Source organism: Xylella taiwanensis (assembly GCF_013177435.1).
Taxonomy (GTDB): domain Bacteria; phylum Pseudomonadota; class Gammaproteobacteria; order Xanthomonadales; family Xanthomonadaceae; genus Xylella; species Xylella taiwanensis.
In genome coordinates this window covers 1,867,083-1,924,753 of the sequence record NZ_CP053627.1, presented here as the reverse complement: position 1 = coordinate 1,924,753, position 57,671 = coordinate 1,867,083, and the positions used below count along the sequence as shown (strand labels likewise).

Below are 57,671 nucleotides of genomic sequence, written 5' to 3'. Positions count from 1 at the left end.
GCCCCGGCAATGCTGCGCCACCCCAATGACGACCGTACAGCGTCTTTGCACCGCGCAAGCACAGCGCACCGCCGATCAGCTTGCCGTTAAGTTTGGCCATGAACAGCACCAGCTGCCGCGGTATCGTCTTTGCTAGATGCGTAAGGAATTGCAGGGTCAAGGCTGGTGCATTGCCGTATTGATGGAAGGTATTCAAATAGAAGCGATGCATCGCTTGCAGCTCGATAGGGGTTGCTTCGTCGCCATGTATGCAGTGGACGTGCACTCCGGTGCGTGCGATTTTTGCTCGTTCCTGTCGGATGTTCTTGCGGTGCTTGTGGTCCATCGTGGCTAGGAATGTGTCGAAATCGGCCCAGTCTGCACTGTTGCACCAATGGTACTGCACGTTGCTTCGGGCCAGCCAACTGTCATTGGTGGCTCCAAATGCGGCCTCCTCCTCAGCGGTATGAAAATTGATATGAGCTGAGGAAAGATTGTCTTGTGTGACCCGAGCCTGTATTGCTGTGAGTAGAGCCTGACGCTTCGCCGTATCGCGTGTTAATAAGCGGGGGCCGGTGACTGGACAATAAGGTATACCGCACAACCACTTCGGGTAGTAGGCTTGTTTTTGAAGCGCATAGGCATTTGCCCAGGCATGATCGAACATAAACTCACCGTGTGAGTTGTGCTTCAGATAGCCTGGTGCGGCGGCGACTAGGGTGCTGTTGTCCCAGAGGGTGAGGTGGAGTGGTTGCCAACCCCAGGATGGACGTAGGCAGCCATACTGCTCCAGACCGCATAGGAAGGCATGTGTTAGAAAGGGGTTGGTGTGGTCGTGCAGTGAGTCCCAAGTATTGGCTGCAACCTGGTCCAGCGCATTGAGCCAGCGTACCTCCAAGTTCGTCATCATGTTCCGGCGGTGAACAACATCGTTTGGATGCCGTTATTGTAGAAGTTGATACCCAGCGTGATTAGGTCGATGACCGAGAACAAAAACATGCTAATGAACGGAGAGCTCCCCTGCACAGTCCTGGATCGATCGCCAAGTCGCATGTGATGTGGTGTCGTGGGTAGATGAGCTATAGTCCATTATGATCAAGGCCAGTGATTAAGGGGCAGCCCGTGCCTGCGTTGAAGTGTTGCGGATATCGCGAGGGTGGCCGACTGAGCCGCTGCAGCCTTGGTTGGTGATTTTATTTGAGGTCGGTGGTGTGTTGCTGCTACCTAAATGGGGGAAGGACAGTGCTACGTGGAGTTATCGGTGACCTATTCCGCATGGCGTTTCCAGTATGAAATGGTCATGGGCCTCAGTTGTTTTTACCTGCATTGCTCAGGTTGTACTCGAGCGGGTCAGGTGCTTTTATCAAGGAACCGCTCCGCGTCCAGAGCGGCCATGCAGCCAAATCCAGCAGAGGTGATTGCTTGGCGGTAGTGTTGGTCAGCAACGTCACCTGCAGCGAATACTCCCGCTACCGAAGTTTGGGTGACGTTGCCTTCTATACCTGAATGAATCTGTAGGTAGCCGTTGTTCATCCTAAGTTGACCTTTGAACAGATCAGTGTTGGGATGGTGCCCGATGGCCACGAAGAGGCCACGTGCGTCGATGTCTCGGGTGCTGCTGTCCTGTGTGGATCGGATCCGTATCCCAGTGACACCAGTATCGTTGCCGAGTACCTCCTCGACCGTGTAGTTCCAGACCAATTCTATCTTGCCGGTTGCAGCCTTCACGAACAATTTGTTCTGCATGATCTTTTCGGCCCGTAGGCTGTCACGGCGATGGATTAAGTAAACCTTACGGGCGATATTAGACAGATATAACGTCTCCTCGACGGCGGTGTTACCACCACCTATCACCGCCACGTCCTGGTCGCGGTAGAAAAAGCCGTCACACGTGGCACAGGCCGACACCCCTCGACCTTTGAATGCTTCCTCGGACGGTATGCCTAGGTATTTGGCGGTGGCGCCTGTGGCGATGATCAGCCCATCGCAGGTATAGACGCCGCTGTCGCCGAAAAGGGTGAACGGACGTTTGGAGAGGTCGGCTTTATGAATGTGGTCGAAAATGACTTCGGTGTCGAAGCGTTCGGCATGGGCCTGCATCCGTGCCATCAGGTCTGGTCCCATCAGACCGTGCGTGTCACCGGGCCAGTTATCGACTTCGGTGGTGGTCATCAGTTGACCACCCTGTTGTAGGCCGGTGATTAATACCGGCTGCAGGTTTGCACGGGCCGCGTAGACAGCGGCGGTCCAGCCAGCTGGGCCAGAGCCCAGGATGCATAGGCGTGAGTGTTTGGCAGAGGCAGAAGAATCGCTCATGTATACTTGCTTAATTAAGGATCATTGGCAGAGAAGATCGCCGTGGATTGCCAGCTTTGGTTCTCGCCATAGAGTGGTGCCCTTTTGTCGGCGAATCAAGCCGAGTTGCTAGAAGTGCTAGAAGTGCAAGACTCTGTGTGCATGGTCAGCTTCAGCTGATCACGAACCCCGTGACTATACCCGGTTGCGCATCTATATGCATGCAGCTGAAACCAAATTCAATGTCATTTATTATCAATTACTAATGCGGCACTCCTAAGGTTTGGCAACAGGTGGCAAAACAAGTTCCCGAGCGCAGCAAGCCCACTGTGAGTAAACCTTCCGTACGCAAGGCATGGAGTGTGGATGGTCATAGACTGAAGCGACAGAAACTCTGGCGGGATCTGGCGTTGATCATGATCGCACCGATACTGTTGTACCTCATGGCGAGTTTGTTTACCTACTCCAAGGATGATCCGGCTTGGTCGCAGAGCGGTAGCGTGATCGTACACAACGTAGGTGGAAGAGCAGGCGCCTGGATTGCGGACGTCCTGTTCCAATTATGTGGTTTCGTTGCTTTTTTGCTACCACTGGCATTGGGCGTTGTTACTTGGATCGCACTGTTTGGCAGTGACCGAGAGGATCAAGTAGAGGGGGACTTGGAGCCTGCGCTGCGTTTGATTGGCATCGTTGGTTTTTTGATTGCAGCCACTGGTTTACTGCATCTGCACTTGTTTCAGAGTGATGTGGCGCGTGCTGGAGGCATTCTTGGCAGGCAGGTGTGCAATTCACTGCAAGCAGGCTTTGGCGCGTTCGGGACTAACCTGTTCATCTTGATGTTGCTGTTAGTTTCGGTGACGTTGGCTACCGGATTGTCTTGGTTTGCAGTGATGGAGCGAATTGGTCGCGCTGCACTTGCAGTTCCACCGCTACTGCAGAAGAGCAAGCGCCATGCCGACGAATGGCAACAGGCGCGTGCGTTGCGCGAGGAGCGTGAAGAAGGGCGCAAAGTTGATGCGATACAGCGTGCCAAGCGTGATCCGATGAAGATCGAATTACCTTCGGAACCTATAGTGGAGAAGAGCGAGCGCGCCAAGCGCGATACTCAGATACCGATGTTCCTCGGGGTCAATAAGAATGGTTCTAACTTGCCGTCACTGGCATTGCTGGATAATCCCAAGCCGCAGATCAAGGGTTATTCCGAGGAGACGCTGGAGACGCTATCCCGTCAGATCGAATTGAAGTTCAAGGATTTTCGCATTGATGTGCAGGTGGTGGGCGCCTATCCGGGGCCAGTGATTACCCGCTTCGAGATTGAGCCGGCACGAGGTGTTAAGGTGAGCCAGATCAGCTCGCTGGATAAGGACATTGCACGCGGGTTATCTGTCAAGTCGGTACGTGTGGTTGACGTGATCCCCGGAAAATCAGTGATTGGACTGGAGATCCCCAACGTCAGCCGCGAAATGATCTTCCTATCTGAGCTGCTACGTTCCAAGGAATACGACAAGTCGCCGAGTCCGTTGACGCTGGCGTTGGGTAAGAACATTGCTGGTCGACCGACGGTCGCCGACTTAGCGCGGATGCCGCACCTATTAGTTGCTGGTACCACGGGCTCAGGTAAATCGGTGGCTGTCAATGCGATGGTGTTGAGCCTGTTGTTCAAAGCTTCGCACAACGATCTGCGGATGTTGATGATCGATCCCAAAATGCTTGAGCTGAGTGTCTATCAAGGCATCCCGCATCTACTGGCACCAGTAGTGACCGACATGAAGGAGGCTGCTAACGGCTTGCGCTGGTGTGTGGCTGAAATGGAGCGCCGTTATAAGTTGATGAGCGTGGTTGGCGTACGTAATCTGGCCGGCTTCAACAAGAAGGTTAAGGATGCCGAAGAGGCTGGTCAGCCATTGATGGACCCACTCTTTAAGCCCAACTCGGACCTGAGTGAGGTACCGCGGCCACTGGAGAGGTTGCCGTTTATCGTCATTTTCATTGATGAATTTGCCGACATGATGATGATTGTCGGTAAGAAGGTCGAGGAGTTGATCGCGCGCTTAGCGCAGAAGGCGCGTGCGGCTGGTATCCATCTGATTCTTGCCACTCAGCGCCCCTCGGTAGATGTGATTACCGGTTTGATTAAGGCTAACATCCCAACACGTATTGCGTTTCAGGTCAGCTCGAAGATCGACTCGCGCACGATCCTGGATCAGTCTGGTGCCGAGACTTTGCTTGGCCATGGTGACATGCTGTATCTGCCGCCTGGTACAGCAATGCCGGATCGCGTGCATGGTGCTTTCGTCAGCGATGACGAGGTACACCGTGTGGTTGAGTACTTAAAGGCTAGTGCTCCAGTCCAATATGTAGACGGCGTGCTTGACGAGATCCAGACCATGGATGATGGCGCGGTGATTGGTCCTGCTGGTCTGCCGGAGGGAGGCAGCGGAGGAGGTGATGAGACCGATCCGTTGTACGATGAAGCCTTGCGTATCGTTACCGAGACGCGTCGTGCTTCCATCTCCAGCGTGCAGCGGCGACTGAGGATCGGTTACAACCGAGCTGCACGCCTGATTGAAGCGATGGAAGCCGCAGGCGTAGTCAGCCCGCCTGAGCATAATGGTGATCGCACCGTGTTGTCTCCACCACCGCGCTAAGGGGTCTCATAACAAGTTATTTAATTCTCACCTGGGTTTCCATTAAATCAGGTGTTTATGGCACCCTTGTGGGATTTGTTCATGAGGATCTTTCAGTGGGTGCTGATCTCATCTGAGTGGCAGCACCGTCCCTACTGCTTGAATCGGATTGCCAATCATGATGCGTCTGTTGTTTGTTTTTCTGCTGAGTCTCATGTGCACTGTGACGGTTGCTTATGCGAGGAACGTACCCCCTGCTGCTCAAACTGACGGTAACTTTAGCTACCTGCGTTACCGTGCCGATTACGAAGTGCGGGCCGATGCGGGCAGCGTGGAGACCAACGACTACGATATCCGGCTCAACACCCAAGCTGCGGTCGAGCAATTTAGCCAAGTGCGCCTCGGCTACAGTGAGAAGATGCAGAAGTTAGAGATCTTGGAAGCATATACGATCACTGCGGCGGGCATCCGCCAGGATGTGGCTGCGGCAAAGATCTACACCCAGGAGAGCTATTCCAGTGCCTCTGCGGCAATGTACGCCGACTATAAAGTCAAAGTCGTGGTATTCCCCAATTTGGCGCCGGGTGCGCACGTGGTGTATCGCGTCCGGCGGACCCAACTGACGCCGTACTTTCCAGATTATTTCGGATTTTGGGAAACCTTCAGTGTGTTTACGCGGTATGACGATGCAGTGGTGACGTTACGTGCGCCGCGCAAGTTGCCGATGCACGTCTGGGTGCGGGGTGTGCATGGGTCCACCCGCCCGCGTCTTCAGGGTGACCAAGCTCGGTGGGAGTGGCGTTACCGGCGTAATGTTCCGTTGCAGAGTCAGACTTGGAGTGCCGCCCTGTGGGAATTCAGCCCGACGGTCATGGTGAGCACCTTCAAGGATTGGTCGCAGTTGGGCCATGCTTACGATGTCAAAGCAGGTAAAGCGGCTGCGGTCACGCCGCGGGTGCGTGCTTTGGCTGATCAGATTACTGCCGGCATTCCCGAGCGCCGCGCACAGGCAGCTGCACTGTACAACTGGGTAGCGCGTAACATCCGTTACGTTGCGGTTTACCTTGGTAACGGCGGTTTAGAGCCAAATAGGGCTAATGTCATCCTCGAGCAGCATTACGGTGATTGCAAGGATCATGCAGTCATTCTTGAGGCACTGCTCGCAGCTAAAGGTATCCAAAGTACACCTGTGCTGATCGGTGCCGATGGCGGACCGACACTGCCACCGATTGCGGTACTCGGTCGTTTCAACCATGCCATCACCTATGTACCGGAATTTAAGCTCTACCTCGACTCGACAAATCCTTACGCGCGCTTCGGTCAGTTGCCGGCGAGTGACCTTGGGGTACCGGTAGTGCATACCGCCGACGGCCATGTGACTCGCACACCTCCCCATGATGTGTGGGCTAATACCTACGTGGTGCGCACTGAATACCGTTTTGCGCAGGATGGCAGTTTGAATGGAGAGACGATGCTGGATCTGGGTCCGGATGGAGAAATTGCTACCCGCGCGATGTTTGTCGAGCTCAATGCACAGAATCGGCGACGCATTGAGGAGAACATCCTGGCTCAGTCTGGTTTTGATGGCGATGGCATGCTGGAGTTACTGGGTATGTCACAGGATCTGCAGTCCCCATTCAGTTACCGCTATCGCTTTTGGGCGCGGGATTATATTGATTTTTCGATGGCCGGAGGTTTGGCGCTGCCGTACATGCCGGGTGCTGACTCGATGCGTAATATCTATACCAACACGCCAGCTGAGACCAATCTGACGCCGTTTTATTGCAATGAAAGTTTGCATGAGGAGACTTATGTACTGCGTTTTCCGGCGGACGTACCGATCATTGCGATCCCTGGGAGCCACCGTTTTCGCAATCGTGCCGGGGAGTACAACGTGGAATGGCATCGTGACGGGCAGACTATCACGGCGATGCACCGGTTGCGCCATGTGGCGTTGCATGGTCCTGAGAAGCTCTGTTTACCGGGGGACTATCAGGCGTTTCGCCAGCTTTACCAGCAGGTACGCCGTGGTTTCCGTGAGCAGGTCCTATATGGTGATTTGCGGCGGGTACAGACCGCAGCGCATTGAAGCTTGATTTCAGGGTTTGGATTGGCTACGCATCTGCATCTTGGTGATGTGAGGAGGGGCGATATCAATGTTTATTTCAGTATCTGTGGAGCGTTTAAACAACGCCCAATCGGTTATCCAGTTTCGCCTTCGTCATCGTCATCGTTCTTGCGTTTGCAATCCTGGCTTAAGAAGCGTGCGTCGCTGATGTGATGCACTGTATAGCCGAGCGTATACGACGGTTACTCCATGATTCCTCCCTTCTTACTGACGTTGTTGCGAGTGGTGCGGCGTTGTATGCCACCTTGTACAGCATTACAAATGAATGCGAACGGTGTTGTGGTTCTCTGGTGAGGCAATCAATGCCAGGTCAACATGTTGTTGGTATGGATCGACACGCAGCGCTTCCAAGGCGAGGTGGTACGGCTGATCCTGGCCACACCAAGTTGGTTGATGCAGTGGTGACTTAAGCCGCACTGCATGTACAGATGGATGTCACCGGGCGGATTGTCGCTTTATAGCAACCATTGTTGGATACGTGGTGTCAGTACCAAATGTTGTGGGATGTTCTACTGACCGAAGTGGCGGTGCAGCTTACCCAGTGTGAGAAAAACCATCAGGAGCTGCTGGCACGGCGCTGTTAATTGATTCGAGAACAAAGTCTGATTGTTGTGGTATTGATTGGACATGCGCCGCTGCTACTGGCTGAGTGACGGGTTATTGGGGAGGTGCTGCGTTTGTCGCGGGCACTGTTGTTGAGTTTTTCGGTGCTGCTGCTCGCACAGTGGCCGGATGTGCGTATCGCTGATGTTGAACTACTGTGGCCGGTGTTGCAGTCGCTGTTGTAGAAGTGGCACGCTTGCCGAACATCGCCATGAGTACCTTGTTTGATAGTGCTGTGGACTGTGGTGGCACGGGAGTGGTTTCTGGAGTCTGGTCTCCAGCCGCACTGCAGCACTTTTCCGTTGAAACCTCGGCAGCACGCTGCAGAGGCCCCGTACCGTCAGGTTACGACACGGTACTGCGGAGTTTTGGTTATGTTACGGAGCGTTGCCGATACGTTTACAGGCATCGAATCTGCTCGTAAGCCCTCGCCGTTGCTGGCGCTGGGCGATGTGGATCAGGGGACGCTCACAGCCAGCGAACTGATTTGGCAGCAGGTATGCGTGGCACAGGTCGTGTGCTTGCCCGATGCTACTACGTTGTTTCAGGCTCAGGGCGGCGGTTGGTGGAACCGAGCGTTGCAAAGGGTACATGGAGTGGAGCGAGCCGCAACATGAGTATTCGCCTAATTTATCCAGGAGCCGTCACAATCCAAGCTTTCCATTCCTGGATGATGCCGATGTTTTCTCATTTCCGTTATGTTGTTTTTGCTGTCGCGTTGGTTTCAGGTCCTGTGTGTGCGGGGGCCCGTGGTGATTTGAGCGCCTTTACTCGTGGATTGAAGACCTTGCAGGGCCACTTCTCTCAGGAAGTCATTGATACTCAGGGCAAAGTCAAGGAGCACTCCATCGGTACCGTTGCTTTGTCGTTACCCAATTTGCTCCGTTGGGAATGTAATACGCCCTACAAACAACTGGTCGTGGCTGATGGTAAGCGTGTTTGGCTATTCGATCCCGATCTGAACCAGGCCAGTGTGCGTTTTCAGGGGGATGAGGAGCGCAATAGCCCGCTGATCGCATTAATCGATCCGACTCAACTAGATCGCAAGTACGATGTGAGCGAGGAGGTTACCTTGCGCGATGGCTTGCGATGGTTGTCGTTGACCCCACGAGCGGGTACCGAGGCCAGCTTCCAGAGTGCTTCGTTTGGTTTTACTCAGGCCGAGTTGGTGAGAATGGAAGTTGTCGACACCCTTGGGCAGCGTACCGTCATTGCGTTCAGTGGCTGGCAGCGTAATCCTGTGCTGGCTGTTGACACGTTTCGTTTCACACCAGGTAAGAATGTTGATGTGATCGGTGATCGGTGATCGGTGATCGGTGATCGGTGATCGGTGATCGGTGATCGGTGATCGGATGCCTATTTGCTGGATTCTCAAGAGGGAAAGGTTGACTGAGAGCAAGGTCCGTTGGCAGCCGTTTTGATATTCGCCTGTACGTGCCGACCTTCGTCTTGCTCACGATACAATGAGGAGTGACACGACATCGCTCCACGACTCTTCAGGCTGATCTGCTCAGTGTGGCTCATCTCTTGCAGCCACTGGCCGAGCGTATGCGTCCTCGTACTCTGAATGAGATGGTAGGACAGAAGCGTTTGCTTGCTCCGGATCGTGCGTTGTATCGAGCACTGGCTTCTGGACATGTGTATTCCATGATTCTGTGGGGACCGCCGGGGTGCGGCAAGACGACGTTGTCACTGCTGTTAGCGCAGTACATTGATGCAGAATTTCATGCAGTCTCGGCCGTTCTTTCGGGATTGCTGGAGGTGCGTCAGATGTTGGCTGAGGCTACCCAGCGTTTTTCCGAAGGACGTCGCACCGTCTTGTTCGTGGACGAGGTGCATCGTTTTAACAAGATGCAGCAGGATGCGTTCCTGCCGTATATCGAGCGTGGCACCATTATTTTCGTTGGCGCCACTACAGAGAATCCATCGTTCGAATTGAACTCGGCGTTACTGTCACGTTGCCGCGTACACGTGTTGGAAGCAGTGTCGTCACAGGATATCGTCGAGGCATTGCAGCGGGCGCTGCAGGATACGGAGCGAGGTTTGGGTGGGCAGCGGATCGAAGTTTCAGAAGCTTCTCTGTTGGAGATTGCCAAGGCTGCCGATGGCGACGTGCGTCGTGCTCTCACCTTGTTGGAGATTGCTGTTGAGCTTGTCCAGGACGAGGATGGGCAGATGACCGCTGACGTGCTTTCGCAGGTGCTTGCCGACCGTACCCGGCGCTTCGACAAACGGGGGGACCAGTTTTATGACCAGATTTCCGCGTTGCACAAGAGCGTGCGCAATTCCAACCCGGATGCGGCGTTGTATTGGTTGATGCGTATGCTGGATGGTGGTTGTGATCCTATCTACTTGGCGCGGCGATTGACTCGCATGGCGATCGAGGATATCGGTTTGGCTGATCCGCGTGCACAGTCGATGGCTTTGGAAGCTTGGGAGATCTATGAGCGGTTGGGTAGCCCGGAGGGCGAGCTGGCGTTCGCGCAATTGGTGCTTTACTTGGCAAGCACTGCAAAATCTAATGCTGGCTATGTTGCGTTCAATGTGGCCAAAGCAGAGGTTCGTCAGACGGGGACCCAGGATGTTCCACTACATCTGCGCAACGCACCAACCGGACTAATGAAAAGTCTCGGGTACGGTATCGAGTATCAGTATGATCATGATGCTGAGAGCGGTGTTGCGTTGGACCAGACCTGTTTCCCCGATGCTCTGGGAGAGCGGGTTTACTACCAACCGGTACCCCGCGGTCTGGAGATCAAGCTTAAGGAGAAGTTAGACAGGCTGCGTGCAGCGCGTGCCCAGGCTCAAGCGGATAAGCTACAGCCGCCGCGTGCCTAGAAGATGGCATCCCTCCTCAAACCGTTTGTGGCTAGGTTGCGTGCTGATTGTGTTTGTTTCTTCCTGTCCTTTCCCCGGGATTATGTCCAATTGGAGAATGTGATGCTGGAAATTGCCATCATCTTCCTCCGCATTGTTGCGGCAGGCGTGCGAGGTGCGGCATGAATACTGTTGTGTGGTGGCAGTCGCTGTTGCTTGCGATGGTGGGTGGTGCGTTCGGTGCCGGGCTGCGTTTTGTTATTGGTAGCTCTTTACTACAGCGCTTTGGTGCTGGATTCCCTTGGGGAACTCTAGCAGTGAACCTGATTGGTTCGTTCGTCGCAGGCTTCCTGCTGATATGGTTGGATGCACGGGGATCGGCGAGTTGGCCCTGGCGGATGTTGCTGATCGTTGGCCTGATTGGTGGGCTAACAACGTTCTCGTCTCTGATGATGGAGTGTTTAGTGTTTGTCCGTTCCGACCGCTCGCTGATGGTCGGTCTTTATTTGTGCATCACTCTACTGTTTGGTTTGTTGCTGGTGTTTTTAGGTGCACGGCTGGGTGCATCTGTTGTAGCTTCGTCTACCACGGTGTGATCTTTGAGCGTTGGCGTGGCATGGAGCCTTGGTGCATGCTGATATGTGCGATCATTTCGTTCAGTCTTCTGCGTCTGGTTCACATTTTTACGCATGGTCCAAATGCACAGGTAGATGAGGTAACACAAGATGGATGACTGCTGGCGAGTTTTGCATCATGTGTGGGGACTCAACGGAAATGTTTGATACGGTTGAATAAGGGCTCGATCGTGATTGCATTTGTATGCCTGTTGTGTCAACCCTGTCCTGCGGTAACGGTCAAGCGTATCGGCATTCATAAAGTGTCTACTACCAGAGGCAGCCTGGGACTTAAACTGTCTGAGCCCTGACGTGGACGGTTATTTTTGAGGCCTCGGTATGCTGGTGTGTACGTATGATCGTTGGGTCGATTGGGATGTCTTGGACTTGCTTCTGGCTTGTTATCCCGAGCGCGACATCCTCCTAAACATCATGTTGCTGTTATCGGGAAACGTGTATGCACACGGCGTGCCAGTGACTTGATTCTTGTGGCACATCTCACCACGGATGCTTGTGGGAAACCCGCGACCGCTGACTGTTGTTGGACCACAGATTGCCTGCTTTGCGAAGCATACCGCCTTTATTCAGCAGGGTAACGACGATCTTGATTTGAGTTGTTCGTGCAACACGCAGTACGTCAATGCTTGCGAATGTCAACAGAATCTGGGTGATCATGTTGTTGATGTATGGCCGAGCTGCGCTTATTGGGTGTATTGCAATGTGTTTGGCCAGCGATTGTGTGTCGTCTATATTTTTTAGAGGAAGAAGCGTTTCTGGTGTGGTTTGCAGTCGGTCGGTCGAGAACTGTGTCAACCGTTTCGACTGTGCTATTGCTGTGCCAAAGGGGCCCGCCTAATGGACCATTGGGAATGGTATGTGGTCACCACGGTCTACCGAGCGAGCCGCGCAACAGCATGAGGGCCTCGTTTAGTAGAGTGTGTCAATGTTGTGTGATGGGTTGCTTGCAGCTGTGATTGCATTGCAGGCAACATCTCTTAGTTGCGATGAATCTAGGCGCTACTGAGTTGCTGTTGGAGTTGTGTATATAGCCGTGTGCCTGCTAAATATTGTTGAATTCTGGTCACTTGAGTAATGAGGGGATACTTGATGAGGCCAATACGACTACTGGGCCAACGTGTAGAGTCAGGGGGGCTATGTGATGTTTGACGGTACGATTGAGAGGAAAGGCTGTGTGTGTTAGATGTGTCATAAGTGCTGAATGACGGTGGTGTGTTCTCTATTCCTTAGTTGGTTTTGCGCTTGAAGTGATGGCCTAGTCGTTGGTTGAGAGGCGCTGCTGTCCTGTCACCATGAAATATGTGCTCTCTGTCTTTATGCAGTAAATTCATGTAATGCGACGAGGCCAGTGATTAAGTAGATTGATCGATAGATGGACAAACAGATCGCATATCTGTGACCGGTTGTCATCCAGTGAGCATCAGAGTGTAGGTTGATCCAACCTGGGGGATATTTCGGTGTTGTTTTATTTTATCGATTTAAATTCTTTGCATTAGAAGATTCGCTACAGTCTTGTAGTGTTTGTAACAGTCCTGGAAGTGTGTAACGCAGTGAAGTCACGCCAAGTATTGGTGTGTGCTGAGGATGGCATTTGGCATTTTTATGAACAGATGTATCTGCTGGGTATGCCGTTAGTTATTGGTGATCAAGGTGTGTTGGGGATAGAGCGTGCTGCATACTGACCCCTGTTTATGCGTGTACCGTGTGGGATGGTCATGGGAGTGCTGATAGCTGTATGAAAAGTCATGTGCAATGACGATTATTAGGTTTCATGGACTCCTGTGTTCATGTACTGCTCGTGTGGAGGACACTCGGTTGAATTGGATCTTTGCGCCATTTTCACGTTGACTCAACGTATGATGCACTCAATTCAGTGATGTCACAGTTTTGTATAGATAGATACGCTTTATTGTGCGATGGATGCCAGAAGGCGGCGAACTTTTTAGGCACGTGGAAACGCGAAATCCAATCCGAATGATGATTGAAGACGATGTATTAAAACGGTTTATACCTGTTTCTGCTTGTGATCGTTATGTTTGCAGTCGATGGGATATTGCCGCTGCAGCTGCAAACGGTGTCTAACTCCGGAAAGGTCGTGAAGTGGGATGAGTGATCTTCTCCTATGCATGCTAAGAGCAACTTGGCGTGCTGTTGGACCTTGAGCGCTTACTGGTATGCGGATTGGTTCCTAAATGCTGTCGAGATATTTGGCATATATCCTGTGTTTGTTGGCCATGCGTCCGGACACTACTTGGGAATAATCCATGTCGCAACAGGTTGAAAAACTCGGTTCGTTGAAGATTCTGCTCATCGAGGATTCGCCGGAGGATGCCAAGCGACTGTTCAACAACTTGCTTGAGGCAGGTTTGGATGGGAGTTTTGAGCGTGTGGACAGCGAGTCAGCGTTGCGTGAGGCGCTGCATCTTTTCAGACCTGACATTGTGCTTTCCGACTTGAGCATGCCTGGTTTACCTGGGTATCAAGCCTTGCGCGTGGTGCGTGAGGTGGGCAGTACGCCGTTTATCTTCGTCTCCAGCAAGATGGGTGAGGATATTGCAGTCGAGGCGTTGCAGGAAGGTGCCAACGATTACATCATCAAACAAAATTTGGTGCGTTTGCCAAGTGCGGTCACACGCGCGGTGCGTGAGTCGCGTGCTGAGCTGGAGCGCCAGCACGTAGAATCGGAACTGATGCGTGCGCAGCGGCTGGAGAGCTTGGCGATGTTGGCAGCTGGTTTCAGTCACGACCTGCGTAATATTTTGCAACCGTTGCTCATTGTGCCGGATCTGCTGGCTGGGCGGACCGATGATCCACAGTTGCGCCAGTTGGTGAGCATCGTTGCCGAGTGCGGACGGCGCGGTCACGAGATGGCCGAATCGATGCTTTCTTTTGTCAGAGGTTCCAACAAACCGCGTGAGCGGGTTTTGTTGGCGGATCTATTCCAGACAGTGCAGTTGCTATTGCGTAGTAGCGTGCCTGATTGCATTGCTCTGCGCATGGGAGAGTGTGAGGAAGATCTCAGCGTGGAGGCCAATCACACCGAGTTACAGCAGTGCTTACTTAATTTGGCATTGAATGCCATCCACGCCATGCCAGCCGGTGGTAGCTTGACCTTGGTTGCACAGCGCCATGATGGTGACCGTATTTGCATGAGCGTGGCTGACACCGGTATTGGCATGAGTGAAGAGACCCGGGCACGTCTGTTCAGTCCATTCTTCACTACCAAGTCTGATGGTACCGGTTTGGGATTGATTTCTTGCAAGCGTATTGCTGAGAGTTACGGTGGCTGGATTCAGGTGAACAGTGAGTTGGGAGTAGGTACACGTTTCGATCTGATCTTGCCGGCACGTGCACCTGCTTCGAATGTGTCAGAGGAAAATGCGCCTGCAGTGCTTGGTCAGGGTCAGCGTATCCTGATAGTCGATGGGGAGGCGACTCGTCTTTCGTTGCTCGGAAATGCGTTGGCCAGTCAGGGCTATCAGCCGCAGTTAGCTCCCGATGGCGGTGCTGCACTAAAGCTATTGCGTCACCATGCAGAGCCGGATTTGGTCATTATCGACAGTGACATCCTGTTACTCTCGGCGGTTTGTTTGCTGCCGACGATGCAGGAGTTGGGCTACATGGGTCCGGCTATCGTACTGGAGGATGCCGGGCAGTCTTTGCGGCGTGAGCATTTTCCGAAGGACTTGGCGGTCCATATGTTGCGAAAACCGTTAGAGATGGGGCGTGTGTTCCGAGCTGTGGCGTATGCGTTGACATAAATATGAGGTAGGTGAGAGGCGTGGCTTTTTAGAGAATACTTAGCCTCGAGCAGGAGGTCAGCGACGACAGTGCCTGCAAGCGTGGTCATGACGGAGATTGACGTTGTCGCTGCTTACAGGCGCGAATACTGCATGACCATCGTGCTTCTGAGTTTAGGTAGTAATGTGCGTCCCAGGTATTATTTGCGCAAGGCGGAAGCTGAGCTGCGTGCCTGTTTTGGCGAAGTGTTGTTCTCCCCTACTTACTGCACACCGGCAGTGCGTTGGAGGAACGCTATGGCCGCGATCGTGCCGTGCCGCGCTTTGGTAACCTTACGCTGGCTGTGGTGTTATATGGTGATTTGATCGTGAGAGGACCAACTGGAACCATTAGTGGATATTGCGCCGGATTTCGTTGATCCTGCGAGTGGGTCCACGTTGGCGCAGCTGTGGGCTATACATCCGCACGCTGATGAATGCTTCACGGTGGTGGATCTGGAAGCCCCCGGTGACGATATAGAATAGATATGTTCAGGTCAGCGTGCGGCCGCTATCCAGACGGAGGGTATGCCCAGTGACAAAATTGGCGTGTTCGAGCAGCCACAGCACCGCTGCGGCGATCTCTTCCGAGGTGCAGTGCGCGCTAATGGGGCGCGTGCCAGCAATCCTTGCTTAGCTGCTTCTGAGGTGCCATAGGATCGCGCCGGGTGCGATGGCGTTGACCCGAATCTGTGGCGCTAGTTCCAGTGCTAGTGATCGGGTCAACATCTACAGAGCCCCTTTGGCGGCGGTATAGACTGGATGCTGGGGCAGTGGCTGAGTGCCATGCAGGTCTGTCAGATTGACGATTGCGCCGCTGTGTTTGCGCAGTAGTGGTGTGGCTGCTTGAGCGACGAAAAAAGGCGCCTTGGCGTTGATTGCGAACAAGTTGTCCCATTGTGCTGGGGTGACTTCGCCCAGTGGGGTTGGGTAGAAATTGGAGGCGTTGTTGATCAGTGCGTCTAACCGTCCGAAGTACGCACCGCAGCGTGCGACGAGTGCCTCGGGTACTGTGTTTTCGTGCAGGTTCCCGACCAAGGCGAGTGTGCTGGATGGACGTGTGCATTCTAGTTCGGTTAGAAATGCATGCACTTCGTCGCCAGAACGGTGTGCGTGGACGGAGACGCGATAACAATGTGCATGCAAGTGGTGCACGATAGCTTTGTCGATCCGGCGTGCGTCGCCACTGATCAGGGCAACTTTAGATGAATCTGACATATGGACTTTACCTGGAGAGATTGATCTTGTTCCTTAGACTATTGTTGTTAATTGCTTCCTGAGCTCGATGAATGCATGTGTGCTGATCTCCTGGTGCCCCTTCCTGAAGCGCTCGCGCACAGTGAACAACTGGCCGCCTATATACGCCACCAGATGATTCAAGATGGTGGGGCGATCCCATTCTCTCGTTTCATGGAGCTTGCGTTGTATGCACCTGGATTGGGTTATTACAGTGCCGGTGCGAGTAAATTTGGTGAGGCTGGCGATTTTATCACTGCCCCGGAATTGGGACCGCTATTTGCGACAACGGTAGCGGATGCACTGGTGCCGGTGTTGCAGCAACTCGGTGCATTGGCGTGTGTGCTCGAACTTGGAGGGGGGAGCGGCAAATTCGCTGAAATTCTGCTCAAACGTCTGATGGAACTGAAGATGTTGCCGCGGCGCTATGCGATCCTCGAACCCAGTGCTGAGCTGCGGCAGCGGCAGCAGGCACACTTGGAACGCGCATTGAGTCCATCCCTTTTTGCCTTAGTTGAGTGGGTGGATGGTCCCTTTTCGGATGAGTGGCATGGAGTGGTGTTTGCCAACGAGGTGATCGATGCCTTACCTGTGTCGCGTTTCACCGTGCGGGATGGCGAAGTTTACGAGGAGACGGTGGTGTTGGATGCACAGCGAAGTTTCGCATGCGGCCAGCAGCCGGCTGATCCGTTGTTGACGGAGGCAGTGCGCCACATCGAACGTAATTTGTCGGCGTGCTTTGCCGACGGTTATTGTTCAGAGGTGTTACCGCAGCTGCCGTATTGGGTGCAGGCGGTGGCCGGTGGACTCAAGCGTGGAGTGCTGCTTTTTGTGGATTACGGTTATCCACGTACTGAGTATTACCGCCCGCAGCGTGAAGATGGCACGTTGCGGGCGTTTTACCGCCATCACGTCCATGACGACTGGTACCGCTGGCCAGGACTACAGGATTTAACTGCTTCGGTGGATTTCACCGCGTTGGCTGAAGCCGGCACTTGTGCCGGCTTCGATTTGGTTGGTTATTGTACCCAGGCCAGCTTTTTGCTCAGTAATGGGTTGGATCAGTTGCTTGCTACTGCTGAGGCACGTGTCGATGAAATTGGTAAGCTGCAGTTGCGTAACCAAGTAAAGCGTTTGACTTTACCAACCGAGATGGGAGAGCGCTTTCAGGTGATGGGCTTCGTCCGTGACGTAGAGTTCGATCGTGCGTTCTTGATAGGAGACCTGAGATGGCGGCTATGAGCGTTTTATGGAGACCGCGTTCGCGACCGATGCTGTGGCTTTGCTTGTGGATCACCGCAATCCTGGCCGTGATCATTGCCAGCTTGTTGCCGCAGCAGGATCTGCCACAGGTACCTGCTGGAGTCGACAAGGTTGAACACCTACTCAGCTATTTTCTCCTGGCTTGGTGGGCGGCAGCGTTGTTTGCGCGGCCCCTCATCGTATTGGCTGTGGGAGCGGGGCTGGTGCTGTTGGGCATTGGGATAGAGTTCGCTCAGGCGGCGTTTACTATTGATCGCATCGCTGATGCTGCTGATGCGTTAGCCAACATGGTGGGTGTGGTGTTGGGTTTGTTGATGCGTCTGACGCCGTTGGGTGCCGTATTGGTCCGGCTTGACGCCTCTCTGTTTAGTTCACCTTGATGAGCGTTGGGAACACTATTTTCTTAGGTTGCCTTTTTACTCAGGTACCAGCGTGCAGCACCGATGATACCGAGTTGACCATGCTCGATCAGTCGCACCGGAACTCGCTGTAGTGCCTCGCGCATCGGGCCTTTATTGAGGAAGCGCTCGACAAAGTGACTGCGCAGCAGCGGCTCACATAGCTGCGGCAGGATCCCGCCGGCCAGATAGACACCACCCTGTGCACCGTACAGCATGACCAGGTCACCGACCACGCTGCCGAGCAGGTTGCAGAACACCTCTAGAGTCTGTGATGACAGCATGTCGGTGCTTGCTGACGCGGCACGGCTAATCGCATCTGGGCTAGTGTAGGTACGGGGGACGTCCTGTATCGCGCCCAGTGCGTGGTACAGATTGAGTATCCCGGGTCCAGACAGAGCATGTTCGATTGGCACGTGCGCGCGGTTGCCGAGCATGTGTCGTACCAGTTGCATCTCAAGTTCGGTCGTGCTTGGCAATGCCGCTTGACCGGCTTCAGTGGGTAGGACGATGGGACGGCCGTCATTCGGGATCCAGAGTGCCGCGCCCAGGCCGGTGCCCGGACCGAGCAACAGACGTGGTCCATCCGGCGTCTCGGTTGGACCGGTCAGATGCAGCAGTTGGGCAGCCTCCATATCCTCTGTGGCGTAGGCCAGTGCTTCAAAGTCGTTGACCAGATATACCTCGGTCAGATTTAGATCTGCGCGTAGCTGGTGTAGTGATAGTGGCCACGGCAGGTTGGTCGTGATGACCGTACCGTCACTCAGTTGAAAACCGGCACTGGCGATGACGCAGTCACGCATTGGTGATCTTTCGCCAAGGAAGTCGGTCAGGATTGCGCCTAGGCTTGGATATTCGGCGCAGCGGTATGTGCGTACGTTCAGCAGGTGCGGTGGAATGGAATACTTGAGGTTGGATTCGATCAGACCGACGCGCACGTGAGTACCACCGACATCGGCGGCAAGAAAGGACGAAATACTTGATGCATGCCGAGCAGTGTTTGGAATGATGGAGGTCACTAGCAATCCCAGGGCAGAGCGCAGCGCGCGGACACGAGATATTGATTTTCGTGAATATATGACAACGATAGCAATGAGACCCCGCACTGGGCCTATTTGATCGTGAGTCAGGGTGTTTCTTGAGTGTGACTCATAATGGCCTGCATACCCGTGTTGGGGGTGAGTGTTACTGTTTGCATGATTTGCCCCGTGTCATCGCACTTGGTTGAGTATGAGCGCGTCACTGTACAGCGTTGCCGATGGTTGTTCGCCTTACCGTTGCGGATGATCACGGATTGAGAGGTGGTAGACGTGTAAGTCTTCCTAAATTGGTAATATATTGGATATAACAACTTTGTACCTGCTGGAGCAGTCGGCATGTCCAAAGCACATCCGAGTGGAGAGCAGACCCGCGTATGAACGAACTGCTGCTGGATAGTCCTGCATCTACTCCGCTTTATCTGCAGCTGGTCAGCAAGCTCAGTAAGGGTATTCGCGCCGGGCGCTGGTGTGCTGGCGAGGCGTTGCCGGCTGAACGTCATCTGTGCCAGTGCTTGCACATTTCGCGGGTGACTTTGTGGCCGAGCTGCGGCGTTGATGACTGTTGGCTTTCCCCGTTCCCCCCTCAGAACCTGTTTTCCCATGATGCCAGCCCGGTTTTCTAGTTCTACTGTTTCGATCGCTATCGTCGGCGTGCTGTTCTTCATTATCGGCTTTCTGACCTGGATCAATGGACCGCTGATTACTTTCGTGCATCTTGTTTTCGATCTGCATGAGGTCGATGCCTTCCTGGTGCTGATGGTGTTCTATCTGTCTTACTTCTTTCTCGCCTTACCTTCTTCGTGGATTCTCAAGTTCACGGGGTTGAAAAAGGGGGTGGCGTTGAGCCTGCTATTGATGGCAGCAGGTGCGGCGGGGTTTGGTGAATGTTCCACGCAACGTGACTACGCAGGTGCACTGGCCGGCTTGTTTGTGATTGGTAGCGGGCTAGCGTTGCAGCAGACGGCGGTCAATCCTTACATCAGCATTCTAGGCCCGATAGAGAGTGCCGCACGACGTATCGCGGTGATGGGCATTTGTAACAAGGCTGCCGGTATCTTGGCACCGTTGGCGATTGGTTCCCTCGTGCTGCATGGTGTCGGTGATTTGTCCATGCAGGTTGCCACTGCCGACCCGGCGACGAAGCAACAGCTGCTCGCTGCCTTCGCTGCCAAGATTCATACACCGTATCTGATCATGGCGGGTTTGTTGGCTGTGCTTGCAGTTGGTGTGTTGTTTTCTCCCTTGCCAGAGTTGCAGGCGGCTGAGGTCAATCGTGTTCCATCCGGTGGTGCCACGCAGAAGACCAGCATCTTTCAGTTTGCGCACCTGTGGCTTGGGGTGTTATGCATGTTCGTCTATGTTGGTGTGGAGGTGATGGCGGGTGATGCCATCGGCACCTACGGTCACGCACTCGGCTTGCCTTTGGACCATACCAAACTGTTCACCTCAGCAACGTTAGGGGCGATGTTGCTTGGTTATATGACTGGCTTGGCGGTGATTCCGAATGTGATCTCACAGGAACGCTATCTGAGTCTATCGGCGGTGTTGGGTGTCCTGTTGTCGATCGGTGCGGCGCTGACCCATGGGTATGTATCGGTGGCTTTCGTTGCTGCGCTGGGCTTCGCCAACGCGATGATGTGGCCGGCGATTTTCCCATTAGCGATCAAGGGATTGGGGCGCTTTACCGAGACAGGTTCGGCATTGCTGATTATGGGCATTGCTGGTGGTGCGATCATTCCACAGCTTTTCGCGTATCTGAAACAGCACGTTGACTTCCAACTGGTGTTCGCTGTGTTGATGGTCCCTTGTTACTTGTACATTTTGTTCTATTCCTGGATCGCTCGGGTGCTCAATGGCCGCATGGTGCGACGTCTAGAGCCTCAGGCATGACATATGCGCCAACCGACCATCAAAGATGTTGCGGAAAAAGGGCTGATGTCTCGTTGCCAACAGTCTCACGGGTGATCAATAACGAACCCTCAGTGATGCAGGCAACGCGCGCGTACTGCGTATGATTGCCGACCTGAACTACGCGCCGGACCCAGCTGCACGCAACCTGTGTAGTGGTACTTTGTTCGTCATCGGATTGGTGTACGACACCCCGAATCCTCACCACATCCTCAATATTCATAATGGTGTGCTCGCAGCGTGCCGTGAGACAGAGTTCGGCTTGCAGATCCACCCCTGCGACTTGACTGCGCCCATGCTGGTGGACGCACTGGCTGAGTGGGTGCAGCGTTTGCGTCAGGCTGGTTTGGTACTGACTGCGCCGATGTTTGAGTGCCCAGAGCTGATCGCCTGTGGCATCAAGTGCGTGCGTATCATGGGTGTCACCGCGGATCCGGGCGACGCGGCGTGTGTCTATATTGTCGACTGCAACGCGGCTTACGAGATCACCGAACATCTGATTCAGCTGGGTCACCAGTGGATCGGTTTCCTGTGGGGTGGGTTTCGGCATCGTTGCAGTGGTGAATGTGACACGGGTGACGAGGTGGCACTGAAAGACGACGGTAGCGATCTCGACAAGCCCTTAGTCGTGCTAGGTGACGACACCTGCGACGATGATTTTCGTGGCGCGTGTCAGCTGTTGGTGTTGCGTGATCAGCTGACTGCGATCTTTGGCAGTAACGATGAAATCGCTGCCGGTATGCTGGCTGCGGCCAAGGCGGTTGGTATTCACGTGCCGCAGCATCTTTCCATCGCTGGTTTCGAGGATCGTCCGTTCTCATCTCAATCCTGGCCGGTGCTGATCACGGCCAGGCAGGCGGCGGACGAGATCGCGTGCCACACCGCACACTTGCTGATTGGCCAGTTGCACATCGATACCTGCGATGCGCAGAGCATGCCGTTGCAAAATCGCGGCTTTGTGCCGCAGTGGGTGGTGCACGGTTCCACCGCAGCAGTGCGACAGACTTCCTTTATCAAGACCCCTTCTCTGGATGTGCCATGATCCTGCCGATGCCTTTGCTTGAACGAAAACAAACACAGATGTTTTGCGAGGCGGCACAGGCTGCCGAAGTGATTGCCACACAGTTTGGACGCAACATGGCAACAATTGCCGCACTGGTACGGGAGTTGCGTACCGACCCACCTCCATTCGTGGTGACATGTGCTCGTGGCAGCTCTGATCATGCGGCCACTTACGCCAAGTATTTGCTGGAAACGCAGTTGGGGTTGGTGACGGCTTCGGCCTCGTTGTCAGTGGGCTCAGTCTATGCAGCGTCGCTACAGCTGCGTGGTGCGTTATATCTGGTGATTTCGCAGTCGGGTAAGAGTCCGGATCTGTTGCGCAATGCTGAGGCGGCCAAGGCGGCGGGTGCACGTGTGGTGGCTTTGGTCAATGTTGAAGACTCGCCCTTGGCATCCCTGGCCGACACGGTGTTGCCACTCTGCGCTGGTCCGGAGCAGAGTGTTGCTGCGACTAAAAGCTACCTGGCCTCGTTAGCGGCGATTTTGCAGTTAGTGGCGCTGTGGAGGGCCGAACCAGAGTTGTTGGCGGCGCTGGATGGTTTGTCTGACGCGCTGCATGGTGCCTGGGAGTGTGATTGGTCACCGTTAATCGACGGCCTCGTCGATGCTCGCAATCTGTTCGTGCTGGGTCGCGGCTTTGGCTTTGCGGCTGCTCAGGAAGCGGCACTCAAGTTCAAGGAGACCTGCGGCCTGCATGCTGAAGCGTACAGCGCGGCGGAGGTCAAGCATGGACCAATGGCGCTGGTTGGTTCAGGGTTCCCGGTGCTGGTGTTTGCCCAGTCGGACGGGACCGAGGCCGGAGTGCGTGCATTGGCCGATGAATTTCGCAGTCGCGGTTCACTGGTGTGGCTGGCTGCACCAGATGGCGATCTCCCAGTGTGGTTGGCTGCACACCCGGCGTGCGCACCGTTATTGTTGATCCAGAGTTTTTATCGCGCGATTAATGTGCTGGCGTTATGTCGAGGGTACGATCCTGATTTGCCGCCACATTTGAACAAGGTGACGGAAACGGTTTGATGAGCGTCTCTTCTGAGATAACTGCGTTGCTCAATGGTGGCATCCTGACCGACACCGGATTCCGTGACGATCTGGCGGTGCTGTTGGCTGAGGGGCGCATTCAAGCACTGGTGCCGTATGACGATCCGCGTGTAACGAGGGTTGCGCAGCGGGTGGACTTGCGGGGAGGCATGTTGCTGCCTGGGTTTATCGACCTCCAGGTCAATGGCGGTGGCGGTGTGCTATTTAATAGCGCGCGCGATGTACAGGCCTTAGCGGCGATCGCGCGTGCGCACCGTCGCTACGGTACCACGGGGCTGTTGCCCACATTGATTAGTGATACTGCCGAGGTGATGGCCGAGGCCATTGCTGCCACGCGTACCGCGATTGCCCAGGGTGTGCCAGGCATCCTCGGTATCCACCTGGAAGGGCCTTATCTCAATCCGATGCGAAAAGGGGCCCATGACGAGACTCAGTTCCGGGTACCGGATTTGCACGAGATCGCGATGGGTACTTCTTTGGATAACGGCGTGACTCTGGTCACCCTGGCACCTGAGCGGGTGCCGGTCGAGATGATCCGTGTTTTTGTCGAGCGCGGTGCGATCGTCTTTGCTGGGCACACCGCAGCGACTTATGACCAAGTGCGGGCCGGTATCGCAGCGGGTGTGACGGGTTTTACTCACCTGTACAACGCAATGTCGCCGTTGATCGGACGCGAGCCGAACGTGGTGGGTGCTGCACTGGAAGATCCGGACACCTGGTGCGGGATCATCGTTGATGGTGTGCACGTGCATCCGGCGAACCTGCGTGTGGCGTTAGCCGCCAAACCACGCGGTAAGTTGCTGCTTGTGACCGATGCGATGCCGCCGGTAGGTAGCGACAGTGTCCACTACGATCTCTATGGTGAAACCATCACCGTGATTGACGGTGTGGTCCGTAATGCGGCTGGTGCGCTGGCCGGCGCGGCGTTGGATATGGCCACGGCGGTGCGCAACACAGTGCATGTGTTGGGCGTTGATTTGGCTGAGGCGGCGCGTATGGCGTCGACCTATCCGGCACAGTGCATCGGGTTAGGGGACCGTCTGGGGCGGATTGCGCCTGGTTACCAAGCCGATTTGGTGTGGATTGATGACGATGTGCATGTACAGGGTACGTGGATTGCTGGTGTGCGCGATTGAGTATGCGTGTGGTGATGCTTACATTGAGCGAGCGCCATGCTCATTCGGTACTCCAGCGGGACGATGTTTGATGTGTGTTCTATTCACTACTGTCACTGCGTACTCTGCGCATGAGAGCCACAGCCACAGCCACAGCCACAGCCACAGCCACAGCCACAGCCACAGCCACAGCCACAGCCACAGCCACAGCCACAGCCACAGCCACAGCCACAGCCACGGGCAGGCGGGCAGATCTATCGTGCTGTGATCCTTTTCGAGGATGCACTTTGGATTGTCGGACGAGAGGCTCTCATGCATTTAATTAAACGATGGAAGATGTCAGGTGAATTGCATTCGATGATGTTGCGGGTGATCTTTTTCTGTTTGTCCTGTGGTAGTCGCGCGTATTGCTTTGAGCGGTGCGCAGCATGGCTTGATTACATTCTTGGTTTGAGCACCGGGTGCCGTTGTAATCGCACACTAACAGCATGGTCACTTGTTGTATTGCATCCAAGCGATGAGTGAAGATGATTCTCGCGGGTTTTAAGCGAATTGCGATTTGACGCTTGGTGCTAAGACTATTGCGGTTTTGCCTGATGCCTCGTAATGCTTTTTTCGGTAGTGTGTGGATCCGCCTTGGCGACGTCGAGAGATACTGACGCAGTAGTCATACGGCATTGTTTTGATGGACACCCGCTGCTCGCATGTGCTTGCTATGACAAGATCGCTGCTATCGCAAAGTAGGATTTCCATGTGTTCCCACTGAAGTCTCATCAGGCGTACGGTGTCATGGATGGATGATCGATCGGCACCTTAGAGTCAGTCTTGCTTGATTCTTTCAGTGGATGGCCCGGGTTAAGCAACGTAGTGATCGGCTGAATGAGCTCATGCCAGAACATTGGGTAAAGCAGGGTGCCCGATACAGATTCGGCTGAGTGACTATTCTCGAAATCATCCACGTGGGGCATGGATGGCCGAAAAAAAGCAATGCATGGCGCATTTCTGTGGTTTCTCCACGATGGTGTTTTGGCGTAGCGTGATGCGCCATCAAGTGCATGAGGTACACCGTGATGCCCTCGATAGGGATGATGCTTGCTCGTTTCTCAACGGCAACATCAGGGTTGCATGCCGCGCAATGCTGGAATCGATTTTAAATTTCATGAGCACTGCAATGTGCAATGAAACAACAGAGTCGGTTTTGTATTGATTGATGTCATGGCTGCCATCTTTGGATGGTTTGCTGATGAATCCATTGCTTGCCGATATGAGTTCGGATATCTGGAAGCTATACCCCAGCGTGTGCGGGTTGATTTTCAAGTATCTGATGGGCTATTTCTGGTACTGAAATGGTTTCACCATTTCTTGAGCATTTATTTTCAAGAAAAACGCTATTCAACAACGATGACGTATATGTTTTTTCTGTCCCGTTGTCCTATTTTTATCCCGGTCATTTTCAATATTTTTTGCGGCCAGATTCACCGTGTCGTATGTAGCGTGGGGAGGGATTGATCCGGTGCTCGCGTATCATCATGGTGGGTTCAGTCATAGGCCTTGACGCGCATGTGAGTATCGTGTTCGAACGTGTGGAGGAGCTTACAGCTTTAAGTGAAACTCACTCGATGCTGTTTGATAGATCAACAAACGTCTGAGGCGTGCTGCACCGTGCTGGGGGGTGAGCTAGACTGTGACCCTTCTGCGGCCTGGTGGCCGCCATGAATGGATTGTCCTGCACGTATGAGTTGGCTCAGCAAATTGATGCCTTCTGGCATTCGTACCGAAAATACTGCGAACAAAAAGCGCGGCGTTCCCGAAGGGCTTTGGGAAAAATGCAGCGGCTGTGGCATTGCGTTGTATCGTCCAGAGTTGGAAGGATATCTTCAGGTATGCCCGAAGTGTGGCCATCACATGCCGATCCGTGCCCGTGTGCGCCTATCCGCCTTGTTTGACCCATGTTCGACAACCGAGATTGGCGCGCGCCTGGGCCCGACTGATGTGCTTAAGTTTAAAGATCAGAAAAAGTATGCAGAGCGCATCAAGGCGACTCAGAAGAGCAGTGGCGAATATGATGCCTTGATCGCGATGCGTGGTCTGCTCAAGGGGAACCCGTTAGTGGCTGCCGCATTCGATTTTGCTTTCATGGGAGGATCGATGGGATCGGTAGTGGGCGAGCGTTTTGCCCGTGCTGTGGAGGTGGCGATCGAGCACGTGTGTCCGTTTGTATGCTTTTCCGCCAGTGGCGGTGCGCGCATGCAAGAGGGCCTTTTTTCGCTGATGCAGATGGCTAAAACGTCCGCCGTGTTAGGTCGCTTGCGCGAAGCCAGGTTGCCTTACATTTCGGTGCTGACGCATCCGACGACTGGAGGAGTGTCGGCTTCATTCGCCATGCTGGGCGACATTAACATTGCCGAGCCGCATGCATTGATTGGCTTTGCCGGTCCTCGTGTGATCGAACAGACGGTACGTGAAAAGTTGCCTGAAGGCTTCCAGCGCTCAGAATTTCTGCTTGCGCATGGAACTATCGACCAGATTTGTGATCGTCGTGAATTACGCGACCGCTTGGTTGATCTCACGGCGTTATTGATGTCCCGCCCCAGGCCGGATCGCACCTCGAAGGACGTGAGGGTGCTGTGAGAGTGCTTAGGTATTTTGGCACCGATGGCATCCGCGGTCGGGTGGGGCACGGGCTGATTTCAGCCGATTTTGTATTGCGTCTGGGGAATGCGCTTGGCCGAGTGCTTGCTCAGGGCCGTGATACTCGTCCAATGGTGTTGATTGGCAAGGACACGCGTATCTCTGGTTATATGTTTGAATCCGCGCTTGAGGCGGGTTTGGTCGCCGCTGGTGCCGATGTGCAGCTGATCGGCCCGATGCCGACACCTGCGATTGCCTTCCTGACTAATACGCTGCGTGCTGACGCTGGTGTGGTCATCAGTGCGTCCCACAATCCGCATTACGACAATGGCATCAAGTTCTTTTCTGCCAGTGGTGAAAAGCTTGATGATGCGACCGAGGCTGCGATCGAGGCCGCGATCGACGCCCCATTCCTGACAGTTGATTCTGAATGCTTAGGAAAGGTCAAGCGTACCCGTGATGCCATCGGCCGCTACATCGAATTCAGCAAGGCAAGTGTGCCGCGTGGTTTCACGCTGCGTGGGTTGAAGTTGGTGCTGGATTGTGCGCACGGTGCGACTTACCACATCGCACCGATGCTGTTTCGCGAACTGGGTGCGGATGTGGTGGCGATCGGTGCCAATCCGGATGGTTTGAACATCAATGCCGGTGTTGGCTCTACCCATCTCGATACTCTCGCTGCCACAGTGCGTGACACAGGGGCTGATCTGGGCATTGCTTTCGATGGTGACGGTGACCGCGTGCTGATGACGGATACCCAGGGGACGCCTGTGGACGGTGACGACCTGTTGTACGTGCTGGCGCGCGCTTGGCGGGCGAGTGGTCGTTTGAAGGGCACCGTGGTCGGTACGTTGATGAGCAACTATGGTTTGGAGCAGGCGTTGGGGACACTGGGCATCCCTTTTATGCGCGCTAAGGTGGGTGACCGTTATGTGCATCAGACATTGGTTGAGAGCGGGGGCGTGCTAGGGGGTGAAGCATCCGGTCACTTGTTATGCCTGGATCGCGCGACCACGGGTGATGGCATCGTCAGTGCACTGCAGGTGTTGGAAGTCCTGCGTCATGAGGGGCTGACTCTGAATCAGGCACTGCTAGGGTTGCATAAGGTGCCGCAGAAGACGGTCAACGTGTGTTGGGCTGGTCCAGCCAGGGCCGCGGTCGAGATGCCGGAAGTACGTCAAGCATTGATTGAAGCACAAGCTGCGGTGCAGGGCCGGGGACGTGTGTTGATGCGTCCCTCCGGTACCGAGCCGGTGGTGCGCATCACTGTCGAAGCCGATGATGCAGTACTGATGCAGCAGACGCTTGACAGGCTTGCTGGGGTGGTGCGCGACGCGGCGTGATTGCTGTGTTTGTTGTAGCAGGCGAGGCCGCCGCGTTTTATTTCTTGTTGAATGTGTTGTCGCCTGAAGCACGTGCTGTCTTCAGCCGTACTTTGTCGATCATGGCTGGAGTACTGTTTCTCATGGGCCCGGTTGCATGCCTTTTTGATGGCTTTTGAAGCGATTGAACAACGGTGCAATGAGCGGGTGGTAGCTTAGCGTGATGCGTTTGCGTAGCCACTGTGCCGGGCGGTTGCGGATCGCGAAGCGGTAGATGTGTTCTGGATTACCACCTACGACGTTGCGTCCGAATGGGTGTGTGGTGTGCAGATAGCGAAAGCCATGTGCACGTGCGATTTCGATGTGGTCTGCATCGAAATCGCCATATGGCCAGCACAGTGTGTCCGAGACCCTGCCCAAGCGCTGTTGCAGTACCGCGCGTGCGGTGCTGAGGTCCTGGTCGAGACCTTCGCGGCGTTGTTCGCGCGTGAGGGTGAGTGTCAGCCAGCGCGTATGCGTGTGAGTATGGCAATGCACCTCGAAGGTGCCTGCGGCGAGCATCGCTTGCACCTCGCTCCAGCGCAGCATCACTGCGTCGGCGCGGCCCTCGTGCAGGATGGCCGTCTCGCAAGCATGGTGGTCTGGCGTCGTTGGTAGTATCGCGCCGGATTGCCCAGCATGAGGACGCGGCGGGCCATCGCTTATCCAGCTACTGACAATGAAAACCACGGCGTGCATGTTGTATTTCTGTAAGATCGGATGCGCGTAGACCCAGTTGTCCAAATAGCCGTCGTCGAAGGTCATCACGATCGATTTACGTGGGACTGGTTGACCGGCGAGAAAGCCTGCGTATTGCTCCAGTGTGAGTGAAGTCCAGCCGTCACGAGCCAGCCATGCAATCTGACTCTCAAAATGTTCCGGCGAGACGGTGATCATGCCTGTTGCTGGTGAAACGTGATGGTGCATCAGGACAGGGACAGATGTCGCACACCTCATCTGCCAAGCTCCCGCAACCACTGCAGATAGTAGTATTCGGTGGTTTTTGCGTGTCCTTGGGTGCTGAACACAGGATTGTTGCGGATCCATTCCCAGCCGGCGCGGCCCATACATTGGCGCTGTTGATTGTCGGTGAGCAGGGTGTGCAGCGCCTTTGTCAGTGCTGTTTGGTTGCCGGGTGTCACCAGGATGGCATTGCTGCCTTCCTGGAGCATCTCTGGTACTCCGCCAACGCGCGTGGCGATGATGGGGACCCCGGCTTGGGCAGCTTCCAGAAACACGGTGCCTGCGGCTTCTTTTTGAGTGGCCAGTGCGAACACGTCAAAACCGCTCATCAGCCGCGTTGCGTCGTACCGATAACCCAGTAAATGGATTTGCGCTTCGAGTGCCAGCGCCTTGCGGCGTGTCAGCACATGTTGCATCACTGGCTCACCGTCTCCGGCGATCACCAGATGCAGGCGTGGGTTGGCGTGGCATAACGGTGCGATGGCTTCCAGCAATTCACGGTGTCCTTTGGCTTCGCGCAATACTGCTACGCAGCCTACAACGATGTCGTCGTCATTGAATCCAAGTGCTGCACGCACCTCACGCCGGATCTGTTGCAGGCGTTGCCAAGATTGTTCCGGATCATGATCGATCCACGGCGCAGGCGCGGCGATCGGTGGGACGACACCGATGCGTGTGTCTTGGATACCTTGTTTGACCAACAGATCGCGCACATGCTGGCTGACGGTGATGACCCGGTGCGGCAGCCGTGTGTAGGTGAGTTGTGATTTGATCGGGCTCATCAGGTGCCGGGAGCGGACAATCAGACGCGTGCGCGCCAGGCGCGCACCGGCAGCGGCGATCAATGTATCGCCGTGGCTGGTGGTATTCACCACATCGAATCTCTCGCGTTGTAGCAGTTGCTGTACGCTGCGTATGCCGGCGAGCAGGCGCCAAAGGCCATCCATGTTGATGTGGTAGACCGGCAGCCCAGCGGCACGCGCCATGTCTGATAGAGGGGCGCCGGGTTGGCAGAGCAGGGCCATGTGGTGGCCGTATGCCTGCATAGACAACATATGACGATAAATGTAAATCTCCTGGCCTCCGAAGCCGGTTGCGGCTTCGGTATGCAGGATTTTCAAAGGATGTGGTGTCATCGAAGAGACGGCACGGAATGTGGAGTGGGGGACGCAGCCAGCATTTTTCTAGCAGGGCAGGGATCAGGATCAGGTGGTCGCTGAAGCAGATAGAGAAGAACGTCCATGTGTGTGGGGCTAATGGTAATTGGGAGTGTGCCGGGTTCGTTGAAGAAGAGCCGTTACTGCAGTTTATCCTGAGTGGGTCTCTTTCTTTATCCATCCTTGTCAGTGTGATGGCAGGTTCGTTGTGTTTTGGGGTGTGTGTTTGCTCGTTGATTGATGCTGACCAACATACTTGAAGCTGGAGAACGTCCAGAAATGCAGTGATGACATGCCCAGGCGGGATACATCGCTGTTGTATGTTGCTGTCGCTGCATATTGATCTGTTGCACGTTGACCCGCCGACAAGCTCTGCTTTAGCACCTTGATCCTGTCTTTAATCCACGATCTTCCTGTCATCCTAGGACGGTCTCTGCGACACCACGGGGCAGCCGTTGCGTTCGGGTGCGGGGTGCAATTGTCGCTGCATGCCGAGTCTGATATGCCGTTGTACATGAGTGTTGAGGAACGCTGCACCGGGATGGGCAGGCTTGCTGAGTCACTGGGTGGGTGTATATGTTTTGGCCCGGCGGTGCGCTTGACCGGTGTGTCTGTGCGGTGGCTGGATGTGGTTGTCCACAATATGGCCAGCGCCGTTTCAGCACGGATGGTGTTGGTCTTAATGGGCAGGAGTGCTTTGTTTTCGGACTGTGGAGACGTTGGGAGGCCTGTTTGGGTGCGATTTGCTGCGCATGATGCTTTTTCAGTAGCGGGTGACTGAGCTTGAGTGTGCTGTGCGTAATCTCTATCAGACCGTGTGATCGAAGGAGAGCGGTGTATCCCGGATCAGCGGTTGTCGCGGGTCCAGATAGTGGCCTGTTCGTGTTTGACTGGGAACTGAAGTACTGGGGTGTAGGCTGGAGCGCACAGTGGGTGGCCGTTCCGCACGTCGAAGCACGCGCTGTGCAGTGGGCACTCAATGCTGCCGGTGGTTGGGTCAAAGTAGCCAGACGACAGGGGGTAATCTTCGTGGCTGCAGCGGTCTCCCAGTGCGTAGAGTTCGCCATCAAGGTTGAACACGACGATAGGGGTGCCGGTGATGTCGTCACAGACGGTTTTCATCTCGCCGGGCAGCAGTTCGGCGCTAGGGCATACGAAAGTCCAAGTTTCGCTCATGTGTGGTTTCCAATAGATTTTTCCACGGCATTCATATAAGGGTTGCAGTGCCGTGTCATGTTGAAGTGCTTGTGAAGCGTAAGGGTTGGATGTGCGGCTGCCAATATGGAAGTGATTGCGGTGCTGATAGACCGTGATCGATGTATCTGCTGGGGCTGATCATGGGGATACGCATCAGTGTTGTGTTCAATGGGGGGGTGGTTCTTGGCAGAGCTGCAGTGTGATTGCGGTGGTGCCATGAGGCGGTGCCCACGTGTCTTTTCCCCGTGTTGGCATGACGCAGCAGGTGTACGTGTTTTTCACTGGAGTGCGGGTTCAGCCCAGTCGCTTACGCACCTTGAGCAGGGCGGCGATGAAGCGTTCGATTTCTTCGTGGGTGTTGTAGAACGCCAGTGAGGCGCGGCAGGTTGCGGTCACACCGTAGTACTTTAATAGCGGGTGTGCGCAGTGTTGCCCTGAGCGTACGGCCACGCCTTCGAGGTCAAGCAGGGTGGCCAGATCGTGTGCATGTGTGCCTTCGATCATGAAAGACACCACGGCGGCTTTGTTTGGGGCGGTGCCGAAGAGGCGCAGACCGTCGATGTTCTGTAGTTCCTCGTTGAGATGTGCCAGCAGTTCTGTTTCGTGTGTCTCGATTTGATCGAGCCCGATACTACGTAGGTAATCTACTGCCGCGCTTAGGCCGATGAAGCCGGCGATGTTGGGGGTGCCCGCCTCAAATTTATGCGGAGGGGTGTTAAAAAGGGTGCCGTCAAAACTGACTTCTTTAATCATCTCTCCACCGCCTAGAAATGGTGGCATGGCTTGCAGGTGCTCGCGGCGTGCCCATAGCGCTCCGGTCCCGGTGGGACCATACAGCTTGTGACCGGTAATCGCGTAGAAGTCGCAGCCAATGGCCGGGATGTCGACGTGCCGGTGTGGCACTGCCTGGGAGCCGTCGACCACGGTGACAATGCCGCGTTGACGTGCCTTGCGGCAGATGTCGTGCACGGGGTTGACCGTGCCGAGTACGTTGGAAACGTGTGTGATGGCGAGCAGTTTGACGTCTGGTGTCATCAGGGTAGGCAGTGCATCTAGATCCAAGGTGCCGTTGGGCAGGATGTCAGCCACCCGGATGCGTGCACCGGTACGTTCGGCGATCAATTGCCAGGGGACGATGTTGGCATGGTGTTCCATCCGTGAGATCAGGATCACGTCGCCAGCGCGTAATCGCGGCAGCGCCCACGAATAGGCCACTAGATTGATGGCGAAGGTGGTACCGCTGCATAGCACCAGTTCGTGAGTGGGTGTGTTCAGCAGTTGTGCCAATGCTGCACGCGCGGCTTCGTAGGCTTCGGTGGCTTCGGTGCCTAGTGCGTGTACGGCGCGGCTGACGTTGGCGTTGTGGAGCCGATAGAACGTATCGGTTGCTGTGATCACTGCCTGGGGTTTTTGTGCGGTATTTGCATTGTCGAAATAGATCAGCGGCTTCCCGTGCACTTGGCGTTGCAGCAGGGGGAAGTCAGCACGCAGGCGTCCCCAATCTGGGGGAGAAGTAGTCACTGTCGAAGTGTTCATGCCATCCATGTCGTGTCCAGTGCGTGATTCAGTGGTGTCAGCAGCATGTTGGCCAGGGTGCTGTCCAACATGGTGAGTGGTTCGTGGCAGAACGCTGTGCTGAGCAGCTGTTGAGCTGTGGCTTGAGGAATACCGCGGGTGCGTAGGTAGAACAGGGCCTGTTGGTCGAGTTGGCCGACGGTGGCGCCGTGTGCGGCCTGAACTTCGTCTGCGTTGATCACCAAGACGGGTTGTGTATCGATTTCTGCGTTGGCCGATAGCAGTAGGTTCTTGTTTGACAGACGGGCATCGGCGCCGTCAGCACCTTCATGGATGTGGATGCCGCCATGAAATACCACACGGCTGCGGTCGGTGCCGATGCCGCGCCATAGGAGTTCGCATGCAGTATGGCGGGCGATGTGCTCGATGTGCAGACGTGTATCCAGATGGCGTGTGAGGTTACCTAACAGGATGCCGTTGGCGATCAGGCGGGCGTTCTCGCCTTCCAGGCGTACGTTGAGTTCATGGCGTGACAGGCTTGCTCCGAGTTCCATGTCTACGCGGCGATATTTGGCCTCGTGTGCCAGTACGGCGTCGGTCCGCAGGAGTGAGGTCGTGCCGGGGGCGTCGTTTTGCATACGGGCATGTTCCAGGTATGCACCCGGTGCGAGATGCACGCGGGTGAGTACGTTGCCGAGATGGGCAGCATGGCCGGTATGCAGTTGGTGTTCGACGAGTTGCAGGGAAGCACCACGGTGCAGTTCGATCTGATGGCGCAGGTGCCAAGCGTAGTTAGTTTCGCCGGCGGGAGTGATGCAGATCAGGTGTACGGGTGTGTTGACGGTGATGTCTTGATCGACACGCAGGAGCATGCCTTCGTCGGCGAGTGCTGTGTTGAGCCGGGCAAATGTCTCATCCCTGTGTTTGAACCGGCCGCCAATGAAGCGCAGTCTCGCGTCCTCATCAGCCAGGGTGACTGACAGCGGTTGTATCGTGATTCCCTGTGGCAGGCCGGATAGATTGGACAGGATGGGACTATGGCGGCCGTTGACGAAGACCAGCCGTGGTGTCGGGATGGTGTTTAGCCATGTGGTGTCAATCGCTGCTGCGGTAGCGGGTGCTGGGGCAAAGTGGCGGCGCTCCAGTGCAAGTAGTGATGTGTATTTCCAAGTTTCGCTGTGTAGGTCGGGCAGACCGTCGCGACGTGCGTCGTCGAGTGCTTGACGGCGGGTGCTGTGGCTGTCGTTGTGGAAGGCGGAAGCCAGTGAGTCCAGCAGGGTGCTCATCGAACACCTTCCCGGGGTGCTGGGACCGTCGGTGTGGCTGTGTTGGTTTGCGGATCATGGGGTACCAGAGGCAGTGTTGCGCTGGTTGGCATGACGCGATCTTTTAACCAGGTGTAGCCATGCCGCTCTAACTCCAGTGCCAGTTCAGGGCCGCCGGTTTGTACGATGCGTCCTTCGGCAAGCACATGCACCACGTCCGGCTTGATGTAGTCGAGCAGGCGTTGGTAGTGCGTGATCACTAGGAATGAGCGTTCCGGAGAGCGCAGCGCGTTGACGCCATCGGCGACGGTTTTCAGTGCGTCGATGTCTAGGCCCGAGTCGGTCTCATCCAGGATGGCCAGTTTGGGTTCGAGTACGGCGAGTTGGAAGATTTCATTGCGTTTTTTCTCGCCGCCGGAAAACCCTTCGTTGAGGCCCCGGTGCAACAGTTCGTCTTTCAGGTGCAATACAGCCAGTTTTTCTCGGACACGTTTGAGAAACTGTATTGAGTCCAGTTCTTCTTCGCCGCGTGCTTTACGTTGTGCGTTGAGTGCGGAGCGCAGGAAATAGGTGTTGTTCACTCCAGGAATTTCTACTGGGTATTGAAATGCCAGGAACAGACCAGCAGCGGCGCGTTCTTCTGGTTCGAGGGTGAGCAGGGCGCGATTGTCGAAGGTGACGTGACCGGCGGTGACGTCGTAGCCGTCGCGGCCAGCGAGGATGTTGCCCAGGGTGGATTTTCCGGCGCCGTTGGGGCCCATGATGGCGTGGACTTGGCCAGGTGCGATGTCCAGCGAAAGGCCCTTCAGGATTTCCTTGCCGGCGACGGAGGCATGGAGAGTGTCGATCTTCAGCATAGTCATTGTTTCTATAGGGTGGGGCTTGTGTCCGCCGATGAGTCTTTTGGGGCGGCTTGGGGTCCATTGTTTGAGTGGAGGCATTCTCTGGGCGTTCGAGGCCCATACATGCCCATCACTGGTGTCGATTCAGCCCACAGCACCTTCCAATGAGATGTCGAGTAGTTTTTTGGCTTCGACGGCGAATTCCATTGGTAGCTCGCGGAACACTTGTTTGCAGAAGCCGTCGACGATCATCGATACGGCATCCTCTTCGGCAATGCCGCGTGCGCGGCAGTAGAAGAGTTGGTCGTCGCTGATCTTAGATGTGGTGGCTTCGTGTTCGACGGTGGCATCCGGGTGCTTGACTTCGATGTAGGGGAAGGTGTGGGCGCCGCATTGTTTGCCGATGAGGAGTGAATCGCATTGGGTGTGGTTGCGTGCACCCTCGGCATTGCGGTCGATTTTGACGAGACCGCGATAGGTATTTTGTCCGTGTCCAGCGCTGATCCCTTTGCTGACGATCTTGCTTTTGGTGCGTTTGCCAATGTGGATCATCTTGGTGCCGGTGTCGGCTTGCTGATGGTGGCGGGTCAGTGCAACCGAGTGGAATTCACCGGTTGAATCGTTGCCGAGCAATACGCAGGATGGGTACTTCCAGGTGATCGCTGAGCCAGTTTCAACTTGGATCCAGGTGACTTTGCTGCGTGCACCGCGGCACTCGGCGCGTTTGGTGACGAAATTGTAAATGCCGCCACGGCCTGTTTCGTCGCCGGGGTACCAGTTCTGCACGGTGGAGTATTTAATCTCTGCATTTTCCTGGGCGACCAGTTCGACGACGGCAGCATGAAGTTGATTTTCGTCACGTATTGGGGCAGTGCAGCCTTCCAGATAAGAGACGTAGGCGTGTTCTTCGCACACGATCAGGGTGCGTTCGAACTGTCCGGTGTGGCCAGCATTGATGCGGAAGTAGGTGCTTAATTCCATCGGGCAGCGGACGCCCTTGGGGATAAAAACGAAGCTGCCGTCGGAGAAAACGGCCGAGTTTAGTGCAGCGAAGTAGTTGTCGCGAACGGGTACGACGCTGCCAAGATATTGGCGTATCAGATCCGGGTGTTCTTGGATGGCCTCGGAGATTGAGCAGAAAATGATGCCTTTTTCGGCTAATTCTTTGCGGAAGGTAGTGCCGACCGAGACCGAATCGAATACTGCATCCACGGCGACGCCGGCCAGTCTGGCGCGCTCGTGCAGTGGCACGCCGAGTTTGTCGTAGGTATCCAACAGTTCCTGGGGAACTTCGTCAAAGGAGGCGTACTTTGGGCCTTTGGGAGCGGAGTAGTAGCTGAGTGTTTGAAAATCGATGGCTGCAATGTGTAGCTTGGCCCATTCTGGCATCGGCATTTTCAGCCAGTGACGGTAGGCGGCTAGGCGCCATTCGGTCATCCAGTCTGGTTCGTGTTTCTTGGCCGATAGGGCGCGGATAATGTCTTCGTTGAGGCCTGGCGGCAGCGAGTCGGATTCGATCTCGGTCACGAAGCCGGCTGCGTAGCGCTGGCCCAGGCGTTCGAGAATCTCGGCATTTTGCGGAGGGGCGATGTCAGTAGCCATGGATCTGTCGTTTACTGTGTCAGGTGGTCGTGATGCTGGCGGCGATGGTGCGCGGCTGGCCGTGAGTAGGAAAGGGGGATAGAGGAACAAGCATTTGCGCCAGGGTGATACTGCGTAATGCGTTGGCTATCACGTTGTTGATCAGTTGCCAGTTTGAGCGGATGCCACACTGGTGGGCGATACTGCATTGGCTGTGGTCTTGGCTGCATTCGGTAATGGCCAATGGCCCTTCGATGGCTTCAACAATCTCGATGAGGGTGATGTCCCCGGCGCTGCGTGCCAGCCGATAGCCGCCGTACGCGCCGCGTAGTCCTTCGACAAGGCCCGCTTGCGACAGAGGTTTGAGAATTTTGCTTACGGTTGGCGGTTCCAGACCAGCGTGCTCGGCCAGCTCGTTGGCACTGAGCACCGCACCCGGGTGTGCGGCTAGTACGGTCAGTACGACGCTTGCGTAGTCGGTCAGTTTGGTAACGCGCAGCATGAGATGGCGGATTAGGTTTAAAGCGGACAAAAATTGTACGCTTTTCGGGCGCACGGGCCAACCGACTTTCTGTGTGTGTGTTGTATCGATGTGCCCTGGGTACTAGGGTTGGCCTGCCGATATGCTCAAGCCACAATGCAGACATTTTCTAAAGGGAGGTATTGATGCCCCGCAACATCGTCGCGCGTAAGTCTCGTATCCATGGCAACGGTGTGTTTGCTGTGGTACCGATCCGTCAAGGGGAGCGCATTATTGAATACAAGGGGCGCATTCGTACGCATGCTGCAGTTGACGCTGATAGTCATGGTGATATTGAGAGTGGTCATACCTTCCTGTTTACATTGAACGACGATTATGTGATTGATGCTAATGAGGCCGGTAACATCTCGCGTTGGATCAATCACAGTTGTTCCCCAAATTGCGAGGCGGTGCTTGAGGAGGATATGGGTGGGAACCGACGTAAAGATAGGATCTTTATTGAGGCGATCCGCGATATCTGCTCTGGGGAAGAACTGACGTATAACTATGGGATTGTGTTGGCTGAGCGCCATACGGCACGGTTGAAGAAGATTTGGGCGTGTTTGTGTGGTGCGAATAACTGTACCCACACCATGCTTCAGCCCAAGCGTTGAGGGGGCACGAAGGACGGACGTGGTTGTGAGGGTGACTAACGAGCGTTGTTATCAGTCTGCGTTGATGCGCGTCTTCAAATTTTTGAATACTTCGTGTCTGCATGTGCGACGCACACATGGGTGAAGGATAAGGCTGTCGGTTTTGCTGGAGTTCCAGCTTAATCCGTAATGAGGCTAAATGCTTGTCCAAAGTTTTGGGTGTGGTGGTGCAATGCATGAATCGTGTATTTGTGTGGAATCACATCTAACTTGATGGGAGCGACATCATGGATGGATAGGGTATGTGGGGGATGGATGCGTTCGATGTTATTGCGGTGCGCGTACTCACTCTTATGGTGATTCAACAGGATGCCGTTGAGGTGTAGCGGTTGTGAGTCAGTCCATGCCGCGTATTGGAGTGCCTTTGGGCATACATGTGTTTGTGCCCGGTGTGGAGCGCGTCTATTGGGGTCAATGTGTTGACCAGGCATCCTGGTGTATTTGTGCTTCACAAGTGCAGTTGGGAGTGCTGTTAGTGCAGTGCAATGGGGTCATGTCGGGTCAGTCGCATTTTTACTTTAGGATTGTCACAAGTTGTCTTTGGCTGAATGTGCTTTTCTTCAATCGTGTCTTCGTCTTCCTCTTCGGGGTCGTATTTTTAAGGCTTTTATGGTGGGTGCTTTCTTTATGAATCGATAGCGTTGGTGGGCTTGTCCTACTGTTGTTCATGGTTGCGCTGGTAATGCGTTGTCAGACTAAGTCAGTGTCGCGGTGAATAAGTTCGCTTTCCCATGTTGCTGCACACTGTTGTTTTGAAAATAAGGAAATACTGATTTGAGACTATCCTTTGCTGATAGGCATATTGATTAAGTGATACTCCAGGAAGCCGTGGTTTGCTGGATTTATTAAGGATGATGGCACTCCATAGGATGCCGTTTGTGATTAAGTGTCTTTAGCAGTGGTTCAAATGTTGTCTCTTCTTTTATTTTTTATATTGTCTTGCAGACAGTGAAATAAGTGGAAAAGGAGAGTGGAGTTAAAATTCAGCTTACCAAGCGTGTTGCTTGATTTGAGAGTGCCCCATTTCAATAGCATCTGTAAATTTAATTACGGTGTTGCATTCTATGGTTGTTCGATTAAGCCGAAACTGTCTTGTTAAGGCAGAGGTAAATGCTTGTATTCTTTCTGTAATAGTTAAACGTCTATTCTTAAATTCAGTCTGAATTAAGAGAGTACTTGTTTATGGGAAAGTGCTTTGTTCAGATATGGAAAAGTGATGTTGATAGTGCCTACTCCGTGATTGTGAAGGGAGCGACTCCATCCGACCGATAATAGCCCACTGGAATAGGAGTACTTGGTTGTTCCATCTTGCGGGATAGAGTGAAGTCCATCGAAACTTCAGCAATACATTGCAATCTCCTCATTGTTCCTGGTTCATTCTATGATGATCAAACTTCCCCTCTTATTTCTCAGCCTGATGAACGTGACTGCTGTTGCTGCTGATTCAAGCGCTCCTATCCCTCCTGACATTGCCCAACATCCGCATGCGATCAAAGCGCCATTTGGCGCAATCCGTAACGATAATTATTATTGGTTGCGTGATGATACGCGTACGAACACGGCAGTGCTGAATTATCTGAACGCTGAAAATGCTTATGCCGACAAGGTGCTAGAACCGCTCAAGCCGCTAAAGGACACGTTGTATAAGGAGATCGTTGCGCGCATCAAACAGGATGATGCCAGTGTGCCGTACCGCAAACGTGGCTGGTTTTACTATGCCAGGTTCGAATCCGGTAAGGACTATCCGATTCATGCGCGTCGCAAAGCCGGTCCTGGTCTTGATGCTGCCGCGATCCTTGCGGCGAATGCGTCCGGCGACTTCACCGGTGAACAAGTGTTACTGGACGTTAACGCATTGGCCGCGGGCAAGAGCTACTTCAGTGTCGGGGATGCTCAGGTAAGTCCTAATAATCATCTGCTTGCCTGGGCCGAGGACAGCGTAGGCCGGCGTCAGTACACGGTCCGCTTCAAAAATCTGGATACTGGGTCGTTTTACCCGGATGAAATCAATGGTGTGTCGCCTAACGTGGTTTGGGCTGATGATAATAAAACGTTGTTCTATATCGAGAATGATCCGGCAACGCTGCTGACTAAGCGTGTTAAAAAGCATGTGCTTGGTACCCCGGTCAATACCGATGTACTGGTTTATGAGGAGCACGACGATAGCTTCTATATGAGCATCGGACGTACTCGTGATGAGGATTACATTGTGCTTTCCATGGAAAGCACGGTTTCTTCAGAAATGCGCTACGCACCTGCGGCCATGCCGAAGGACTTTACCGTGTTGGCTCCGCGTGAGCGTGATGTAGAGTACTCGGCAGACCATTTCGGCGGTCGTTGGGTCATCCGCACCAATGCCGATAATGCTAAGAACTACAAATTGGTCACTGCGCCTAGCGATGCTACTTTGCGCAGCCAGTGGCGGGACTGGGTCGCGCACGATCCAGCAGTCTTTATTGAGGGTTTCGAGCTGTTTGATGGTTTTACTGCGATCCAAGAGCGTTCTCAGGGCTTGGAGCGGGTGCGTTTGCTCAAGGTTGATGGCCAACACAGCTATGTCGGTGCGGATGAGCCGGCATACGCGATGGAACTATCGGACAATCCCGAGTCGGACAGCCCATGGTTGCGTTATACCTACACTTCGTTGACGACTCCGGCGACGACGTATGAGCTCAACATGCGTACTGGTGAGCGTCGTCAGCTCAAGCAGCAGCCTGTGATCGGCTACGATCCGTCGCAGTACGTGACCGAGCGTCTGTGGGTGACTGCGCGGGATGGGGTGAAGGTGCCAGTGTCGCTGGTCTACCGCAAAGGGTTTAAGAAAGACGGCACTGCCGCGCTGTATCAGTATGCCTATGGCAGTTACGGTATTTCGACAGATCCGAGTTTTAACTTGCCGGTCATCAGCCTGCTTGATCGTGGTGTTGTCTACGTCATTGCCCACATCCGTGGTGGCCAGGAGATGGGTCGGCAGTGGTATGACGATGGCAAGTTGCTGCATAAGCAGAACACGTTCAATGACTTTATCGATGTGACCCGCTCACTTGTTGCAGAGGGTTATGCTGCCAAGGAACGCGTGGCCGCGGCTGGCGGCAGTGCTGGTGGCTTGTTGATGGGTGTGGTGGCTAATCAGGCGCCGTCGGATTACCGGGTGATGGTGGCGCAGGTGCCATTCGTTGACGTGGTGACCACGATGCTGGACCCGAGTATCCCGTTGACCACCAACGAGTACGATGAATGGGGTAATCCTGAACAGAAAACCTATTACGATTACATGCTGACGTATTCCCCTTACGACAACGTTCTGCGTCAGGCGTATCCGGCGTTGTTTGTCGGCACCGGGCTATGGGATTCGCAGGTGCAGTATTGGGAGCCGGCCAAATGGGTGGCCAAACTGCGCGATGAGAATACGGGGACGCTTCCGATTGTATTCAGGGTCAACATGGATGCTGGCCATGGTGGGAAGTCTGGGCGTTTCAGGCGTTATCAGGAATTGGCTGAATCTTATGCCTTTGTGCTAAACCAGCTTGGGGTGAAGTGAAGCGAGGGATGGTGCTCTTGCGATGCTTCGTATCTATTGTACTGTGGTGACCCACGGGTTAAGTGTGGTCTCCGCAGATATACTTGCACGATGAGTACAATGCCTATTGATTTTTTCCGTTGCATTCTGATTGGTGCTTGTCTTGTTTTGCTTGTCGCATGTGGCAACAAGGGAGCGTTGGTCATGCCGCAAAAACCGATCGACGTGCCAGTGCAGCCGCTGCCGCCGACTGAGGCTAAATCTCAGGATGATAAGGAAGCCAGCCAGCCGGCGATTGCCAAGCCGGCTCAGCACCGATGACTTAAGATGATGGGGATTGAGAGTGTGCGCTGTCCTTTGCATTTCACCAAGATGCATGGTGCCGGTAATGACTTCGTCATCTTGGATTTGCGTGATGGGACGCCGCTGCCGGACGCGGCGTTGGTTGCTTGCCTGGCTGATCGCCACTTTGGTGTTGGCTGTGACCAGATTTTGACGATTGAGTCGCCACGCAGTGTCGGAGTGGTTGCCGCCTACCGCATCTGGAATGCGGACGGATCTCAAGCACAGCAGTGTGGTAACGGTGCGCGTTGCGTGGCTGCTTGGTTGGTACGTGATGGTTCCGTTGAGGGTGCACACTTTTTGATCGACAGTCCGGTACAGGAGCATTTGGTTCACTGTATAGGTAAAGATGAGTATGCGGTGGAGATGGGTGTCCCCATATTCGAACCTGAGCGTATTCCGCTGGCGGGCTTTTCCCATTTCAGTGGAGAGTATTTGTTGTCGCTACAGGGTGAGGCCCTGTGCTGCGGTGTGGTATCGATGGGTAATCCGCACGCCGTGATTGAGGTCGATTTGATCGATGCGGCACCGGTCGAACGAATCGGACCGCTCCTTCAGCAGCATGCTGCGTTTCCGGAGTCAGTGAACGTTGGCTTTGTCCAGGTGATCGATCCTGGTTTGGTACGGTTGCGGGTGTACGAGCGTGGTTCTGGAGAAACCTTGGCGTGTGGCAGTGGTGCTTGTGCGGCGGCGGTAGTGCTGATGCAGCGCGGTAGAGTCGGACGTGATGTGCACGTTGTGCTGCCGGGGGGCACATTGCGCGTGCAGTGGCCGGTGCCTGCTGGGCCAGTGACGTTGTCTGGTCCGGCCATGTTTGTGTTTGATGGAGTGTGGTACGGATGAGTGAGGCCAAGGATAAGATGGGTGCCTACGAGGTGGCTGCTTGGCTGCGTCGGCATCCTGCTTTTCTTAAACAGTTTCCTGATTTGGCATTGACTTTAGTGGTGCCTCGTGAAAATGCATCGACGGCGTCGCTGGCTAGTTACCAGGTGGAGGTGCTGCGTGATAAAAATCGTGCGTTATCACGCCGACTTGCCGAATTGACGAGCAATGCCCAGGCGAACGAACAGCTCGCGATGCGTACCCATCAATTGACATTGGCGTTGATGCGCCAGCCGAGTGCCGCGGACACGTTACGGGCACTGGTCGCTTCGTTAGCTGAGGATTTTAATGGTGATCTTGTTCGCTTGATATTGTTGCGACCAGTCGCAGCGCTACAAGCGGCTTGGCTGCAGGTGATTGAGCTCGATGATGCGCGTCTTGCACCGTTCCGTGATTGCTTGCGTGATGGAGAGCCGATCTGCGGTCGGCTCAACACCGATAAGCAGGTGCTGTTGTATGCTGAAGAGGCAAGCGAGGTGCAATCCAGTGCGTTATTGCCGTTGTCGGGGCTGGGTGTGATCGCAATCGGCAGTTACGATTCCAACCGCTTTTACCCAGGGATGGGTACGCTGTTTCTGCGTATGATGGGTGAGGCGCTGTTTGATGCGCTCAAGCGCTTCCAGGTCTGACATGGCCACGGCGCTGGCGAGAGACAATGAATAGGTTGGTTGAGGATTTTTTGACTTGCTTGCATGTGGAGCGCTGTATGTCAGCGCATACCTTGGATGCTTACCGGCGCGATATTGCTGCACTCATCACTTGGGCATCGCAACAGGCGGCTGGTGAGATCGTTGCACTGAATGGGGCGCAGTTGCATGCTTTCGTTGCCGCTGAGCACCGCCGTGGGTTGTCGGCCAAGAGTCTGCAGCGGCGTTTGTCGGCGTGCCGTAGTTTCTATGCATGGCTCGTCAAACGTGGCCACATTGCTGCTAGCCCAGCTGCTACGCTGCGCGCTCCGAAGGCGCTGCGCAAGTTACCGCGGGTGTTGGATGCCGATGAGGCGGTCTCTTTTGTTCAGATTTCGACAGATGTGCCGCTCGGATTGCGTGATCGTGCGCTACTGGAGTTGTTTTATTCCTCTGGCTTGCGCTTGAGTGAATTATGCGGATTGCGTTGGGATGGTTTGGATCTGGATGCTGGTCTGGTGAGCGTGTTGGGTAAGGGTAGTCGCCAGCGTGTGGTGCCTGTCGGTTCATATGCGTTGTGTGCGCTTCGTGAGTGGCGTGCCAACAGTGGTGGTGTAGCTCAACAGCCGGTGTTCCCTGGACGTAACGGTGGCCCGATCTCGACGCGTGCTGTTCAGATACGGATTAAACAGCTGGCCCAGCGTCAGGGGATGGCCAAGCACGTGCATCCGCACATGTTGCGCCACAGTTTTGCCAGCCATCTCCTTGAATCTTCGGGCGACTTGCGCGGTGTGCAGGAATTGTTAGGCCATGCCAACATCACCACCACCCAGATTTATACTCATCTGGATTTTCAGCACCTTTCCAAGGTTTATGATGCCGCGCACCCGCGTGCGCGGCGTAAGCTGCGCTGAGCGTGTGGGCATGTACTGTGTTTCGTAGACCTTGTGTTGAATGTGGTTCAGGCGATCCACTCAGTCCTGATGTTCCTGTCGTTGTTTATGTCGGTATTCTGAAGGTAAGGGTGTTTGCAGGCGTTAGGTACTATGGATTGAGATTGATACGTGGTGTTGCTTGGTCGGTTCTACCCCGTATCCTAAAAAACATCATTGTTAGAGGTGTATGCAGACGATCCTTAGAAGATATGGCTTAAGCAGTGTGATGTTTCTAATAATTAGTGCAGGATGCACCAAGTTTCGTTTTGCGAAGTAGGTTGAAGTGCTTGTTGTCTGGTACTCATTTCAAACGCGTGTGTGGTGGAAAACAGATATTTCATAATCAATGTGAGCCTATTTTCCGACTTGAATTCAATGTCTAAGATCCTACTCGTGGTTGTTCTCAATCACTATTCGTCTTGTGGTGGTATGGAGAATAGTTGCTTTAATGAATAAATGGATTGCTACTGGTTCTGGAAAAGTTGTTGTTGCAAGGTACTATCAGCTCAGTGAAATCACGTGTTGCGTGTTTCTCCCTGTTATCGGTTATGGGAAGGGAAATGACACCCATGATCTTTCTTTGCGTCTCCACCTCAGAGGGGTGTGTGTTTGCTGTTGAAGGCACACCACGCAAAATCTGCTTGTGCCATATGGTGTTGACCGTTGCGCTTGCGAAGTACGTTGGTTTGATGGTGTTACATATCCCTTGAGAACGATGATTCAGTACGTGAATGCGGCGACTGAATTCCTGGTTATTTATTGACGCAATGGAAAACCTTTTATCGTTGAGCGGATGGGAAAGACGCTGGTTGAGGTTCTGACGAAGTTCGACATCTGTCAACGTGCCAAATATGAACACAAAAGGGCTATCTGGTAGCGCGATGTGTTGTTTATGGTGGATGTCAAATTGCTTGGCGTTGCTCCGCGATTGGCGCAACATGATCGCGATGGGCATTGATAACGGACTAATCCGTAATCTCATTCTTGGCAAGCAATGGAGACAGCATCGATTGCTGTTTCAGTTCCAGTACGTTTTAGCGGCACGTGTGTGCCTGTATTTGGAAGCGATGTTGGACAGACGTTCCCTGGCTGTATTGGTGGATGTATCAGGGGCTGTATTCCAGGGTGTTTGGCAACTCCGATCTGAACCTTATGGATGCTGCTGTGGTCTTCGCTGGATTGATTCTCATGGCAACGTTCGGATGTTTATCCGGAAAAGTGATTGAGGTGGTGCTGCCATAACGAGCCGTGTCTGGTATGGATGCTTTTATTCGCTTACAGCTATATGGGATGAGTGTATTGGCGGAAGGCCTGTATACGATCAACATTCGTACCATGGTGTCATTGTCGGATTGTTCCAGACACGTGTCGCCTTGCCTGCCAGGGCCAAAATCAGGCTGCTCGCTTGGACGTTACGGTGATATTGCACATTGACTCCATGCAAGAAGAAGCACGATACAACGTGTCGCTGTTTAGTCATCTCATCCAGGAAAAGGTGGAGGTGTTATCTCAGCATGAAAGTGCATACTGGTGGGAATGCCTATCCCTGGTGAATGCATACGATGCGCGGTACTGACGGCAACGTGAGCGGCATGATTCAGATCGACAGTGTGTTGCGTGGGCAGGTGAACCAGCCTTAGGGTGATGCGTGAATACCATGGGGCGATAAGAGGTCCAATGCCGCTAGGACCGAGGTGCGCTGGGACATGTGTGATACAACCCGACAAAGGTCAAGATATTGGGGTAGGTCGAGTTGGTAGGTGACCTGGCCGACCAGGTGGAACATATCAAGATCGTTATCCAGTCCAAGGCGGAGTCTTTATTTCTTAGCTTGTTAATCCGCGTGACATGTGGTTTTGCAAAGTACATGGCGCAGTTGCGTGCATTATTTATGCTGCTCCAGATGTAACGGGTGAGAAAGGAAGATGAGTCGAAATTATGTTATTGAGTGTGTCCAGGTGTCATTAAAGCTATTGGAAAGCAGCCCAGCAACGTGCCAAATACGGTGGTTGGTATGGTTGAACATTACATTCCGGTATGTTTGGAGTCCTGTTTTCTACACAACACAATTTGTGTAGAGCATTGTCAGGCGATGTCGTCATATGTCAGCGCCGCGTCAGGATCGCGCTGAATAGTCGTCAAAACTGAGTGGATGAAGCTGCATTCTGGCGTGATGCGTCGATTCCGTTACAGTCAGGGGGTATGCATGGCAGTGTGAAACGAGGTGGAAACCAAGTATGCACGCAGTCTGTTGGCATCAATTGTGGTATGTGCTGAATCGTTGCAGCCGTTTGGCTTGAAGCGTCGGGAGGCGTCCCCACTTTCAAGAAACCCTTTGGAGATTCCATGGAACCTAGTCAGATACCTAACGTTTTTCATGCCACCACGATCGTTTGCATACGTCGTGGCGATAAGGTCGCTATTGCTGGCGATGGTCAAGTCACGTTGGGTCACACGGTGATGAAGAGCAATGCGCGTAAGGTGCGTCGTTTAGGGCGTGAGGGCCAGGTCCTGGCTGGCTTCGCTGGTGCAGCGGCTGATGCATTCACGTTGTTTGAGCTGTTTGAGGGCAAGTTGGAAAAACATGGTCAGTTGAGCCGTGCGGCAGTGGAACTGGCCAAGGACTGGCGTACCGAGCGTCGCCTGGGCAAGCTTGAGGCGCTGTTGGTGGTGGCCGATAGGGAAACCTCACTGGTGATCAGTGGTACTGGTGATGTGATCGAGCCGGAAGATGGCATCGTTGCGATCGGCTCCGGTGGCAGCTATGCGCTTTCCGCGGCGCGTGCGCTGATGGCACATACTGCGCTGGATGCCAGAACTATCGCGACCGAGGCGATTGGCATCGCTGGCAATATCTGTATCTATACCAATCGTAACGTGGTGGTCGACGAGTTATAAGTATGGATGCTTCGTTCTTCTACTTTGTTATTCAGCATGGCTGCGGCCGCAATCTAGAGTTTATCTATGTCTTCTAAGCCAGATGTCACTTCCTCAACCATGACACCACGCGAGATCGTGCAGGAGCTTGATCGCCATATTGTCGGTCAGCATGCAGCGAAGCGGGCGGTTGCGATTGCGCTGCGTAATCGTTGGCGCCGTATGCAGTTGCCTGAAGATCTGCGTAATGAGGTGATGCCCAAGAACATTTTGATGATCGGTCCGACTGGTGTGGGTAAGACTGAGATTGCACGCCGTTTGGCGACGCTGGCCAACGCGCCGTTCGTCAAAGTCGAGGCGACGTGTTTCACTGAGGTTGGCTACGTCGGCAAGGATGTGGAGCAAATTGGGCGTGATTTGGTCGATACCGCAGTCAAGCTTTATCGTGAGCAGGCTAAGGTGCGTGTACGCACTCAAGCTGAGGAGTACGCTGAGGAGCGTATCCTTGACGCGCTGTTGCCGCGCCGCAGCGTTGGTATCGGTTTCGATGCCGATACCGTACGCCAAGAACCCTCTGAGCATGAGACCGAGACCAGAGCAAAGTTCCGTCGTATGCTGCGCAGCGGCGAGCTGGACGAGCGCGAGATCGAGTTGGACGTGGCTGTTAATGTGAGTATGGACATTATGACTCCTCCTGGCATGGAGGAAATGGGTCAGCAGCTGCGTCAGATGTTCTCCAACCTTGGGGGGGGCAAGTCTCAGAAGCGCAAGCTGATGATTAAGGCAGCACGCCCGTTATTAATCGAAGAAGAGGCAGCCAAGCTGGTCAACGAAGACGAAATCCGTGCTGCAGCGATTGATGCTTGTGAACAGAACGGCATTGTCTTTATTGATGAGATTGATAAGGTCGTTAAACGTGGTGATACCGTTGGTGGTGGTGATGTGAGTCGCGAAGGTGTGCAGCGCGACCTGCTTCCATTGGTAGAGGGCTCGAATGTGTCGACTAAGTACGGGACGATCAGGACCAATCACATTTTGTTCATTGCTTCTGGTGCATTCCACCTCACCAAACCAAGCGATTTGATTCCGGAGCTGCAAGGCCGTTTCCCGATTCGGGTCGAGTTGGATGCGCTGAGTAAAGCTGATTTTATCCGTATCCTGACAGAGCCCAAGGCAGCGCTGACCAAGCAATACCAGGAATTACTGAAAACGGAAGGTGTGTTGCTTGATTTTACAGATGATGCGATTGACCGCCTAGCCGAGATTGCCTATTTGGTCAACGAGCGTCAGGAGAACATTGGTGCGCGGCGTTTGCATACGGTCCTGGAAAGATTGTTGGAAACGCTGAGTTATGAGGCTCCGGATCGTGATGGCCAGCGTGTGACTATTGATGCGGCTTATGTGAATGCGCACCTGGGGGAGTTAGTGAAGGATCCAGATTTGAGCCGTTACATTTTGTAAATGCGATGTCAGGTACACGGTGTCTTCATGGTGGTGCAAGGCATTGTGTGAACTTAATTCTTTGCTGGCGGTCAGGTGTATTGCTACTCCGTGGTGTTTGGTATTCGGCACATGCTGATGTCAGCCGCTGCCATGGATGGCATTAGGCAGGCATATCCAAAGCGCAATGCAACGCTGGGGTCTGCATGTGGTGGTCAGTACAGCGGCGTGCCAGCACGATAGGCCGTAACGAAGCTCTGCCAGTCCAGCAGTACTTGTGCAGTGTAGTCGAACGCGAACTGGCGCAGTTCCTCTTCCAGTTGTCTCTTGTTACTGACGGTGTGGTGGATTTGCTTGTCGATGTTGTAGCCGACTACATTCAGATCGTTGTCCTGGTCGGCCAGTGCATGTGCTGAGGCCAGCGCCTGACCGAGATAGACGGCGGCGGCGGTCAGTTTGCCAGCGCTATCCAGTGCCGTTGGTTCTAGATCTTCCTGATACGGTGATTTCTCATGCACGTAGTATGGTGTGTCGCCGATGCTCGTATAGCCAATGAGCGTGTCGGCATGGAGGGTCTGAGCTTTGGCTGTGCGTGCTACGCGTTCACCCTCGTGGTTGTGATAGATGGAGGCGGGCATCTGTGTTGGTGCAGCGATGGTAATCGAACTGGTAACTTCCTGCTTCCATTCCAGGATCACGTCGTCGTCAGTGGCTGTGCTTGGGCCTTCGATCAGTACGTATAGACGGTGCTTACCTAGGCTGTTTGTGCCCGATCCGAGTTTCTGCCGCACATCTTTGATCGTGTAGTAGTTGGCAGCATAGCGCTTGGATGGAGGAATGGAGGCAAGGTAGCTGTCCATTGCTGCCGTCACGCCGGTACGGGTCTTTGCATCCACGTTGACAAGGTTCGGCAAGTCCAACAGGACGCGTTCGTTGCCGTTGAGTGTGGTGTATTTCGCAAGCAGTTGGCTGCGCGATTTAGCATCGGCAGCTTTGATCGTTTTCGCAACGACACCGCTGGTATTATCGGCGTCTAGCAGGAAATGTTTTTCCGCGTTGCCTTTACTGAATGTGGCAATTTTTTTTAGGTATGCACGGACCATTGTTTCGATCGCTTTTTCGATGTCGGCATTGCTCAGACCGTTGTCGCGGCCAGCAAGAACCATGCTTACGGCCAGTCGGCGTAGATCCCAGATGTACTGGCCGAGGTGACCTTCGTCGAAGTCAGCCACCTTGAACACGACCTTGCCCTTGCTGTTGCGTTCTGCATCGAAGTTGCCCAGGTGGGGGTCGCCGTTGAGCCATGTGAAACCCGTTTTGGGAGTGCTCCATTGTGAGGATGGCCAGGTTTTCATGTCCTGGTAGAACAGGTGGACAGTGCCACGGTAGAAGGCATAGGCACTTTCAGCCATCTTTGCCATCTTGGTGTCTAGTTCGGTTTTCGAGGTAGCGTAGGGATGGTTATAGTCGCGAATGTGTGAAATCACCCAGGACGCGCGCTGGGTCATTGCAGTTGCGTGGCTGATGAGGGGAAGACCAATGAGTAGAAAGCCACTTATGCGGGGGAGCATCGCGAGCATCCTCGGATGACATTAGGGAGGTATCAACCTTATACATTGCTGTGGTCATCGAGTGAATGACGCATTGTGGTGCTAGTGCGTTAACCGATGGCTGTGATGGTGTCGTTCGGTGTTCCAGCGGTAGTAGACGTGTTTTAACTTCCAGATGCAACGAATATTGATAGTGGGGGTGCTCCTGACATTTTGCAGATGTTCTTTACGAAACTTTAAATGAACTTGCTGGGGAGATTGATGCAGGACTGGTTTTGCAGATTGATCCTCTTGATACCACTTTTGAGGTTATGTAATGGTTGTGGCTGTACTCATTAGATCACTATTGTCCTGGCGTCGACGCAGATTGCTGTATCTGGAAACCTATGCATGATCTTCTCAGGTTGATTGTGACGGTGCGATAATCGGGGTCGATATGAGTGAATCTCCCTATAAAACCGGCACTACTCATTTTGGTTTCCGAGAGATTGCTGCCAAGGACAAGAAGACGCTGGTTGCTGAGGTGTTTACTTCGGTTGCACGTCGCTACGACTTGATGAACGATCTGATGAGCCTGGGTATTCACCGTGCCTGGAAGCGTTACTTCGTCGCTACTGCTCAGGTTAAGTCAGGCGACTGTGTGCTTGACCTTGCAGGTGGCACCGGTGATATCGCAATGCTGTTGAAGGATCGGGTCGGTGCAGAGGGGGGCATCGTACTTGGTGATATCAACGCCAGTATGCTGTCCGTTGGACGCGATCGGCTCATTGATCGCGGCGTCGTGGCTGGTCTGGACTATGTGCAATGCAACGCTGAAGCACTGCCGTTTCAGGATAAATGCTTCGACTTGGTGACGATGTCTTTTGGTTTACGTAATGTCACTGACAAGGATACAGCGCTGCGCGAGATGTTCCGGGTGATGAAGGTCGGCGGGCAGGCACGGGTGTTGGAATTCTCTGCGGTGACTGCCGAGTGGTTCAAGCCAATTTATGATTTTCACTCATTCCAGGTGTTACCGCGTTTGGGGCGCTTGTTTGCCAGTGATGCTGACAGCTATCGTTACCTTGCTGAGAGCATCCGGAAGCATCCGCCGCAGGAAGAGTTGAAGGCGATGATGGTGGCGGCTGGGTTTGGGCGTTGTCGCTACAAGAACTTGACCGGCGGCATTGTTGCGATTCATTCCGGATATAAGTACTGATTGTTGCCTCGTGACGGCCATTGTCGCAAGGTCAATCTGGTTATGAGTGATGAATGCATGTCATTGGTGTAGATGCGTGTTTGCGGTTGAGCGGAACGTATTATCTGTCTCTGGATTCTAGAGACTTGTCAGTGCCACTGATGGGGTCATCCATGAGGCGGTCTTCTTTACGATTTTGCCAAGGCCTGCGCTGCGTCACTTTGACTTGCCCTGAACACGCGCGCTAAGTTGCTCGAGTAGAATCGCTGCTGTTCCCTGTGTTGGTGCCGTTCATGTGTCCTTTGATCATGTGCCTGCGCTTGTTTTGGGTTGCAGCAATCGTTCTGGTGGGTTGCTCAAATAAATCCATGTCTGTGGTGCCGTTCCCGAAGTCGGCTCATGTCGCTGTTGCTGGGAAAGCTGATAGTCGCCGTCATGATGAAAGCTCTTACGCCGAATCAGACAAGGTCGTCATTAAGCATTTGGCGCTAGACCTGAAGTTGGATTTCGATAAGAAGGTATTGGCTGGTACCGCGACTTATTCGCTTGAGTGGAAGGACAAGGATGCGAAGCAACTAGTGCTTGACACCCGTGAACTGACCATTGAGAAAGTTGAAGCTGATGGTGGCCTAGGGCAACTGACTCAGCTTAAGTTTGCTCTATTCCCAGCCAACAAGATGCTGGGTAGCAAGCTGACCATAGAGGCCCCCTCCCAGCCTGCCCGGATCTGTGTCACCTACCGCACAGCTCCGGGCGCCTCTGGCTTGCAATGGCTGGAGCCGGCGATGACCGAGGGTAAACGGTTGCCTTTCATGTTCAGTCAATCTCAGGCGATCCATGCCCGCAGTTGGGTGCCGCTCCAGGACACCCCAGGTGTGCGTTTTACCTACACGGCCCACATCGTTTCGCGTCCAGATGTGATGGTGTTGATGAGCGCCGACAACGATCCGAACGCAGTACGCGGTGGTGATTACCACTTCAAAATGGCTGAGCCGATACCCTCCTATCTGCTGGCGATTGCTGCAGGTGATCTGGTTTTTAAGCCAATCTCTAGGCGTTCTGGGGTTTGGGCCGAGCCGATCATGGTAGATAAGGCGGCAAAGGAGTTTGAGGATACCGAAAAAATGATCGGTACCGCCGAGGCTCTATATGGTCAGTATCGTTGGGGACGTTACGACATGCTGGTTTTGCCGTCGTCATTTCCATTTGGTGGTATGGAGAATCCACGTCTGACCTTCGTCACTCCAACGGTGATCGTTGGCGATAAATCGCTGGTTTCGTTGATCGCACACGAGTTAGCGCATAGTTGGTCTGGTAACTTGGTGACCAATGCTTCGTGGAAGGATATTTGGCTCAATGAAGGATTCACGACCTATGTGCAATCACGCATTACTGAGGCACTGTACGGTCAGGAGATGGCCGACATGGAGCGTGAGGTCGATCAAATGGATATTTTTGCAGTGTTGAAGGATATCCCCAAGGCCGATCAAATGTTGGTGTTATCGGCGTTGACCAAGCGTGATCCAGATGATGCGCTGAGCCCGGTTGCTTATGTTAAAGGGGCATGGTTCTTGCAGTTTCTGGAGCAACGTGTTGGGCGCGAGGTGTTTGATCCATTTCTGCGTGGTTGGTTTGACAGCCATGCTTTCCAGAGTGTGACCAGCGAAGATTTTGTCCTTTATCTGCAGCAGCATTTATTATCCCAAGATCCCAATGCGATCACTGCTGAGGAATTAGGCAGTTGGCTTAACGCGCCTGGTATCCCGGCAGTTGCGCAGAAGGTGCATTCGCTTAGCTTCGTAAATGTGGATAGTGCGCGTATTGCCTGGAGCGGTAGTGGCGTATTGCCGAATAGACAGGTGACTGATGGTTGGGGGACCCAGCAGTGGGTTTACTTTCTCAGCAGAATGGGTGACACACTCAAGCCTGAGCAGCTCAAGCAGCTGGACGAAGCCTACCACTTCACCGGTACGCCAAATGGCGAGGTTGCGATGCGCTGGTATCCATTGGCGATCCGCAGTGGTTATACCGCTGCTTGGCTGGAGGCCGGTACCTTCATCGGGCGCGTTGGTCGGCTCAAGCTGATCTTACCGATCTACGCTGAGTTGTCGAAGACCCATGAGGGATTGAATTTCGCTAAGCAAATTTTTGCAAAATTTAAACCACGTTACCATCCGATCACTATCGCCTCGGTGGAGGGTATCTTGGCGAGAGAGGAAGTTGTACAGGCAGCTAAAGCCTCTAGGAAGGAGGGCTGAGAGTGTTGTCCAACAATGGGATGTAGTTTTGGGTTGTTTCGTTTGCTGTTCTTAGATTTTTGCAGGTCTGCATGTCGCGTTGATATCACGTTCCATATATCTTTAAATGTATGCACCATTGAAAATATATGTCGATACAATAGTTTTTGTATGTAGTTCAATGTGTGTCAAGTTGAATGCCTGTGAAAAATACAATCTGAGTGTCAGACTGCGTAAGTAGCCTAGTGACAGGATTTCAGGTTGCAGTACGTATAGGTGGTGGGGCATAACAATGCAAGTTGATGTACTCCCATCGCGGTGATTTATTGTAATGCTATGCGCATATTGTTGCAGTTGTGGGTGAGTCAAATTGCTTGGGATCGATGACACCTCAAGTTGATTCTTTTTTTGTTGGGAAATCGCTTTTTGATATCCGAATTTTCTTGGTTTATGGGTTGGGCCTTTTAAGAGTGGCTGATATTCTTATCGAACAGCGATATGTCGATACGAAAAGGATGAACGGTTATTTTTTGAAATTTACGCTGAATTTCGTTAACCATTCTAAGGTGCTGCACGATTTAAATTAAAATTCACGTTGACCTGCTCTAAAGAGTTGCTTTTGGACGGTGGGTTTTGTAACCGATTGGACCATGAATGATGAGACATATGTGATGTGGATGACGAGTATGAACGCGGTTTTGTTAGGTTCGATATTAAGGATCTTTCTTGTTGCCTTGATGGTTCTCATCACTGCTTGTTATGGATCTTTATCGGATTCTGCGACGCCTCATCCCGTGGATACCACGATGCAGAAGCCGCCGGTCGCTGATCCGACTCAACCAGTGGCTTCGGGCAATACACCAACGGCTGCAGACATCGCTGCGGCGGCGGCTCTTAATGCTCAGTTTGATCCGGGTCGTGATGCAGTAGCAGACTTAGCGACCGCGAAGGTCGAAGCTAAACGTGGTGGTAAGCGAATCATACTGAACCTCGGTAGCGAGAGGTGTTCCTGGTGCCGTGTGCTGGATGAGTTTATCGGTGGCGATGCTGAGATGCGAAGTTTTCGTGACGCTCATTTTATTTGGATGAAGGTTAACGTTAGCGCTGAAAATAAAAATGAGATGTTTCTGGCTCATTTCCCAAAAGTGAAGATTTATCCTCACTTGTTCGTGCTCGACGCTGATGCCAAATTGCTGAGTTCGCAGTTCCCTGCTGATTTTCAGAAAGGTAAGAGCTACGACCGTAGGAAATTTTTTGCGTTCTTGCGGCAATCGGTGTCTTCAAAAAATTGAGCAACACCTTCGATTTTTTCCCATTGTTTTACAAACACAATGCGTTACCTGAAACCTACAGCTAAATCCAGTGATATCAAGAAATTATGTGTGATGGAGGTGTATTAGCACTTTTTTTGGGGTATTGTAGACATTGAGCTATTGCTAGTTGCTATGGCATGTTGCAGATCAATTCCAAGTGAGTTGGAAGTTTGTATAAATATAAGTTTTCACAAGTATGATGCAATATTTGATACCTTGAGTTACTGGATGTTTATCACTAAGAAACTCATGAAATGTGAAGACTTTCTAGCCTTTTAATATCATTCGCGGTAATCCCTCTTTTGTCAGCCGATCAATCAGATGATCTAGCAATTGGCGCTCATTTTCGGAAAGGACCGACATAAGTTGGTTTTCCATCTTATTAATCAACGGTGCCACAGTCTCGTAGACTTGATGGCCAGTAGGAGAGAGAGTCAGCATCGAGCGACGTCGGTCGTCCCCGTGAGTTTCGCGTTGGATGAAGCGTTGCTTCAGTAGGCGTGCCACTGCGCGGCTCACTGCCACCTTGTCCATTGCACTGTGCTCAGAGACTTTACTGGCTGAGGAACCAGGATACAGTGCCAGGATCGTAATGACGCGCCATTCTGTGGCAGCCATGCTGTATCTGTTCTCGTAAATTCTAGCGATGTTGTTGTTTATGTGTTTGGATAGCACGCTGATGCGGAACGGCAAGAATTGTTCCAGGTTGATATGGATCGTATGAGGTGTGGTAATAGATTTGTTCATGCTGTGTTACACCTTGATTCCGATTTCATATGAAACCACAAATCTTTGATGCTCTCCTGATTATTGTGGGTCCGATGATGTGATTTTCCATTTTGTTGGCTCAATCATTCGTCGATTCAATGGCCATTTGTGACAAAAGGTTGTGTCATCGAGTCTCTGTCAGTCGTGCAGTGCATGCTATGCTCCAAGGGTTAGTGCTGAAACTTTGTTTGGCACACCTTTCCGGTATCTGGTTGCAGCCAGTTGTATCGTATGTTTCAGGTAACAGGGCTACGATAGCTTCTCGTTGCTGGGATCGTTTTGTTAAACAAAATCATTGTTGAATGTTGTGGGTTTTGTACGAGTAAGTAGAGAGCGGCTTCGCATTGATGACTAAATCAACCGTTTCATTTTGGAGTCATTCCTTGGGATCGTAACTGCGTGATTGAGCGAGCCAGTCTTTGTCTGTATCAGTATATTTACTTGGTCGGATTAGTTCCGATGGTTCCAGCTGTGGTATTTCTATCGTGCTGACTTTGCCGAGCGAGGTGCGTGGTCAGTTGGCATTTGGATTTTTTGATCTTCTCTTTGTGTTGGTTTGTGGTACAGACTGTCTTCAGTTTTCTGTGACTCCATGACAACATTCCTAGCCTGTGTATAAGATTTGATGGATCCTGCTATGGTGCGTCGAGGCTGGGACAGTTATCGGTTGTCTTTATTTTGTGCCGATCTTTATCGAGGATCGTTATCGCTTTCCCTGAGAGGTTAGAGGGGCTGCTTCATTCGTTTTGATGCTTTCAACGCGAAAATGCAGTGGCGGGACTACTATGGTTTAGAGGCGATGTTCTTTTAACAGTGAGCGTATGTAGATCGCAGCACGCTGATTTGTGCAAGTCGAACACTGTTTGCCGAGGCAGGCGGTAACGTCAGTCCCACGAATCTGCAAGTGCTCAACTCCATTCTGTATGTCGCTGAGCATGACCTGCCCAAGTGCTTCGGCAACTGGCATACAATCACATCCATATGAACCGATGGACGAAGCTGGGCATGCTGGATCGCGCCTTCGAGCCACTCCAACAAGCGCAAGTTGTGTAGATTAAGAGTCAAGCTGTGTCGCTGGACAGCAACCAGTGTGAAGGTGCATCTCCCTAAGACGATTCGTTGGCTATCGCTACATTCCGTGGTAGATGGAACAGCAAGCACCACCTGATGACAGTACTTCGGTATCCTCGGATCGAATCGACTCTACACAGGTGGACGTTGTCATCCGTGTTGGCAATGACCGCTTTGGAAGGTAGATGGTCGACCAGTTCCTTTGCACACCAAATGTTCTAGGTCTGTCCTGCGATCATGACCAAACGCTAAACGCTGCCAGAGCCAGCTTGTGAGTGAGTTACCTTGGGCATGCCGGAGTGTTTGCGGCCTGCCCGCGCTTTATCCACAATCGTCCAGTCAATTGGCCTTTTTCCATATTCCATTGCATCGCTACGTTGCCTACTCATCATTCTGCTTTATTCGTCCAAGAAGCAATATGTCAATATCTGCGAGTGCTAATGGAACCTCATGAACGGATGGTGGCCAATGTTAAGAACATTGTTGTCGGCAATAGATGCCGAGACAGCGCCAAGACCAGTATCACATCTCTGAACAGCAGCAAGTGGGTGTAACAGTGTGGGTTATTGTCGCCTTCGTTGAGGTTGCGGTGCACTTATACATTGATCACTCCGTCGACCGTTCATACCAGTAGCGTGAACATCCGGGATGGCTCATTCAGCTGTAGTATCGGACTTTTACGCTGATTTGAGGCGGTAAGAAGTAGTATCCGCACAGATTTAACCGGACAGAAGCGTTGAAGTAATCCATGTGATGAGTGTCAGCCCGAGTAGCGGCGTGGCATTGGGCAGCCAAGTCATGACCCAATACGAAATGCGGCTAGAACGAGTCACTCATGGTGGTCATGACGAATGGCAATACCAGGAGGAGAACGAGGAATGTGGGGGTATGCATGTGTAATCTTGGATTCTCGAGTAAAGGTTTTAAAACATGTCAAAGAATATGAACAAGGCCGTGTCCTGATATATCCAGACGGGATATTACGATGTATGTTGATTGACCTGGATGCATTAGGTGCTGCTTAGACTAGTTAAATCGATCTGGATGTGGGGCGACACTGGCTGGTGGATATTGAATCTGTTGTTGTCGGTATGATTTTTCATCGATTTTTATTCTTGCTCGTTGTTTCTAGTAATACCAGTCAAGAATGCGATAAATCTTAGCTATGCCTCAGATTGGATTGCAACAAGTAAAGAATGTTGGTTGTAAAGTTGGGTTTTTACCTTTTGAATTTGGCCCGATGTATTTCGAAATTTAGGAGGTCACGAATACCATGATCCCGAGTTTGCATCAGTGCATTCAGGCTCAGTTGTGGCTCAATGAATCTT

Annotated in this window: 45 protein-coding genes and 4 pseudogenes (1 of these 49 only partly in view); 33 read left to right on the top strand and 16 right to left on the bottom strand. The window is 53.4% G+C overall.

What is annotated here, in order from left to right:
* Together PLS229_RS08260 and trxB are read right to left on the bottom strand one after the other, a co-directional pair.
* Window positions 1-886: the 5' portion of a GNAT family N-acetyltransferase gene (locus PLS229_RS08260; RefSeq protein ID WP_038272208.1), read on the bottom strand. The gene continues 251 nt to the left of window position 1, outside the view; the window shows 886 of its 1,137 coding nt (coding positions 1-886); the start codon lies at window positions 884-886; its stop codon lies beyond the left edge, outside the window.
* Window positions 887-1,329: 443 nt separating this feature from the next.
* Window positions 1,330-2,295 carry a thioredoxin-disulfide reductase gene (gene trxB, locus PLS229_RS08255; protein ID WP_038272206.1) on the bottom strand — a complete coding sequence of 322 codons (966 nt, stop codon included), beginning with the start codon at window positions 2,293-2,295 and terminating at the stop codon, window positions 1,330-1,332.
* A gap of 272 nt (window positions 2,296-2,567) precedes the next feature.
* On the opposite strand from trxB, the gene PLS229_RS08250 reads away from it, so the two are divergent.
* From PLS229_RS08250 to PLS229_RS08205, 10 genes and pseudogenes are all read left to right on the top strand, one after another.
* A complete protein-coding gene (locus PLS229_RS08250) occupies window positions 2,568-4,922 on the top strand; it encodes a DNA translocase FtsK (protein ID WP_038272204.1) in 2,355 nt (784 codons plus the stop codon).
* A 157-nt stretch (window positions 4,923-5,079) separates the two neighbouring features.
* Entirely contained in the window at window positions 5,080-6,990 is a 1,911-nt protein-coding gene (locus PLS229_RS08245; RefSeq protein ID WP_038272202.1) for a DUF3857 domain-containing transglutaminase family protein, read from the top strand.
* A 1,016-nt stretch (window positions 6,991-8,006) separates the two neighbouring features.
* Complete coding sequence (locus PLS229_RS08240) at window positions 8,007-8,249, top strand: hypothetical protein (protein WP_038272200.1); 243 nt, start codon at window positions 8,007-8,009, stop codon at window positions 8,247-8,249.
* A 62-nt stretch (window positions 8,250-8,311) separates the two neighbouring features.
* On the top strand, window positions 8,312-8,938 hold the full coding sequence (gene lolA, locus PLS229_RS08235) for an outer membrane lipoprotein periplasmic chaperone LolA (protein WP_038272259.1): 627 nt from the start codon (window positions 8,312-8,314) through the stop codon (window positions 8,936-8,938).
* 242 nt (window positions 8,939-9,180) lie between these two features.
* A complete protein-coding gene (locus PLS229_RS08230) occupies window positions 9,181-10,470 on the top strand; it encodes a replication-associated recombination protein A (RefSeq protein ID WP_201745741.1) in 1,290 nt (429 codons plus the stop codon).
* Window positions 10,471-10,631: 161 nt separating this feature from the next.
* Complete coding sequence (gene crcB, locus PLS229_RS08225; RefSeq protein WP_038272195.1) at window positions 10,632-11,045, top strand: fluoride efflux transporter CrcB; 414 nt, start codon at window positions 10,632-10,634, stop codon at window positions 11,043-11,045.
* A gap of 357 nt (window positions 11,046-11,402) precedes the next feature.
* Window positions 11,403-11,546 carry a hypothetical protein gene (locus tag PLS229_RS08220; protein WP_160165210.1) on the top strand — a complete coding sequence of 48 codons (144 nt, stop codon included), beginning with the start codon at window positions 11,403-11,405 and terminating at the stop codon, window positions 11,544-11,546.
* A gap of 1,052 nt (window positions 11,547-12,598) precedes the next feature.
* Entirely contained in the window at window positions 12,599-12,763 is a 165-nt protein-coding gene (locus tag PLS229_RS08215) for a hypothetical protein (RefSeq protein WP_160165209.1), read from the top strand.
* A gap of 582 nt (window positions 12,764-13,345) precedes the next feature.
* Window positions 13,346-14,842 (top strand): sensor histidine kinase, encoded by a 1,497-nt coding sequence (locus tag PLS229_RS08210; RefSeq protein WP_038272192.1) that lies wholly within the window; start codon window positions 13,346-13,348, stop codon window positions 14,840-14,842.
* Window positions 14,843-14,974: 132 nt separating this feature from the next.
* A pseudogene (locus PLS229_RS08205) lies at window positions 14,975-15,346 on the top strand (2-amino-4-hydroxy-6-hydroxymethyldihydropteridine diphosphokinase).
* A 6-nt stretch (window positions 15,347-15,352) separates the two neighbouring features.
* Here the strand turns inward: PLS229_RS08205 and PLS229_RS08200 are convergent.
* Window positions 15,353-16,078: pseudogene (locus PLS229_RS08200) on the bottom strand (pteridine reductase).
* A 75-nt stretch (window positions 16,079-16,153) separates the two neighbouring features.
* Between PLS229_RS08200 and PLS229_RS08195 the strand changes: the two are divergent.
* Together PLS229_RS08195 and PLS229_RS08190 are read left to right on the top strand one after the other, a co-directional pair.
* Window positions 16,154-17,338: a class I SAM-dependent methyltransferase gene (locus PLS229_RS08195; protein WP_038272190.1), complete on the top strand. Its 1,185-nt coding sequence runs from the start codon at window positions 16,154-16,156 to the stop codon at window positions 17,336-17,338.
* Window positions 17,326-17,739 (top strand): VanZ family protein, encoded by a 414-nt coding sequence (locus PLS229_RS08190; RefSeq protein ID WP_038272188.1) that lies wholly within the window; start codon window positions 17,326-17,328, stop codon window positions 17,737-17,739. Before PLS229_RS08195 ends, PLS229_RS08190 begins: the two co-directional genes overlap by 13 nt.
* Before the next feature lie 23 nt (window positions 17,740-17,762).
* Here the strand turns inward: PLS229_RS08190 and PLS229_RS08185 are convergent, their stop codons facing one another.
* Complete coding sequence (locus PLS229_RS08185) at window positions 17,763-18,776, bottom strand: glucokinase family protein (protein ID WP_425511060.1); 1,014 nt, start codon at window positions 18,774-18,776, stop codon at window positions 17,763-17,765.
* Between the two features lie 395 nt (window positions 18,777-19,171).
* Between PLS229_RS08185 and PLS229_RS08180 the strand changes: the two are divergent.
* The 5 genes and pseudogenes from PLS229_RS08180 to nagA form a co-directional block, all read left to right on the top strand.
* A pseudogene (locus PLS229_RS08180) lies at window positions 19,172-19,333 on the top strand (GntR family transcriptional regulator); the annotation flags it as partial.
* Window positions 19,334-19,397: 64 nt separating this feature from the next.
* Window positions 19,398-20,687: a glucose/galactose MFS transporter gene (gene gluP, locus PLS229_RS08175; RefSeq protein WP_038271879.1), complete on the top strand. Its 1,290-nt coding sequence runs from the start codon at window positions 19,398-19,400 to the stop codon at window positions 20,685-20,687.
* A gap of 3 nt (window positions 20,688-20,690) precedes the next feature.
* Window positions 20,691-21,747 (top strand): annotated as a pseudogene (locus PLS229_RS08170) (LacI family DNA-binding transcriptional regulator).
* Window positions 21,744-22,784, top strand: a complete 1,041-nt coding sequence (locus tag PLS229_RS08165) for an SIS domain-containing protein (RefSeq protein WP_114867167.1) — start codon at window positions 21,744-21,746, stop codon at window positions 22,782-22,784. The pseudogene PLS229_RS08170 and the gene PLS229_RS08165 overlap by 4 nt, the downstream one beginning before the upstream one ends.
* A complete protein-coding gene (nagA, locus tag PLS229_RS08160) occupies window positions 22,784-23,941 on the top strand; it encodes an N-acetylglucosamine-6-phosphate deacetylase (RefSeq protein WP_038271882.1) in 1,158 nt (385 codons plus the stop codon). Before PLS229_RS08165 ends, nagA begins: the two co-directional genes overlap by 1 nt.
* 18 nt (window positions 23,942-23,959) lie before the next feature.
* Here the strand turns inward: nagA and PLS229_RS08155 are convergent, their stop codons facing one another.
* Complete coding sequence (locus tag PLS229_RS08155; RefSeq protein WP_162814077.1) at window positions 23,960-24,238, bottom strand: hypothetical protein; 279 nt, start codon at window positions 24,236-24,238, stop codon at window positions 23,960-23,962.
* A 652-nt stretch (window positions 24,239-24,890) separates the two neighbouring features.
* On the opposite strand from PLS229_RS08155, the gene PLS229_RS08150 reads away from it, so the two are divergent.
* From PLS229_RS08150 to glmM, 4 genes are all read left to right on the top strand, one after another.
* The gene (locus PLS229_RS08150; RefSeq protein WP_038271889.1) at window positions 24,891-25,127 is read left to right on the top strand and encodes a hypothetical protein; all 237 of its coding nucleotides are present in this window, start codon (window positions 24,891-24,893) and stop codon (window positions 25,125-25,127) included.
* Between the two features lie 8 nt (window positions 25,128-25,135).
* The gene (locus tag PLS229_RS08145) at window positions 25,136-25,429 is read left to right on the top strand and encodes a hypothetical protein (protein ID WP_152536645.1); all 294 of its coding nucleotides are present in this window, start codon (window positions 25,136-25,138) and stop codon (window positions 25,427-25,429) included.
* Window positions 25,430-25,654: 225 nt separating this feature from the next.
* Window positions 25,655-26,551, top strand: coding sequence for an acetyl-CoA carboxylase, carboxyltransferase subunit beta (gene accD, locus PLS229_RS08140; RefSeq protein ID WP_038271891.1), 897 nt, complete (start codon window positions 25,655-25,657; stop codon window positions 26,549-26,551).
* Window positions 26,552-26,553: 2 nt separating this feature from the next.
* Window positions 26,554-27,894, top strand: coding sequence for a phosphoglucosamine mutase (gene glmM, locus PLS229_RS08135; protein WP_425511087.1), 1,341 nt, complete (start codon window positions 26,554-26,556; stop codon window positions 27,892-27,894).
* Window positions 27,895-28,014: 120 nt separating this feature from the next.
* Here glmM and PLS229_RS08130 read toward each other — a convergent pair whose 3' ends face one another.
* The 8 genes from PLS229_RS08130 to PLS229_RS08095 form a co-directional block, all read right to left on the bottom strand.
* Entirely contained in the window at window positions 28,015-28,869 is an 855-nt protein-coding gene (locus PLS229_RS08130; RefSeq protein ID WP_038271895.1) for a polysaccharide deacetylase family protein, read from the bottom strand.
* A complete protein-coding gene (locus tag PLS229_RS08125; protein WP_038271897.1) occupies window positions 28,866-30,011 on the bottom strand; it encodes a glycosyltransferase family 4 protein in 1,146 nt (381 codons plus the stop codon). Before PLS229_RS08125 ends, PLS229_RS08130 begins: the two co-directional genes overlap by 4 nt.
* 867 nt (window positions 30,012-30,878) lie before the next feature.
* Window positions 30,879-31,208: a non-heme iron oxygenase ferredoxin subunit gene (locus tag PLS229_RS08120; RefSeq protein ID WP_081755464.1), complete on the bottom strand. Its 330-nt coding sequence runs from the start codon at window positions 31,206-31,208 to the stop codon at window positions 30,879-30,881.
* 315 nt (window positions 31,209-31,523) lie between these two features.
* Window positions 31,524-32,774: a cysteine desulfurase gene (locus PLS229_RS08115; RefSeq protein WP_038271903.1), complete on the bottom strand. Its 1,251-nt coding sequence runs from the start codon at window positions 32,772-32,774 to the stop codon at window positions 31,524-31,526.
* Complete coding sequence (gene sufD, locus PLS229_RS08110; protein WP_038271905.1) at window positions 32,762-34,030, bottom strand: Fe-S cluster assembly protein SufD; 1,269 nt, start codon at window positions 34,028-34,030, stop codon at window positions 32,762-32,764. The genes PLS229_RS08115 and sufD overlap by 13 nt, the downstream gene beginning before the upstream one ends.
* A complete protein-coding gene (gene sufC, locus PLS229_RS08105) occupies window positions 34,027-34,866 on the bottom strand; it encodes a Fe-S cluster assembly ATPase SufC (RefSeq protein ID WP_051482354.1) in 840 nt (279 codons plus the stop codon). The genes sufD and sufC overlap by 4 nt, the downstream gene beginning before the upstream one ends.
* Before the next feature lie 129 nt (window positions 34,867-34,995).
* Window positions 34,996-36,453 (bottom strand): Fe-S cluster assembly protein SufB, encoded by a 1,458-nt coding sequence (gene sufB, locus PLS229_RS08100; protein WP_038271907.1) that lies wholly within the window; start codon window positions 36,451-36,453, stop codon window positions 34,996-34,998.
* Between the two features lie 19 nt (window positions 36,454-36,472).
* Entirely contained in the window at window positions 36,473-36,934 is a 462-nt protein-coding gene (locus tag PLS229_RS08095; protein WP_038271908.1) for an SUF system Fe-S cluster assembly regulator, read from the bottom strand.
* A gap of 164 nt (window positions 36,935-37,098) precedes the next feature.
* Here PLS229_RS08095 and PLS229_RS08090 point away from each other — a divergent pair, with 164 nt between their 5' ends.
* From PLS229_RS08090 to xerC, 6 genes are all read left to right on the top strand, one after another.
* Window positions 37,099-37,566: an SET domain-containing protein gene (locus PLS229_RS08090; RefSeq protein ID WP_038271909.1), complete on the top strand. Its 468-nt coding sequence runs from the start codon at window positions 37,099-37,101 to the stop codon at window positions 37,564-37,566.
* 1,420 nt (window positions 37,567-38,986) lie between these two features.
* Window positions 38,987-41,146 (top strand): S9 family peptidase, encoded by a 2,160-nt coding sequence (locus PLS229_RS08085; protein WP_038271911.1) that lies wholly within the window; start codon window positions 38,987-38,989, stop codon window positions 41,144-41,146.
* 90 nt (window positions 41,147-41,236) lie between these two features.
* Window positions 41,237-41,446 carry an LPS translocon maturation chaperone LptM gene (gene lptM / locus PLS229_RS08080; protein ID WP_038271914.1) on the top strand — a complete coding sequence of 70 codons (210 nt, stop codon included), beginning with the start codon at window positions 41,237-41,239 and terminating at the stop codon, window positions 41,444-41,446.
* Window positions 41,447-41,455: 9 nt separating this feature from the next.
* On the top strand, window positions 41,456-42,310 hold the full coding sequence (gene dapF / locus PLS229_RS08075) for a diaminopimelate epimerase (protein ID WP_038271979.1): 855 nt from the start codon (window positions 41,456-41,458) through the stop codon (window positions 42,308-42,310).
* A complete protein-coding gene (locus PLS229_RS08070) occupies window positions 42,307-42,978 on the top strand; it encodes a DUF484 family protein (RefSeq protein WP_038271916.1) in 672 nt (223 codons plus the stop codon). Before dapF ends, PLS229_RS08070 begins: the two co-directional genes overlap by 4 nt.
* A 26-nt stretch (window positions 42,979-43,004) precedes the next feature.
* A complete protein-coding gene (gene xerC, locus PLS229_RS08065) occupies window positions 43,005-43,889 on the top strand; it encodes a tyrosine recombinase XerC (protein ID WP_038271918.1) in 885 nt (294 codons plus the stop codon).
* A 466-nt stretch (window positions 43,890-44,355) separates the two neighbouring features.
* Here xerC and PLS229_RS08060 read toward each other — a convergent pair whose 3' ends face one another.
* On the bottom strand, window positions 44,356-44,865 hold the full coding sequence (locus PLS229_RS08060) for a hypothetical protein (RefSeq protein WP_038271920.1): 510 nt from the start codon (window positions 44,863-44,865) through the stop codon (window positions 44,356-44,358).
* A gap of 1,391 nt (window positions 44,866-46,256) precedes the next feature.
* Between PLS229_RS08060 and hslV the strand changes: the two genes are divergently transcribed.
* Window positions 46,257-46,808, top strand: coding sequence for an ATP-dependent protease subunit HslV (gene hslV, locus PLS229_RS08055; protein WP_038271923.1), 552 nt, complete (start codon window positions 46,257-46,259; stop codon window positions 46,806-46,808).
* Between the two features lie 66 nt (window positions 46,809-46,874).
* Window positions 46,875-48,248 carry an ATP-dependent protease ATPase subunit HslU gene (gene hslU / locus PLS229_RS08050; RefSeq protein ID WP_038271925.1) on the top strand — a complete coding sequence of 458 codons (1,374 nt, stop codon included), beginning with the start codon at window positions 46,875-46,877 and terminating at the stop codon, window positions 48,246-48,248.
* A gap of 194 nt (window positions 48,249-48,442) precedes the next feature.
* On the opposite strand, the gene PLS229_RS08045 is transcribed toward hslU, so the two are convergent.
* Window positions 48,443-49,798 (bottom strand): DUF2252 domain-containing protein, encoded by a 1,356-nt coding sequence (locus PLS229_RS08045; RefSeq protein WP_038271981.1) that lies wholly within the window; start codon window positions 49,796-49,798, stop codon window positions 48,443-48,445.
* Window positions 49,799-50,213: 415 nt separating this feature from the next.
* Between PLS229_RS08045 and ubiE the strand changes: the two genes are divergently transcribed.
* The 3 genes from ubiE (at window position 50,214) to PLS229_RS08030 (ending at window position 54,483) form a co-directional block, all read left to right on the top strand.
* A complete protein-coding gene (gene ubiE, locus PLS229_RS08040; protein WP_038271927.1) occupies window positions 50,214-50,975 on the top strand; it encodes a bifunctional demethylmenaquinone methyltransferase/2-methoxy-6-polyprenyl-1,4-benzoquinol methylase UbiE in 762 nt (253 codons plus the stop codon).
* A gap of 272 nt (window positions 50,976-51,247) precedes the next feature.
* On the top strand, window positions 51,248-53,212 hold the full coding sequence (locus PLS229_RS08035) for a M1 family metallopeptidase (protein WP_051482356.1): 1,965 nt from the start codon (window positions 51,248-51,250) through the stop codon (window positions 53,210-53,212).
* A gap of 656 nt (window positions 53,213-53,868) precedes the next feature.
* Complete coding sequence (locus PLS229_RS08030) at window positions 53,869-54,483, top strand: thioredoxin family protein (RefSeq protein WP_051482357.1); 615 nt, start codon at window positions 53,869-53,871, stop codon at window positions 54,481-54,483.
* 288 nt (window positions 54,484-54,771) lie between these two features.
* On the opposite strand, the gene PLS229_RS08025 is transcribed toward PLS229_RS08030, so the two are convergent.
* Complete coding sequence (locus PLS229_RS08025) at window positions 54,772-55,251, bottom strand: MarR family winged helix-turn-helix transcriptional regulator (protein ID WP_038271933.1); 480 nt, start codon at window positions 55,249-55,251, stop codon at window positions 54,772-54,774.
* 1,845 nt (window positions 55,252-57,096) lie between these two features.
* Between PLS229_RS08025 and PLS229_RS08020 the strand changes: the two genes are divergently transcribed.
* Window positions 57,097-57,243, top strand: a complete 147-nt coding sequence (locus tag PLS229_RS08020; RefSeq protein WP_160165201.1) for a hypothetical protein — start codon at window positions 57,097-57,099, stop codon at window positions 57,241-57,243.
* Window positions 57,244-57,671 lie beyond the last annotated feature (428 nt).

What these genes read in the sequence shown, in the direction of transcription:
- trxB (WP_038272206.1), bottom strand. Translation starts at nt 2,295, where the DNA reads ATGAGCGATTCTTCTGCCTCTGCCAAACACTCACGCCTATGCATCCTG.
- PLS229_RS08245 (WP_038272202.1), top strand. Translation starts at nt 5,080, where the DNA reads ATGATGCGTCTGTTGTTTGTTTTTCTGCTGAGTCTCATGTGCACTGTG.
- PLS229_RS08240 (WP_038272200.1), top strand. Translation starts at nt 8,007, where the DNA reads ATGTTACGGAGCGTTGCCGATACGTTTACAGGCATCGAATCTGCTCGT.
- lolA (WP_038272259.1), top strand. Translation starts at nt 8,312, where the DNA reads ATGTTTTCTCATTTCCGTTATGTTGTTTTTGCTGTCGCGTTGGTTTCA.
- PLS229_RS08230 (WP_201745741.1), top strand. Translation starts at nt 9,181, where the DNA reads ATGCGTCCTCGTACTCTGAATGAGATGGTAGGACAGAAGCGTTTGCTT.
- crcB (WP_038272195.1), top strand. Translation starts at nt 10,632, where the DNA reads ATGAATACTGTTGTGTGGTGGCAGTCGCTGTTGCTTGCGATGGTGGGT.
- PLS229_RS08220 (WP_160165210.1), top strand. Translation starts at nt 11,403, where the DNA reads ATGCTGGTGTGTACGTATGATCGTTGGGTCGATTGGGATGTCTTGGAC.
- PLS229_RS08210 (WP_038272192.1), top strand. Translation starts at nt 13,346, where the DNA reads ATGTCGCAACAGGTTGAAAAACTCGGTTCGTTGAAGATTCTGCTCATC.
- PLS229_RS08195 (WP_038272190.1), top strand. Translation starts at nt 16,154, where the DNA reads ATGTGTGCTGATCTCCTGGTGCCCCTTCCTGAAGCGCTCGCGCACAGT.
- PLS229_RS08190 (WP_038272188.1), top strand. Translation starts at nt 17,326, where the DNA reads ATGGCGGCTATGAGCGTTTTATGGAGACCGCGTTCGCGACCGATGCTG.
- gluP (WP_038271879.1), top strand. Translation starts at nt 19,398, where the DNA reads ATGATGCCAGCCCGGTTTTCTAGTTCTACTGTTTCGATCGCTATCGTC.
- PLS229_RS08165 (WP_114867167.1), top strand. Translation starts at nt 21,744, where the DNA reads ATGATCCTGCCGATGCCTTTGCTTGAACGAAAACAAACACAGATGTTT.
- nagA (WP_038271882.1), top strand. Translation starts at nt 22,784, where the DNA reads ATGAGCGTCTCTTCTGAGATAACTGCGTTGCTCAATGGTGGCATCCTG.
- PLS229_RS08155 (WP_162814077.1), bottom strand. Translation starts at nt 24,238, where the DNA reads ATGCATGAGAGCCTCTCGTCCGACAATCCAAAGTGCATCCTCGAAAAG.
- PLS229_RS08150 (WP_038271889.1), top strand. Translation starts at nt 24,891, where the DNA reads ATGGCCGAAAAAAAGCAATGCATGGCGCATTTCTGTGGTTTCTCCACG.
- PLS229_RS08145 (WP_152536645.1), top strand. Translation starts at nt 25,136, where the DNA reads ATGGCTGCCATCTTTGGATGGTTTGCTGATGAATCCATTGCTTGCCGA.
- accD (WP_038271891.1), top strand. Translation starts at nt 25,655, where the DNA reads ATGAGTTGGCTCAGCAAATTGATGCCTTCTGGCATTCGTACCGAAAAT.
- PLS229_RS08130 (WP_038271895.1), bottom strand. Translation starts at nt 28,869, where the DNA reads ATGAGGTGTGCGACATCTGTCCCTGTCCTGATGCACCATCACGTTTCA.
- PLS229_RS08125 (WP_038271897.1), bottom strand. Translation starts at nt 30,011, where the DNA reads ATGACACCACATCCTTTGAAAATCCTGCATACCGAAGCCGCAACCGGC.
- PLS229_RS08120 (WP_081755464.1), bottom strand. Translation starts at nt 31,208, where the DNA reads ATGAGCGAAACTTGGACTTTCGTATGCCCTAGCGCCGAACTGCTGCCC.
- PLS229_RS08115 (WP_038271903.1), bottom strand. Translation starts at nt 32,774, where the DNA reads ATGGATGGCATGAACACTTCGACAGTGACTACTTCTCCCCCAGATTGG.
- sufD (WP_038271905.1), bottom strand. Translation starts at nt 34,030, where the DNA reads ATGAGCACCCTGCTGGACTCACTGGCTTCCGCCTTCCACAACGACAGC.
- sufC (WP_051482354.1), bottom strand. Translation starts at nt 34,866, where the DNA reads ATGCTGAAGATCGACACTCTCCATGCCTCCGTCGCCGGCAAGGAAATC.
- sufB (WP_038271907.1), bottom strand. Translation starts at nt 36,453, where the DNA reads ATGGCTACTGACATCGCCCCTCCGCAAAATGCCGAGATTCTCGAACGC.
- PLS229_RS08095 (WP_038271908.1), bottom strand. Translation starts at nt 36,934, where the DNA reads ATGCTGCGCGTTACCAAACTGACCGACTACGCAAGCGTCGTACTGACC.
- PLS229_RS08090 (WP_038271909.1), top strand. Translation starts at nt 37,099, where the DNA reads ATGCCCCGCAACATCGTCGCGCGTAAGTCTCGTATCCATGGCAACGGT.
- PLS229_RS08085 (WP_038271911.1), top strand. Translation starts at nt 38,987, where the DNA reads ATGATGATCAAACTTCCCCTCTTATTTCTCAGCCTGATGAACGTGACT.
- lptM (WP_038271914.1), top strand. Translation starts at nt 41,237, where the DNA reads ATGAGTACAATGCCTATTGATTTTTTCCGTTGCATTCTGATTGGTGCT.
- dapF (WP_038271979.1), top strand. Translation starts at nt 41,456, where the DNA reads ATGGGGATTGAGAGTGTGCGCTGTCCTTTGCATTTCACCAAGATGCAT.
- PLS229_RS08070 (WP_038271916.1), top strand. Translation starts at nt 42,307, where the DNA reads ATGAGTGAGGCCAAGGATAAGATGGGTGCCTACGAGGTGGCTGCTTGG.
- xerC (WP_038271918.1), top strand. Translation starts at nt 43,005, where the DNA reads ATGAATAGGTTGGTTGAGGATTTTTTGACTTGCTTGCATGTGGAGCGC.
- PLS229_RS08060 (WP_038271920.1), bottom strand. Translation starts at nt 44,865, where the DNA reads ATGCCCATCGCGATCATGTTGCGCCAATCGCGGAGCAACGCCAAGCAA.
- hslV (WP_038271923.1), top strand. Translation starts at nt 46,257, where the DNA reads ATGGAACCTAGTCAGATACCTAACGTTTTTCATGCCACCACGATCGTT.
- hslU (WP_038271925.1), top strand. Translation starts at nt 46,875, where the DNA reads ATGTCTTCTAAGCCAGATGTCACTTCCTCAACCATGACACCACGCGAG.
- PLS229_RS08045 (WP_038271981.1), bottom strand. Translation starts at nt 49,798, where the DNA reads ATGCTCCCCCGCATAAGTGGCTTTCTACTCATTGGTCTTCCCCTCATC.
- ubiE (WP_038271927.1), top strand. Translation starts at nt 50,214, where the DNA reads ATGAGTGAATCTCCCTATAAAACCGGCACTACTCATTTTGGTTTCCGA.
- PLS229_RS08035 (WP_051482356.1), top strand. Translation starts at nt 51,248, where the DNA reads ATGTGTCCTTTGATCATGTGCCTGCGCTTGTTTTGGGTTGCAGCAATC.
- PLS229_RS08030 (WP_051482357.1), top strand. Translation starts at nt 53,869, where the DNA reads ATGACGAGTATGAACGCGGTTTTGTTAGGTTCGATATTAAGGATCTTT.
- PLS229_RS08025 (WP_038271933.1), bottom strand. Translation starts at nt 55,251, where the DNA reads ATGAACAAATCTATTACCACACCTCATACGATCCATATCAACCTGGAA.
- PLS229_RS08020 (WP_160165201.1), top strand. Translation starts at nt 57,097, where the DNA reads ATGAGTGTCAGCCCGAGTAGCGGCGTGGCATTGGGCAGCCAAGTCATG.